The sequence below is a fragment of the Rosenbergiella nectarea genome (assembly GCF_900111105.1).
Classification (GTDB): domain Bacteria; phylum Pseudomonadota; class Gammaproteobacteria; order Enterobacterales; family Enterobacteriaceae; genus Rosenbergiella; species Rosenbergiella nectarea.
Genome location: NZ_FOGC01000017.1, coordinates 1 through 41,030, shown reverse-complemented (window position 1 = coordinate 41,030; position 41,030 = coordinate 1). Strand labels below are relative to the sequence as shown.

At 45.0% G+C, this 41,030-nt stretch carries 47 protein-coding genes, 1 rRNA gene, 3 pseudogenes and 1 riboswitch; of the genes and pseudogenes, 31 read left to right on the top strand and 20 right to left on the bottom strand.

The window, feature by feature from the left end:
* The first annotated feature begins 81 nt into the window (after nt 1–81).
* Nucleotides 82–204, top strand: coding sequence for a hypothetical protein (locus tag BMX14_RS17075; RefSeq protein ID WP_268993462.1), 123 nt, complete (start codon nt 82–84; stop codon nt 202–204).
* A 356-nt stretch (nt 205–560) separates the two neighbouring features.
* On the opposite strand, the gene BMX14_RS16675 is transcribed toward BMX14_RS17075, so the two are convergent.
* Complete coding sequence (locus BMX14_RS16675; RefSeq protein ID WP_177173187.1) at nt 561–716, bottom strand: hypothetical protein; 156 nt, start codon at nt 714–716, stop codon at nt 561–563.
* Between the two features lie 552 nt (nt 717–1,268).
* Here BMX14_RS16675 and BMX14_RS15525 point away from each other — a divergent pair.
* The 18 genes and pseudogenes from BMX14_RS15525 (at nt 1,269) to BMX14_RS15455 (ending at nt 8,831) form a co-directional block, all read left to right on the top strand.
* On the top strand, nt 1,269–1,625 hold the full coding sequence (locus BMX14_RS15525) for a transcriptional antitermination N peptide (RefSeq protein ID WP_092678352.1): 357 nt from the start codon (nt 1,269–1,271) through the stop codon (nt 1,623–1,625).
* A 2-nt stretch (nt 1,626–1,627) separates the two neighbouring features.
* Nucleotides 1,628–1,792 carry a hypothetical protein gene (locus tag BMX14_RS16670; protein ID WP_177173186.1) on the top strand — a complete coding sequence of 55 codons (165 nt, stop codon included), beginning with the start codon at nt 1,628–1,630 and terminating at the stop codon, nt 1,790–1,792.
* 336 nt (nt 1,793–2,128) lie between these two features.
* Nucleotides 2,129–2,413 (top strand): hypothetical protein, encoded by a 285-nt coding sequence (locus BMX14_RS15520; protein ID WP_092678350.1) that lies wholly within the window; start codon nt 2,129–2,131, stop codon nt 2,411–2,413.
* Nucleotides 2,414–2,692: 279 nt separating this feature from the next.
* Nucleotides 2,693–2,791 (top strand): annotated as a pseudogene (locus tag BMX14_RS17205) (ead/Ea22-like family protein); the annotation flags it as partial.
* 42 nt (nt 2,792–2,833) lie between these two features.
* Complete coding sequence (locus tag BMX14_RS17200; protein ID WP_408011884.1) at nt 2,834–3,070, top strand: DUF551 domain-containing protein; 237 nt, start codon at nt 2,834–2,836, stop codon at nt 3,068–3,070.
* A gap of 207 nt (nt 3,071–3,277) precedes the next feature.
* Entirely contained in the window at nt 3,278–3,670 is a 393-nt protein-coding gene (locus BMX14_RS15510; protein WP_092678346.1) for a hypothetical protein, read from the top strand.
* 63 nt (nt 3,671–3,733) lie between these two features.
* Nucleotides 3,734–3,886, top strand: coding sequence for a hypothetical protein (locus BMX14_RS16665; RefSeq protein ID WP_177173185.1), 153 nt, complete (start codon nt 3,734–3,736; stop codon nt 3,884–3,886).
* A 290-nt stretch (nt 3,887–4,176) separates the two neighbouring features.
* Nucleotides 4,177–4,329 carry a hypothetical protein gene (locus BMX14_RS16660; protein WP_177173184.1) on the top strand — a complete coding sequence of 51 codons (153 nt, stop codon included), beginning with the start codon at nt 4,177–4,179 and terminating at the stop codon, nt 4,327–4,329.
* Nucleotides 4,326–4,940, top strand: a complete 615-nt coding sequence (locus BMX14_RS15505; protein WP_092678344.1) for an ERF family protein — start codon at nt 4,326–4,328, stop codon at nt 4,938–4,940. The genes BMX14_RS16660 and BMX14_RS15505 overlap by 4 nt, the downstream gene beginning before the upstream one ends.
* A complete protein-coding gene (locus BMX14_RS15500; protein ID WP_092678342.1) occupies nt 4,940–5,419 on the top strand; it encodes a single-stranded DNA-binding protein in 480 nt (159 codons plus the stop codon). Before BMX14_RS15505 ends, BMX14_RS15500 begins: the two co-directional genes overlap by 1 nt.
* A gap of 44 nt (nt 5,420–5,463) precedes the next feature.
* Nucleotides 5,464–5,871: a hypothetical protein gene (locus tag BMX14_RS15495; RefSeq protein ID WP_092678340.1), complete on the top strand. Its 408-nt coding sequence runs from the start codon at nt 5,464–5,466 to the stop codon at nt 5,869–5,871.
* Nucleotides 5,872–5,912: 41 nt separating this feature from the next.
* On the top strand, nt 5,913–6,254 hold the full coding sequence (locus BMX14_RS15490; RefSeq protein ID WP_092678338.1) for a hypothetical protein: 342 nt from the start codon (nt 5,913–5,915) through the stop codon (nt 6,252–6,254).
* Between the two features lie 24 nt (nt 6,255–6,278).
* Nucleotides 6,279–6,668, top strand: a complete 390-nt coding sequence (locus BMX14_RS15485; protein WP_092678336.1) for a hypothetical protein — start codon at nt 6,279–6,281, stop codon at nt 6,666–6,668.
* Nucleotides 6,668–6,880 carry a hypothetical protein gene (locus tag BMX14_RS15480; RefSeq protein ID WP_092678334.1) on the top strand — a complete coding sequence of 71 codons (213 nt, stop codon included), beginning with the start codon at nt 6,668–6,670 and terminating at the stop codon, nt 6,878–6,880. Before BMX14_RS15485 ends, BMX14_RS15480 begins: the two co-directional genes overlap by 1 nt.
* A 244-nt stretch (nt 6,881–7,124) precedes the next feature.
* The gene (locus BMX14_RS15475; RefSeq protein WP_092678332.1) at nt 7,125–7,451 is read left to right on the top strand and encodes a hypothetical protein; all 327 of its coding nucleotides are present in this window, start codon (nt 7,125–7,127) and stop codon (nt 7,449–7,451) included.
* A 375-nt stretch (nt 7,452–7,826) separates the two neighbouring features.
* Complete coding sequence (locus BMX14_RS15465) at nt 7,827–8,153, top strand: hypothetical protein (RefSeq protein WP_143056433.1); 327 nt, start codon at nt 7,827–7,829, stop codon at nt 8,151–8,153.
* A gap of 10 nt (nt 8,154–8,163) precedes the next feature.
* A complete protein-coding gene (locus BMX14_RS15460; protein WP_092678326.1) occupies nt 8,164–8,376 on the top strand; it encodes a hypothetical protein in 213 nt (70 codons plus the stop codon).
* A gap of 260 nt (nt 8,377–8,636) precedes the next feature.
* A complete protein-coding gene (locus tag BMX14_RS15455; RefSeq protein WP_092678324.1) occupies nt 8,637–8,831 on the top strand; it encodes a helix-turn-helix transcriptional regulator in 195 nt (64 codons plus the stop codon).
* Here BMX14_RS15455 and BMX14_RS15450 read toward each other — a convergent pair.
* Nucleotides 8,809–9,990, bottom strand: a complete 1,182-nt coding sequence (locus tag BMX14_RS15450; RefSeq protein WP_092678322.1) for a tyrosine-type recombinase/integrase — start codon at nt 9,988–9,990, stop codon at nt 8,809–8,811. The two genes, BMX14_RS15455 and BMX14_RS15450, sit on opposite strands and share 23 nt — an antisense overlap.
* Nucleotides 9,991–10,343: 353 nt before the next feature.
* On the opposite strand from BMX14_RS15450, the gene BMX14_RS15445 reads away from it, so the two are divergent.
* Complete coding sequence (locus tag BMX14_RS15445) at nt 10,344–11,450, top strand: YncE family protein (protein ID WP_092678320.1); 1,107 nt, start codon at nt 10,344–10,346, stop codon at nt 11,448–11,450.
* 35 nt (nt 11,451–11,485) lie between these two features.
* Here BMX14_RS15445 and BMX14_RS16490 read toward each other — a convergent pair.
* Nucleotides 11,486–11,647: pseudogene (locus BMX14_RS16490) on the bottom strand (aminotransferase class I/II-fold pyridoxal phosphate-dependent enzyme); the annotation flags it as partial.
* A gap of 78 nt (nt 11,648–11,725) precedes the next feature.
* On the opposite strand from BMX14_RS16490, the gene BMX14_RS15440 reads away from it, so the two are divergent.
* A complete protein-coding gene (locus BMX14_RS15440; protein WP_092678318.1) occupies nt 11,726–12,649 on the top strand; it encodes a peptidoglycan-binding protein in 924 nt (307 codons plus the stop codon).
* On the top strand, nt 12,646–13,107 hold the full coding sequence (locus BMX14_RS15435) for a lysozyme inhibitor LprI family protein (RefSeq protein WP_092678316.1): 462 nt from the start codon (nt 12,646–12,648) through the stop codon (nt 13,105–13,107). The genes BMX14_RS15440 and BMX14_RS15435 overlap by 4 nt, the downstream gene beginning before the upstream one ends.
* Nucleotides 13,108–13,325: 218 nt before the next feature.
* On the opposite strand, the gene BMX14_RS15430 is transcribed toward BMX14_RS15435, so the two are convergent.
* Nucleotides 13,326–14,510 carry an amino acid aminotransferase gene (locus BMX14_RS15430; protein ID WP_143056432.1) on the bottom strand — a complete coding sequence of 395 codons (1,185 nt, stop codon included), beginning with the start codon at nt 14,508–14,510 and terminating at the stop codon, nt 13,326–13,328.
* A gap of 128 nt (nt 14,511–14,638) precedes the next feature.
* Nucleotides 14,639–16,042, bottom strand: coding sequence for a replicative DNA helicase (gene dnaB / locus BMX14_RS15425; protein ID WP_092678311.1), 1,404 nt, complete (start codon nt 16,040–16,042; stop codon nt 14,639–14,641).
* 105 nt (nt 16,043–16,147) lie between these two features.
* On the opposite strand from dnaB, the gene BMX14_RS15420 reads away from it, so the two are divergent.
* Entirely contained in the window at nt 16,148–17,131 is a 984-nt protein-coding gene (locus tag BMX14_RS15420; protein ID WP_092678309.1) for an NADPH:quinone reductase, read from the top strand.
* 114 nt (nt 17,132–17,245) lie between these two features.
* Here the strand turns inward: BMX14_RS15420 and dusA are convergent, their stop codons facing one another.
* Complete coding sequence (dusA, locus tag BMX14_RS15415; RefSeq protein WP_092678307.1) at nt 17,246–18,298, bottom strand: tRNA dihydrouridine(20/20a) synthase DusA; 1,053 nt, start codon at nt 18,296–18,298, stop codon at nt 17,246–17,248.
* An 89-nt stretch (nt 18,299–18,387) separates the two neighbouring features.
* Here dusA and BMX14_RS15410 point away from each other — a divergent pair, with 89 nt between their 5' ends.
* From BMX14_RS15410 to BMX14_RS15395, 4 genes are all read left to right on the top strand, one after another.
* Nucleotides 18,388–19,467, top strand: coding sequence for a tyrosine-type recombinase/integrase (locus BMX14_RS15410; protein WP_092678305.1), 1,080 nt, complete (start codon nt 18,388–18,390; stop codon nt 19,465–19,467).
* Nucleotides 19,468–19,541: 74 nt separating this feature from the next.
* Nucleotides 19,542–19,787 (top strand): DinI-like family protein, encoded by a 246-nt coding sequence (locus BMX14_RS15405; protein WP_092678303.1) that lies wholly within the window; start codon nt 19,542–19,544, stop codon nt 19,785–19,787.
* A gap of 375 nt (nt 19,788–20,162) precedes the next feature.
* On the top strand, nt 20,163–20,765 hold the full coding sequence (locus BMX14_RS15400; protein WP_092678301.1) for a pesticin C-terminus-like muramidase: 603 nt from the start codon (nt 20,163–20,165) through the stop codon (nt 20,763–20,765).
* Nucleotides 20,762–21,181, top strand: a complete 420-nt coding sequence (locus BMX14_RS15395) for a DUF1311 domain-containing protein (protein ID WP_092678299.1) — start codon at nt 20,762–20,764, stop codon at nt 21,179–21,181. Before BMX14_RS15400 ends, BMX14_RS15395 begins: the two co-directional genes overlap by 4 nt.
* Nucleotides 21,182–21,365: 184 nt before the next feature.
* On the opposite strand, the gene BMX14_RS15390 is transcribed toward BMX14_RS15395, so the two are convergent.
* From BMX14_RS15390 to BMX14_RS15375, 4 genes are all read right to left on the bottom strand, one after another.
* On the bottom strand, nt 21,366–22,553 hold the full coding sequence (locus BMX14_RS15390) for a tail fiber domain-containing protein (protein ID WP_092678297.1): 1,188 nt from the start codon (nt 22,551–22,553) through the stop codon (nt 21,366–21,368).
* 70 nt (nt 22,554–22,623) lie between these two features.
* Entirely contained in the window at nt 22,624–23,439 is an 816-nt protein-coding gene (locus BMX14_RS15385; RefSeq protein WP_092678295.1) for a hypothetical protein, read from the bottom strand.
* Entirely contained in the window at nt 23,432–23,830 is a 399-nt protein-coding gene (locus BMX14_RS15380; protein WP_092678293.1) for a hypothetical protein, read from the bottom strand. The genes BMX14_RS15385 and BMX14_RS15380 overlap by 8 nt, the downstream gene beginning before the upstream one ends.
* On the bottom strand, nt 23,830–25,278 hold the full coding sequence (locus BMX14_RS15375) for a phage tail tip fiber protein (RefSeq protein WP_230527534.1): 1,449 nt from the start codon (nt 25,276–25,278) through the stop codon (nt 23,830–23,832). The genes BMX14_RS15380 and BMX14_RS15375 overlap by 1 nt, the downstream gene beginning before the upstream one ends.
* 632 nt (nt 25,279–25,910) lie before the next feature.
* Between BMX14_RS15375 and zur the strand changes: the two genes are divergently transcribed.
* Nucleotides 25,911–26,438: a zinc uptake transcriptional repressor Zur gene (gene zur, locus BMX14_RS15370; RefSeq protein WP_092678290.1), complete on the top strand. Its 528-nt coding sequence runs from the start codon at nt 25,911–25,913 to the stop codon at nt 26,436–26,438.
* Here the strand turns inward: zur and dinF are convergent, their stop codons facing one another.
* From dinF to BMX14_RS15355, 3 genes are all read right to left on the bottom strand, one after another.
* Nucleotides 26,439–27,767, bottom strand: a complete 1,329-nt coding sequence (gene dinF, locus BMX14_RS15365) for an MATE family efflux transporter DinF (protein ID WP_092678354.1) — start codon at nt 27,765–27,767, stop codon at nt 26,439–26,441.
* A 13-nt stretch (nt 27,768–27,780) separates the two neighbouring features.
* On the bottom strand, nt 27,781–28,395 hold the full coding sequence (gene lexA / locus BMX14_RS15360) for a transcriptional repressor LexA (RefSeq protein ID WP_092678288.1): 615 nt from the start codon (nt 28,393–28,395) through the stop codon (nt 27,781–27,783).
* 88 nt (nt 28,396–28,483) lie between these two features.
* Nucleotides 28,484–28,864: a diacylglycerol kinase gene (locus BMX14_RS15355; RefSeq protein ID WP_092678286.1), complete on the bottom strand. Its 381-nt coding sequence runs from the start codon at nt 28,862–28,864 to the stop codon at nt 28,484–28,486.
* A gap of 124 nt (nt 28,865–28,988) precedes the next feature.
* Between BMX14_RS15355 and plsB the strand changes: the two genes are divergently transcribed.
* Nucleotides 28,989–31,427 carry a glycerol-3-phosphate 1-O-acyltransferase PlsB gene (gene plsB / locus BMX14_RS15350; RefSeq protein WP_092678284.1) on the top strand — a complete coding sequence of 813 codons (2,439 nt, stop codon included), beginning with the start codon at nt 28,989–28,991 and terminating at the stop codon, nt 31,425–31,427.
* Nucleotides 31,428–31,478: 51 nt separating this feature from the next.
* On the opposite strand, the gene ubiA is transcribed toward plsB, so the two are convergent.
* The 4 genes from ubiA to pgi all read right to left on the bottom strand — a co-directional run bounded on the left by ubiA (nt 31,479) and on the right by pgi (nt 35,187).
* Nucleotides 31,479–32,360 carry a 4-hydroxybenzoate octaprenyltransferase gene (gene ubiA / locus BMX14_RS15345; RefSeq protein ID WP_092678282.1) on the bottom strand — a complete coding sequence of 294 codons (882 nt, stop codon included), beginning with the start codon at nt 32,358–32,360 and terminating at the stop codon, nt 31,479–31,481.
* Nucleotides 32,333–32,896: a chorismate lyase gene (gene ubiC / locus BMX14_RS15340; protein ID WP_092678280.1), complete on the bottom strand. Its 564-nt coding sequence runs from the start codon at nt 32,894–32,896 to the stop codon at nt 32,333–32,335. The genes ubiA and ubiC overlap by 28 nt, the downstream gene beginning before the upstream one ends.
* 85 nt (nt 32,897–32,981) lie before the next feature.
* A complete protein-coding gene (psiE, locus tag BMX14_RS15335) occupies nt 32,982–33,401 on the bottom strand; it encodes a phosphate-starvation-inducible protein PsiE (protein WP_092678278.1) in 420 nt (139 codons plus the stop codon).
* 139 nt (nt 33,402–33,540) lie between these two features.
* Nucleotides 33,541–35,187, bottom strand: a complete 1,647-nt coding sequence (pgi, locus tag BMX14_RS15330; protein ID WP_092678276.1) for a glucose-6-phosphate isomerase — start codon at nt 35,185–35,187, stop codon at nt 33,541–33,543.
* A 351-nt stretch (nt 35,188–35,538) separates the two neighbouring features.
* A riboswitch (Lysine riboswitch) is annotated at nt 35,539–35,731 on the top strand.
* A 77-nt stretch (nt 35,732–35,808) separates the two neighbouring features.
* On the opposite strand from pgi, the gene lysC reads away from it, so the two are divergent.
* Entirely contained in the window at nt 35,809–37,164 is a 1,356-nt protein-coding gene (lysC, locus tag BMX14_RS15325) for a lysine-sensitive aspartokinase 3 (RefSeq protein WP_092678274.1), read from the top strand.
* Nucleotides 37,165–37,176: 12 nt separating this feature from the next.
* Complete coding sequence (panS, locus tag BMX14_RS15320; RefSeq protein WP_092678272.1) at nt 37,177–38,088, top strand: ketopantoate/pantoate/pantothenate transporter PanS; 912 nt, start codon at nt 37,177–37,179, stop codon at nt 38,086–38,088.
* A gap of 42 nt (nt 38,089–38,130) precedes the next feature.
* Here panS and BMX14_RS15315 read toward each other — a convergent pair.
* From BMX14_RS15315 to rrf, 3 genes and pseudogenes are all read right to left on the bottom strand, one after another.
* Nucleotides 38,131–39,751 (bottom strand): annotated as a pseudogene (locus BMX14_RS15315) (Na/Pi cotransporter family protein).
* Between the two features lie 88 nt (nt 39,752–39,839).
* Nucleotides 39,840–40,769: a homoserine O-acetyltransferase MetA gene (gene metA / locus BMX14_RS15310; RefSeq protein ID WP_092678270.1), complete on the bottom strand. Its 930-nt coding sequence runs from the start codon at nt 40,767–40,769 to the stop codon at nt 39,840–39,842.
* Nucleotides 40,770–40,934: 165 nt separating this feature from the next.
* Nucleotides 40,935–41,030 (bottom strand): 5S ribosomal RNA (gene rrf, locus BMX14_RS15305); the annotation flags it as partial.

Sequence of the window (41,030 nt, the reverse complement as noted above, 5' to 3'; positions counted from 1 at the left end):
CCACAGCTATGCGAGCAAAGTTCTTCTATGCTACGTAGTTTGAATATTGTCTAGTCGCCATATCTATAATTGGAGGAATTCATGGACAAATCAAAGAGTATTGACCGCATGTTGACACTGGCTAACCGTCTAAACGAAATTGTTGAAGAAATGCAGGCACGTAAAGATTCAATACTTAGCGAAAGCACGCCTAAAGCTGCTTAACATCTAGTAGGTTGAAGACTTAATAATCATCTAATCCCGCTCCGGCGGGATTTTTTTCGCCCTAATCAAACAATATTGATCTACCCGAATTTACAACATAACTAATTGATTTTACTAATTATGTAATTTTTTGAAGCCGCCAAAAACCCCATTATTGATCGCACCTTTTCCCTGCCGCCTATCGCACCATCCATCCCTGAAACCTCTCAGCTATTCAGTCTTGCATTAACCCCGGTAAACAGATATTCTTAGCTTGTTGGAACTAAGGTATCTGTTTACCTGTGCTCTGGAAGTTTCCAAAACTTCCCCCTTATGAAGCACTGTTTGCAGCAGGGCTTTATTATTTTTAATCCTAATTAAATTTCATCGGATCCACAAATAGGGATGGGGAATACGCGAGATTTTTTCGGATAAACCTTCTTACCATTTTTATCAGTGATGTAAGTAAGATGACACATCCCGCCTGCAAGCGGGATTTTTTTCGCCCCTACCCCACCTATCGCACCATCCATTCCTGATACCTCGCCGCTATGTACTGTTTTAGATTCGCCCTCTCGCCAGATTGATCAATAAATATACAATCATCTACCCAATCGTGACATCAGTCACAGTATTAATCCGATTAAAGGCGCCTAATGCGCTTGCACGCTAAAAGAAACAACAACAGTACTCCTTAAATCATCAACTCTAGACTCGTCCTAGTCTAACCCACCCTCTCTGGTGGGTTTTTTTTCGCCTGTGAAAAATAAATCCACAATAAAATCAACATAAAGGATGTTTTTACATTAAAATAATCAACACGGTGTTGACTATGAAATCAACATGATGTTTAATTACACCATCGAAACGAAACATCGACTGCGAAACAAAGTGTTCGCGTAGTACCCATCGAAAGATGGCTCAATCGAGCGCTGAAAAGTGCAAATAACCAAAGCGTGAGTTTTGGGATAGTGACTAAGTGGAGCTAAGGACCGGGTAAAGCCGCTGGACTGAGAAACTTAGCGAGAGCGTCAGTATTGAAATAGGACTGACCACTATCACCAAAATTCATTCAGGAGGTAATTATGATTCCGGCACAGAATTTAAAGTCTACCGCCCGTACTCGCCGTGATGAGAAGCGTAAAGCTAAACAAATGGCTTTCGCAGCAGCTAACCCAACAATGGTTGGACGCAGTTATCAGGACATTGGCGAGACCATTACGCCAGTGCAGAGACCAGGCTACGAGCCTAAGCCGCTAATCCTAGTCGCAGCAGCAGCTAAGCGTCAGGTCATTGGATATAAGAATGGAATTATTCGGGCAACCTATCTCTATATGCACGAGTTTAAACGCAAGCCTGTAGTTGAAGGCTCAACGTGTTTGCAAGATGTCGGCCTATTTTTCGCAGGTCATCGTAAATCAAATCAAGTAACAGCGAGGTAAGTATGAAACTGAAAGAAATGCCAATTGAAGTAAAAGTTATAGCGGCAAACCTGCTAGCAAATCAAATACCAGTAAACGTGGATTTACTTGGGGGAAGGCGGATAGAGGAATCTAAAAAGATTGCTGACACTATCCGTAATGCTTTCGAAGAGTTATTTACCGATTAGCGATTATGAGTCTCTCTGAACCCATCAAGGAGATTCTCATATAACTCGTTAATCTCTCTAGCGGTAGATTGAGGGTTTGAGTAACTAATTTTACCCGCCCTAATAAGTTCGATAATAATCTGCTGAGCTGCGCCCGACTTGTTATTGCTTACAGTAATAGGTTCTGACATTTTTCATTTCCTTACTTGTCTGTGGAATAACCAATTTATCAGTTTCCTTTGTCTGTGGAAAGCAGGGAAAGCCGCGCATCCTGAGCGGCATATAAGAGCAGGAGCCTATTCTTGATGGCTGATTATTCGGTCATCGTAAATCAGTTTCAGTTAGTGCGAGGTAAGTATGGAAACGTGGGCAAAGTTATTTGAATCAAACGGTCGTCAGGTGTTAGTAACGAAAGAATACGATGACGAGGATGAGTCTCATAAATTAAGCGTGGCAATAAGAATAGAAGGTGCTCAAATCTCCCTCGGCCCGGTAATCAAGTGCGAAGACGCAGAGGGAGTGCTCGACAGGGTTTTTAATGCATTCAACCAAGAATCTGCTGATAATTTCACGCAAAAACTAGTTGGTTGCGAAACAGTGTACGAAGCAGTAAAAGCCCTAAATAGTGGTGAAGATGAATAACTATCTACTCACAACCTACCCTTACCAGACAAGGGTTAAGACAGAAAGTGAATAGCTTATTGAATAGATACAAGTCGCCTAGAGCGGCTTTTTTTATGGGTGAAATATGACGTACAACCAAAAGGTTTACTTAATTCTGGCAGCGGCACTTGTAGCGTTCTGGTCAACAGTTATCGGAATGCTTACTTGGGGTGTGATTAGTTATTTTAACGGGGGTTGTTGATGAACTTAGAGCAGTCAATCAAAGAGCATTTTACCCAGGCATCAAAAAACTCCGACATTGCAAGAGCAGCGGAGAAGTTGGTTAAGTGCAAAGGTCGCTATCATGCAGAGCTTAATTATAAAGCGCTTGCTGAATTGTTTGGGGTCACAGTTCCCACCGTTGAATTAGAATCGAAGTGGATTAAGTGTAGTGAACAGATGCCAGAAGTTAATGAAAACTGCTGGAGAACTGATTTTCCATTAATTATTAAGTGCGAGCTTGGCGTTATACCAGCTTATGCCTGTAATTATAAAATTAACGGCAAAACTGCTGAGGGTTTTAAGCAGAGCTTAAGATTTGGTAATGGGTGCGCTGATATGCCTAAAGAGGATAGAGACAATTTTATAGTTAATGTTACCCACTGGATGCCCATGCCAGAACCTCCCGCCGAGTAACCCCCTATAGCTCATTTAAGAGTGGGCTATGTGGCTTTTACTCAAAAAGATAACTCGAACTGAAAGGTTGCAGTTCAAACCTAATATTCCACCCTGACTGGAGGATTTATGTAATTTACTCAGCAGAAACAAATTGATGTGAACCGTTACGCCCTGCGCCGTCAGGGCTTTTTTATGTGATTAATCATGATGCCGGCAGGAGGATACATGCAGGAATTACCAATACCAAAATTCACTTGGACGCTTCACAAGGATTCAAACTTCTCCGTCCAGGTCGTTGGATGGCATAGCGGCAGATGTTATTCATGGAACGTCTATGCGAACATTTTTGACTCACATCCTCTATTCAATAGCACTGACGGAATCGAATCAATTCCAATGCACTGTGGCATAACTTACGACCAGCTCATAACGACAGGCTTTATCGAGAAAAAATATGACTGGCAGAAGGACTCACAGTATCGCGTTGTCGGTAGTGATTATACCCACCTGTATGACAACTATGAAGAGTGTGCACCATCTGACGGCATACCATACCCAATTCTGGTTGATGCAAGAGAGCTGATAGCGTATCTGCTTGGGTTCGAACCAAATAAATAGCAGCTAATGAGCTGCTTTTTTTACGCCCTCATATCAGCGCCTGTTCAATGAGTGGGCGGTTATATGACAACAACACTTAACGGAGTATCGCTAATGACCCTTAACGTCATCGGCGGCGTCATTGGCGCTGCTACCACTTACCTTAAAACTCAACTAGACCGCATCAAACGCTTTGTTAATGACGCGGCAAGACCTAATCGGGAGGCGTTTGCATGAGAATTTCACTAGAACGTCAAAAGATAACCATTTTCCGCAGTGGTGAGTTCCGAGTTTATCCTCGCTCACTGTCTGGTTGCGCGTTAATCATCAAGGATTTCTGGAGGTCCAAATGAATTTACCAGCACAAAGCAAAATCCCTCAAACGCCAGCAATGCACAAGGAGTGGCGCCGCTACTGCGTAATACGTGCAATTGAATGCAGGCGCTTAGGTAGTGAGTGGAAGGAGGCGAAGCGACATGCATTGATGTGCTCACTACTGGCTAAAGAAATATTACGAGGTAGTAATCATGTGGCGTGATAACGATAGAGAATTTTTCGCTGAAATAATGCCTCTGGTTAAGTCTGAAATTGAAGATATTCAGTACGAAGCTATCGACCTAGCAACCGAGAGAAATAATCCAGTGATTAGTGGGGCTGAGTTTGAGGGTAATTACTCATGAGTGTTTATAGAGCAATAAGCGCAGTAGCCAAGGATATGGCAGAGAAAGGCATCAGCAAGGATGGAGAGAACAAGCATCAAAGATTCAAGTTCCGAGGAATAGACCAGGTTTACAACGCTCTGGCACCATCTTTAGTGAAGCATGGGCTGTTAATTCTCCCTCGAATCATTGATAGGACTGTTACAGAAAGAGCATCAAATAGTGGCGGCGTATTATTTTATGTTGTCATTAAAGCTGAGTTTGATTTCGTTGGCGTAGAGGATGGCTCTATTCATACCGTCACCACTTACGGCGAGGCTATGGATAGTGGCGATAAGGCCACAAACAAAGCTATGTCTATCGCTTATAAATATGCAGCCTTTCAAGCATTCTGCATACCTACAGAGGAAACCGCAGTGGATGCCGATAGTGAAACTCACCATCCTTCACCACTGACATCAGACCAGATACTTTCTGAGTTTACCGCTCAAGCGACAGAGTGCGCTGACTTGGAATGCCTCAAAAAACTATACAAGCCAGCATGGAATAGTTTGGCTAATTCACTAGAACACCAGAAGAAATGCGAGGAAGTATTTCGGGTGCGAGGAAAAGAACTTAATAAGGCGGCGTAATGGCTAGTAAAGGCGTAAATAAGATGATCCTCGTGGGTCGATTGGGTCAAGACCCTGAAGTTAGATACGCTCCATCAGGGGCGTGTTTTGCAAATCTATCAGTGGCTACATCGGAGAGCTGGCGCGACAAGCAAACTGGTGAGCAAAAGGAGATTACTGAGTGGCACCGCGTAGTAATCAGCGGGAAGCTAGCGGAAATTGCGGGTGAGTATCTGCGGAAAGGCTCCGAAGTCTATCTAGAAGGCAAGTTGCGGACTCGTAAGTGGCAGGACCAGTCAGGTAACGACCGCTATACAACTGAGATTCAGGTAGGCATCAACGGAACCATGCAGATGCTTGGCGGTAAGCAGCGAGATAACGGCAACTCTAAAGGCAATAATAGCCCAAGCGATAATAGCGGATGGGGTAAGCCGAAGATGCCGCAATCCAATTCATCAAACGAACCACCGATGGATTTTGATTCAGATATCCCGTTTTAGCAGTCAGCAGTAACCACCATCCCCACTTAATTTAAGGACCACCCATGAACTTATCCGAGAAAGAATCGGCGGTATTCTCACGCCTATCACTTAGCCAGAGAGAAGAATTATCACGCTTTCCTGACGATTTACGCAGCAGAACTCTATCGACTCTTTCTTGGTCCCGTTCTGGTCAATGGGGAGAGGTAATCGCTAAAGCTAAATTTGGCGCTAACGTGATGTCGATTATCAAAACTGGAAAGGAAGTGGACTGGAACACAGGTTACACCGAGCAAGGAAAGTTGAGGGCCGAGAATAACAAAGCTGCATTTAAGCCTCCGTTACCAGAAAGCATGCTGGCAGAACGCGAAAGGAAGCGTGATGAAGAGGTGAAAGAGTTGGCTGAGGTTATGCGCCAGTCTGAAGGAATCGTCACATCCAACCTTAACGGTCGCGGCGGTTTCGGCGACTAACCCCATCGCCAAGGAAGGCTAACTTATATTGGAGAGTAGTAATGATTGCAGTGACTAAAGAGCAGAGAGAAGAACTAATTTCTCATGGAAAAGAGTTGATTGAAAGAATATCTGACCATGGGGATTCGATGTATCCATCAAGGACTATAAAGATTATAGAAATAGCCTTGGCAGCACTAACTGTAGAGCCCGTTAATCCAGCCGATTGCTTTGAGCCTGTTTATCTTTCCCCGCCAATTCCAGAAATAATATTCCCGGAGGTAAAAACTAGGGTAGTTGATGGCTTGCTAGATATTGCGAGGGATGTTGCATGGTGGGAATGTATAGATGAAATCAAACGGATAAACAAACTGGGAGAGCCATTAATGGCTTGGCGAGGATAGGCTAACTTATATTGGAGAGTAGTAATGATTGCATTAACAAAAGAGAAGCGTGAAGAGTTGGCTAACTACGCCAGAGCGCGGCTAGCATCCCATGTAGTACACGGTGGCTGTAGTGATGAAGAAGATATATTCAAGATAGCCCTAGTAGCACTAACGGCAGAGCCAGTCCTATATGCTGTAGATAGTGATGTCGAGGATAAAATCTATACTGCTTTATGTAATAAGCATGAAGTTGGGGCTTACCCACTTTACACCGCCCCTCCAGTGCCAGAGATTAAATTTCCAGAAAAACCTGATTACTCTGGGGATTTTACTTCTTTCAAAGACCCTGTAAGCGCATACAAAGACGGGGTAGTTGATGGGCATAGGTGGTATGAGAAGGCGTTAAAACGCCTAAACGGATTGGGGGAGTGATGGTTACTTTATCTGATGCCCAGCTTATTGATGATGTTATAGGAACATTGAAGCACCACGGTTGGAACGTAGATAGAAAATCATTACCAATGGTACTCCCAGTGATTATGACCAAGCTCAAAGCGCATAACGCCGTTGCGGAGTGTATGACCCGTTATTTACACGATCCTGAGCTCTTATTTATCGATATGGCGGCAAAAAGAAATGGATAAGCAAATTAAAGAGCGCGGCATTATCTGTGCTTTCATATTGATTATGCTGGCTATTGGAGGGACTATCAGGACATGATTCATATCGTAATTAGACGTCTTCGCAGGGATGTATGGAACCGAGAGGAAATAGTATCAGCTTATGCTGACAAGAAAGCAGCTACCGAATTCTGCAAAGATAAAAACTCAAAGCATGATGCTGTTCAGCCTTATATCTACAGTGTGACAAGTAAGAAGGTGAAGTGATATGAAAATAACAGATGAAGCACTAAATGAAGCGATCGAAGGGACAAGAAAGCTTGGTGATATTGGATTGCGGTTGACGTTAAAGGAGCTTCGCAAGCTGCGCGATGCGGATTCAATACCAAAAGGCTATGCACTGGTCCCGATTGCGCCGACAGAGGATATGGTCATCGCTGGATTTGAATCTAAGCCATCAGTATTCAACTCAAGCACTGATGAGTTAGAGAGATGCGAAGCGATGAGTGGGTGCGAAGAGGCTGCTCACCGGGCGAAATTGTGCTGGAAAGCGATGATTGGCGCTGCTTCGGAAGTGAAAATGGTAGGTAAATAATGGACCGTAGAATTGAAATAGTTAACCAGGCTATTGAGCTTGCTAATAGATTTTATCAGCATCACGGATACGTTAGCCGAGAATGGTTTAAATTCTGGCAATCTCCTCACCCTCAAGAAAGACTTATGTTCGAAATGGTATGTGAGGCCTTTGACTTAATTCAGGGTACCGAGCTAATGGATATTGTGAACGAACTGGAGGATGAAGGCTTGCTATGACAATCGGCTTCACCCTACTCCTAATCATCAACACTCAAGCATTACCCATCAATAACACAATCTACCCCACCCAATCACAATGCGAGCATCAGATAGATGCTATGAAAGATATTCAGCCTAAGTATGAGATTGTGTGTGGTGAAGTAAGAAGGAATACATGATGGCAACAATTAACTTTGATAACAAACTTGGGTTCGTAGAGTACAAGCCCGACCCCGATGATATCTGTAGTCTATGTGGAAACAATGCAGGTCGTGACCGCTTGGTGGAAGCAAAGAATGACATCAGAATTTGTGAGGGATGTATCGATGTTCTCACAGAAATAAAAGATGAGAAAATATCCAAGCGAAACGAAGCTGCCATATCTGAAATCATGGCTATTGAAGAAAAGATGCCTGACTCCTATACGCCTTACGAATTTGTATCAGCGATAGTTGAAGATATCCGAGCTGGGAAAGTATCAAGCCTTACATTCAAGTATTGAGGAAACCATTATGTACGCAGATATAGCAGACCAAGCTGACGCAGAAGCCGAACAGCACTTAAACGCAGCACTGGCGAGAAGAGTTAGACCTGAGCCAGCATCAGCCATATGTCGGAATGGAGATTGCGGCGAAACATCGGTACCCGGCACAAGTTATTGCTGTTGTGAGTGTCGTGAAGATGCAGAGAAAATTGCCCGCGCTAAAGTTTTTAACCGCCATTGAGGTGAATATGCACAACGAACTTGAGAGGCATATGCTCAAGCAAAGAAACGAGTTAGCTGAAACGCTAAATGAAGTTATAAATAGTTATCTAAGGAATGAAAAAAATATCGACCCAGTTATCTTGTCCAAAGCGTCAGAAATTCTTAAAAAGTACCCGCACGTTAACAGCAAGTAACCCCCCACCCTTAAATCAACTACCCCACTTCCGCACCGATAATCGGCGACATCGTCATGTCTGCGGGAAGGTAAAGGAGAATGCTATGCAAATTGAACAATTAGTCACTGAAAAAGAAGTTATGGCAGCACTTAACATCAAGTCACCTAACACTATGTGGCGATACAGAAAAGAATGCTGCTTCCCAGAACCTGTAAGGTCACATCCCAATCAGTACCGACCAGATCAGGTTAATAGATGGATAGCAAACGGCGGCTCTAAGCAGAAGATAGCTTCTTGACGTGCCAGAATATCTTATCAGCGTGAAGCTCGTACCCTTTCTTCTGCTCTTCAATCCAGTCATGCTTATTATAGACTGCCATTATCCCTCCCAAATCATGCCCCAGCATCCTCTCGGTGACATGGGGCATCACTCCCTGCTCAGATAATCGCGTAGCCAGTGTGCGCCTGAAGTCGTGCGCCCTCCAGTAACCAATATCCATATCAGAACGAATCCGCCCTATATAACGATTAGCCGACGATATCGTAATCGGCGTGGTCAGCGAGTCGCCGGGAAACAATACATCTTGGTAGGTAGTCATGGCTCTTTCGACGAAAGGCTCAATCTGCTCAAATATGGGGCGGCGTATGATATTACCCATCTTGCTTAACTCTTTCGGGATCGTCCATATCATTGATTCCAGGTCAAAGTGACTTTTAGTTGCCAGTCTCAATTCTGAGTTTCTAGCTCCCCAAAGCATTAGCATTTGGTGAAGGAGCTTATTCGCACTAGATGCCCTGCTCCTTTCGATTTTTAACCATATTTCTGCAAGCTCGTTATAGGTTAGAACTCTATCTCCGACTTTCGATGAAGAACCAAAATCTCGAGGTAAGAGATTCAATAATGAAGAAGATGATATAAGTTGACGTCTCACACACCAGTGAATAGCCGTTCTTAATTGACTAAGGACTTGCCTCGCCCTGCGCGGGTTCACTTTTTCTTGTTTAGTAAAGAAATCGACCCATTGTTTTGCGGTGATATCCTCGATAGGCACATTGGCGAAATGACCATCCATTATCTTGATTACCGTTGATTGGTAGAGGTTTTGTGTTTTAGGCCTGAGTTGCGTAATTACGTAGTTCTCGTACCAGTACGCAAGGCAGTCCTTTAGAGTTGCCCTTGAGCTGCACGTCTTTATGAAGTAGATTCGCGGGTCAGTGCCAGAAAAAAGTAGAACTTTCAACTCGTCAGCAATGTTTCGAGCGTCTTTTAGTGAAACTGAAGGGTAACGGCCGATACCTACCCGCTGGTATTTTCCAGACCAGAGGAATCTATATTGGAAGTTTAAAACTCCTTTAGGTGATATCCTTACACTAAGGCCATTAGCATCAGTTATCTCTGCAGGTCCACTGTACGGTTTACCTAAAATATTCCTGAGTTTAGTATCGTTAAGAGCCATTCTAGATTTGGTACACCCGATAAGTTGTAGTTGGTACGGATTTGGTACAAAATATCGCACGGAACAAAAAGGATAGCAAAGGAAAGTTCCGGATAAAAACGAATGTTATTTCCTCATATTATTCTACAAGCGACTGATTAAAAATAAAGATGAAGTATAATAGAGGAATATTCAGGATGAAAAAAGATTAAAAGCTACTACCTACCCTCCTATTAAGCGATTACGTGGTGTACGGTGAATCACGTAACTACTCCGTTAATCTTAACTATCACTTCTAATGTTCTAGAGGGGGGAAGCAGATCCCCCTCTTTCCCATTATTACTAGGTAAAACCCTAGCGAATAAGGAGTAAAAATGTTTACGACCAGACGTTCGTCTTCTCCCCTGTTAATCAGTGCATTAACTCTTGCTACCGTAATGATCAGTGGCTGTCAGTCTCATTCCACCTCAAAAATGACACCCCCACCGGCACCTAAACCGCCTACCGTTGCCACCTCTTCGGCGGTTCAGGAAAAAGCCATTGGTGAAGGATTGTATGAGATGGCACTTTTTGGTCCTTCGTCAACGCTATATGTCGCGAGCGCCCAAAGCTTTAAAAATGATAACGGTGGCGTACTGTATAAAGTTAATCCTACAACCCTCGCGGTTACTGGGTTAACCCACACCGATTTGAAAAATTTCGGGATGGCTAGCCAAGCGGGTAATGACTTTTTCTACACCACTAACTCGCTAGACGGCACAGTGTCGAAAGTGGACGTGAAGAGCGGCAAAGTGGTGAAACGTTTAGCGCTCAGTAAAAAGAACAGTAAAGGCGAAACAGATGGTGCTCGCGAACTACTGTGGGTAGGTAATGAGCTGTATGTGGGCGCAGTCGCTAACCCCGGTTATATCAGTGTTATCGATACGCGCACCTTCACCGTAAAAACCCGCATTACACATGCCGGAAAATGGGTGACTGGTTTACTGTATTCCCCTGCCACTCAACGCATTTACGCAGGGAATGGCAGTGGCGAAATCTTAGTGATCAATCCTAAAAGCCATCGGATTGAGAAGCGTTGGACAACGGGTGAGAGCAAAACGAATCTATTCTTAAACTTTGCTGAGGATGCCGCAACACATCGACTTTTTGTGACGGATAATTCGCAAGGTAAAGCGACTTATGTATTTGATGAGCTATCCGGAAAAGTAATCAAAAAAATTCCGGGTGATAGCTTAGGCATTAAGTTTAATGCACAGCGTAACGAGCTTTATATCAGTCAACGCGAATCCAAACAGGTACTGCGTGTCGATGCCACGACTTACGCAGTGAAACAGCAGTGGCGCTTTGCTGGGGCGCCTAACAGTCTGCTGCTCTCTGATGAGGGTAAAACGCTATTTGTGACAGTGAAGCAAGAGTTGAATAAAGACTATTCCGCTAAAGGCCCTGATAGTTTGGTACGTATCGACCTTTCAGCTCAATAACCACCTTAAAAAGGGCGCCTCAGGCGCCCGATTTCTTACATCACTGCAGCCATCGCCGAAGCGACTTTTTCAATATTTTTCTGGTTCAACCCTGCCATACACATTCTTCCACTGCCGAGTAGATACACACCAAACTCTTCACGTAAGCGAACGACTTGTTATGCGATCAAAGTTGTATAACTGAATAGGCCTCGTTGACCGGCTCATTCGCTGGCAATAATATTTTTAAGGCCTTAATCAAATGGAATTGAAATACAGTCAAAAAGGAGCATTGAATGCTGTACCAGGAACCGCGAATCTATCGGCTGAAAGGAACTGTTGGAAACTGTGGAACTAACAATCCTAATGACGTAAAAGCAATACAGAAAATGATAATTGGTGCTGGGTACCCGTTATCGACCGGAAGAACTCTCAGTGTAGATGGTGTATGCAGCTCGCAAACCAATGAAGCGATAATATGGTATCAACGCCTTTTAACATTATCGCCTACCGGGCTGATTCATCCCACAGATAGTTTCTTTATTTATGCGATGGAAAATGCGTACTCTCCTGGAAGGAGGCCACAACAGACATCAGGTTCTCTCCGAGTAAGCGAGGGACAGATAACGTTTGATGCTAAAGGACTTGATTATATCACCGCCGTTGTACCTTTCAGGCAGCAACATTATCCGAGTTTTTCTAGAATATTACACTGGCCTTCAACATTCTCATCCGGTGTCACGCTCGGGCGAGGTTACGATATGGGGAATCGTACGAGTGGTGAGATTTTTTCAACACTTAGGCAGGCAGGTATTGAAGAATATAAAGCAGTTATATGCTCTAAAGCATCACACCTTAAAGGTCGGCAGGCAGAACAGTTTATAAAAATTTATGGCTATCTTATTGGTGAAATCACTCATACCCAACAGATCACACTTTTTAATATAGTCTATAGGGAGAAACTGAACTATGCACAAGGTGTGTATTTAAGAAACTCACGCCACGTGGCAAATGCGCCCACTTGGTACCAAATCGATAAAGAGATACGTGATGTATTTGTCGATACCCTCTATCAGGGTAATAGGTCAGCACCTGAGATGGTAAGAATAATAGCACGCGGTGGTAGCCGAAATGACATTATAAGCTATCTCAAAAATGATCCGATGTTAAGTAGAGACCAAAGAAGAAATGATATAAGAATCAGGAGCCTGAGTAAATGATGAGATTTTTTTTCTATTATATTTTCTGCACGGTATTTTCAGCTTTCACTATTAATTCTTACGCTAAATCAAACTCAGGATCTATCGTCGATAATAAGAATATTTCTGCCTGTATAGAAAAGTATGGTGATAATAATAGTGAATGTCTGGGGTCTTTAAGTGAATTAACAGAAAAAAAATTAAATACCATCTATCAGGAAAAATTAAATGAAATTTCACATTACGATTACAGCCAGTGGTGGATGGGAGAGAAAAAACAAAGGGAAGAGATGAGAGACGCTTTCATTCGTAGCCAAAATTTATGGTCGGCCTATCGACAAGACTACTGTAAATCTGCCAGCACGGGAGCGGAAGGCATTGAGGGTTATGGCGCAATATTGTTAAGTTGTCTGATAAATATGGGAATAAGGCGTATAGACGAAATCAGAATGGTACACCCTGATCTTTCCGATGGTTAACGACACGTGACTAAACCACGAAGTGGCTAGCAATCTCGTTGTATCACGGAAATGACACTGTCACCGCACCTATTTTTATATTTGCTCGATACTCAGCGATAGTAAAATTAACAAGAATTCAATAAAGACTATTCCGCCAAAGGCCCTGATAGTTTGGTACGTATCGACCTTTCAGCTCAATAACCATCCTAAAAAGGGCGCCTCAGGCGCCCGACTTCTTACATCACTGCAGCCATTGCCGAAGCGACTTTTTCAATATTTTTCTGGTTCAACCCTGCCATACACATTCTTCCACTGCCGAGTAGATACACACCAAACTCTTCACGTAAGCGAACGACTTGTTCTTGGCTCAAACCGGTATAACTGAACATACCTCGTTGACGGGTTAAGAAACTGAAATCCTTGCTAGGGATTTTTTGTTGTAACGCGGTCACTAAGGCTTCACGCATCGCTAAAATACGCACGCGCATTGCGTCGAGTTCTGCTTTCCAATCTGCGAATAATGACTCATCCGTCAGAATCGTGGCGACCACTTTAGCGCCAAACGCAGGTGGGCTAGAGTAATTGCGACGTACCGCCGCTTTGAGTTGCCCTAATACGCGGTCGGCTTCTTCACTGCTGTCACAGGCGACAGATAAGCCCCCCACACGTTCACCGTAAAGCGAGAAGATTTTCGAGAATGAGTTACTGACGATAACCGGTAAACCTTGCTGGGCCGCTTGACGGATCGCATAACAATCCGCCTCGAGACCTGCGCCAAAGCCTTGATAAGCGATGTCCATAAAAGGAATTAACTTACGTGCTTTAAGCAGAGCAATGGTTTCATCCCATTGTGCATCGGTAAGATCGGCACCAGTAGGGTTATGGCAGCACGGGTGTAGCAAGACGATGCTCTGTTCTGGCAAGCTTTTTAGTTTTTCGATGAACCCGCTAAAATTAACGCCTTGCGTGGCGGCATCGTACCAAGGGTAAGTATGTACCGGGAATCCAGCGCCATTGAAGATGGCAATATGGTTTTCCCAGGTTGGGTCACTCACCCACACCTCAGATTCCGGGAAATAACGTTTAAGGAAATCAGCGCCGACTTTCAATGCCCCTGAGCCCCCTAAGGTTTGAATCGTCGCGATTTTTGCGGCATCCGCCTGCGCACCGAAAAGCAGTTGTCCCACAGCTTGACGATAATTAGCCAAACCTTCCATCGGCAGATAAACCGATGCTTCGTTGATGGATGATTGTAAACGCGTCTCAGCCTCAGCAACGGCGTTGAGCTGCGGGATAATACCTTCTTCGGTATAGTACAGACCAATACTTAGGTTAACTTTTTCGTCACGCGGGTCTTGTTTGAATTTTTCCATTAGCGACAAGATTGGATCGCCAGCGTAAGCATCAACATTCTGAAACACAGTAGAAATCTCCATCAGGGGGCTGAAATACGATAAGCGCCGTGGTTAGCGTTACCCTACCTTATTATCATTTGCATCAAGAAAGAAGATGCAATCTCGCAAAAGTAAACTTTAGGTCTACGCCGTCACTATTCTTCGTCGTAATCCGGTCCAGCATAGTTATCAAAACGTGACCATTGTCCATTAAAGGTCAGTCGTACCGTACCAATGGGACCATTCCTCTGCTTACCAATAATAATTTCAGCGATACCTTTCAGATCGCTGTTTTCGTGATACACCTCGTCACGATAAATAAACATGATCAAGTCGGCATCCTGCTCAATCGATCCTGACTCACGCAGATCTGAGTTTACCGGGCGTTTATCTGCCCGTTGCTCCAATGAACGGTTCAACTGTGATAACGCAACCACTGGCACATTCAGTTCTTTGGCCAGTGCTTTCAATGAGCGTGAGATTTCAGCAATCTCTAAGGTCCGGTTTTCGGTCAGTGCAGGAACACGCATCAATTGTAGGTAATCGATCATGATCATACTTAACCCATTATTTTCCCGATAGATTCTGCGTGCACGTGAACGAACTTCGGTTGGGGTCAGACCTGAGGCATCATCAATAAAAATATTCTTTTTCTCTAACAGAATCCCCATTGTTGCGGAGATACGCGCCCAATCCTCATCGTCGAGTTGTCCGGTCCTAATCTTGGTCTGATCGACACGCGATAAGGAAGCCAGCATACGCATCATCAGCTGTTCGCTTGGCATCTCTAAGCTGAAGATTAATACCGGCTTATCTTGTAACATCGCCGCATTCTCGCAGAGGTTCATGGCGAAGGTCGTCTTACCCATCGATGGGCGGGCCGCGACGATAATCAGATCGGATCCCTGTAAACCCGCGGTTTTCTTGTTCAGGTCTTGATACCCCGTATCGACCCCGGTGACTCCATCATGAGGGGTTGAAACCAAGGCTTCGATACGATTGATCGTAGCTTCAAGGATTTGCTCGATATTTTGCGGGCCTTCGTTCTTATTCGCCCGCTTTTCGGCGATCTTAAACACGCTCGATTCGGCAAGATCCAGAAGATCTTCGCTAGAGCGTCCTTGAGGATCAAAACCGGCATCGGCGATCTCGTTGGCGACCGAGATCATCTCACGCACGACCGCACGTTCACGGACAATGTCTGCATAGGCGCCGATGTTGGCAGCGCTGGGGGTATTTTTTGCAAGCTCGGCGAGGTAGGCAAAGCCACCGGATAGCTCCAGTTCGCCACGCAGCTCAAGGGATTCCGATAGCGTGATCAGATCAATGGGTTGCCCTTGTTCCAGTAGACGGTGCATCTCAGAGAAAATGAGACGATGGGGGCGGCTATAGAAATCTTCAGCAACAACGCGCTCTGAAACATTGTCCCAGCGCTCATTATCGAGCATCAGCCCGCCTAAGACCGATTGTTCAGCCTCCACAGAGTGTGGTGGCATTTTTATCCCCTCAAGCTGCTTATCTTGAGGCGTCGGTTTGTTAGAGGGTTTATTTCCTGCCATAGTATTGATACCAGTCGTCAGTAAGGGGCGAGCCCATTATACGGTTTTCGCGCTGATTGTCGCCCCAAGTCTTGGGGAAACCTCCCCTATCCTTTTGGAGAATTTATGGCAAATCGTATTGAATTCCCCCAGCATGGCGGGCCAGAAGTATTGCGTTGGGTCCCTTATGATGTCGACCAACCGATGGAGACCGAAATTATCGTTCGCCACCATGCCATCGGCCTCAACTATATCGATACTTATGTGCGCAGTGGCCTTTATCCCGTCAGTCAATTCCCTTCGGGATTAGGCTCAGAAGCTGCGGGTGAGGTAGTCGGCGTGGGAAGCCGGGTAACACGTTTTAAGGTTGGGGACCGTGTCGTCTACTGCCAGTCAGGTTTAGGCGCCTACAGCGAATACCATCATGTCGATCAATCAAAAGCCGTAATCCTGCCCGAAGCGATCAGTTACCAGAGTGCTGCCGCGTCATTTTTAAAAGGGTTAACCGTCTATTATTTATTCCATATGACTCATAAAGTGCAACCGGGCGAAACCCTTTTGTTTCATGCCGCAGCCGGGGGCGTAGGCCTGATTGCTTGCCAATGGGCGAAAGCCTTGGGAGCCAAGCTGATTGGCGGTGTGAGTTCAGAAAGTAAAGCACAGCGGGCACGAGAAGCCGGCGCTTGGGCCACTCTCAACACGTCGAAGGAAGATATCGCAAAACGTGTCAGTGAACTGACCGCTGGGCAGAAAGTGCCTGTAGTGTACGACTCTGTAGGGAAAGCAACGTGGCAAGCTTCGTTAGACTGCTTGCAACCGCGCGGTCTGTTAGTCAGTTTTGGTAATGCATCTGGACCGGTGACAGGGGTTGATTTAGCCATACTCAATCAAAAAGGGTCATTATTTGTGACACGTCCCTCCCTTAACGGCTATCTTACCACCCCTGAACAACTTGATCAGGCCGGCGCCGCACTGTTCGACCTAATCATTGCAGGGAAAATTGAGGTCAGTGTACCTGCCAGCCAACAATTTTCCCTACGTGACGCAACACAAGCACATCGCGCATTAGAGAGCCGTACAACCACCGGGGCATGCTTGCTGATCCCATAAAAAAGCCTCCCGAATGGGAGGCGATTTTACTGTAAAAATGTAGGGTTACAGGGCACATGAATACACAAGCGCTTACCCAACATCATTACAGAATTCAATTAAGAAAAACTTAACTTAACTCACACTTTCTCGGTATTGCTGTGAGACTTTAGCCAAGGCTTGTTCTAACACCGAGACATCCGCCCCTGCTTTGTGGGCGTTCTCACTTAAATGGCGTCGCCATTGACGTGATCCCGGGATACCTTGGAATAGGCCTAACATATGGCGAGTGATATGCCCCAAGTAAGTCCCCTGCGCTAACTCTTTTTCAATGTAGGGGTACATCGCCTCAACCGCCGCCACACAATCGACACTCGGCGTCGTAGAACCGAACAGTTGGCGATCTATATCCACTAACATGCCTGGATTTTGATAGGCTTCGCGGCCGATCATCACACCATCGACATGATTCAGATGTTCTTTAGCTTCTTCGATCGTTTTAATCCCCCCGTTTATCGCCAGTGTAAGCTGCGGGAAATCCTGCTTCAGCTGATACACTCGCGGATAATCTAGTGGCGGGATCTCTCGATTTTGTTTAGGGCTTAGCCCTGATAACCATGCCTTACGGGCATGGATAATGAAAGTATCGCACTCGCCACGGTCAGCCACAGTGCCAATAAAATCACAGAGAAACGCATAGCTGTCTTGCTCATCAATACCGATACGTGTTTTAACCGTTACGGGAATAGAAACCGCATCTTTCATCGCCTTAATCCCCTCCGCTACCAACGTAGCATCGGCCATCAGACAGGCACCAAAGCGACCATTTTGTACTCGGTCAGAAGGACATCCAACATTTAAGTTAATTTCATCATAACCACGGGCTTCGGCAAGACGCGCCGCATGGGCGAGATCGTGCGGATCACTGCCTCCAAGTTGCAGACAAACCGGATGCTCCTCGTCACTGTAAGCCAAATAATCGCCTTTACCATGGATAATCGCACCAGTGGTCACCATTTCGGTATACAACAGACTGTGTTGTGTCAGTTGTCGTAAAAAATAGCGACAGTGGCGATCGGTCCAATCGAGCATCGGGGCAACGGAAAAACGATTACTGGGATAAAGTGGCGTTGCACCGCTAATTAAGCTGCTACAACTAGGTTTGTTTAATTCTTTATTTTCGTGCATTTTTTATCATTTTGTCGTATTTTTTCTTTGTCAGCACCCCCAACAGCACCCCTAGCAAATGGGGTGCTGAGCAAAGGCAGAGGAAAATCATGGCTTACTATAGCATAGAAAAACGTCAACGGGCCGATGGTACTTTGAGATATCGATGCACCGTAGGTGTTAAAGAAGGTGGTAAATATGTATACAGGGAGAACCGAACGTTCAGTAAACAGGCTCATGCAAAAACGTGGGGTGCCAGCAGGGTATCCGATTTAGAAACAAATGGGGTGCCTGTTGCCAACGACTCAAACAAAATTACAGTCGGTGGCTTATTAAAGCGCTATATTAATGATCCTAATCTTGGTGGTAAATCAGGTAGGACAAAACGTTATGTACTGAATATGTTGTTGGACTGCGATATTTCTGAAATCAAGCTTACTGAATTTTCAGCTAACCATGTTATTGACCACTGTCGACATAGAAGCGCAGCCGGTGCGGGTCCATCTACGGTTAATCACGATGTTAGTTATCTATCTTCTGTTCTTGTGTCAGCAAAACCAGTTTACGGTATCGACTACACAAATAATCCTGTTATAGATGCAAGGCCAATTCTCCTCCAAATGGGTTTGATTGGAAAATCAAAACGACGCAGTAGGCGTCCTGTAAGTGACGAATTAGATAAATTATTAGCTGGTCTTGAGGCTAGAGGTGATCACGCTTCTGCAAAAATCCCTTTCGTTGATATTCTTAATTTTTCTATCCTTAGCTGCATGAGAATTGGAGAAGTATGTAAGATCCGATGGGACGATATTGATGAAAATCAGAAAGCAGTTATTGTAAGAGATAGGAAAGACCCAAGGAAAAAGGCAGGGAACCATATGCTTGTCCCTTTACTTGGCGATGCTTGGGACATAGCTCAAAAGCAGCCTAAAACTAGCGATCTTATATTCCCCTACAACTCAAGATCTGTTTCTGCAGGATTTCAGAGAGTTAGAAATAAACTAGGTATTGATGATCTTCGTTATCATGACTTAAGAAGAGAGGGTGCCAGTAGGTTATTTGAAGCTGGATTTAGTATTGAAGAAGTAGCTCAAGTTACAGGACACAGGTCTTTGAACGTGCTTTGGCAAGTATATACCGAGCTTTATCCTAAATCTCTGCATGATAAATATCAAATTTCGAAAAAATAAAAATTCCCCCTCAATATTGATACTGTATGTGAATACAGTACTATTGCGCTGAATTTTAGTGTGGAGATGGAAAAATGATTGTTGAAATAAAAATTTCTAAAGATAAAGTAAAAATGATGCCGGTAGGATCTTTGGAGGCTTTACAACGCGAGATGACAAAGAGAGTAGGCATTGTTTATCCTGATGTAGAAGTTATTGTCAAACCATCTAGTAATGACAGTTTGTCAGTCCTTAGAGCCCCAGATAAAGATAAAGCAAAAAAATTTGTGGAGAACACCCTACAAAACACTTGGGAAAGTGCCGACGATTGGTTTTATTGATACCTATCATGGGGTATTATGGGGTAGAAGGTCCAATCCCTATCATACAGACCAAATCATAATTCTGTTGGTATCCATTTTTGATACTCCACTTCCTAAAAGAGCCCGCATTATTACTGATTTTGCGGGCTTTTTTAGGAATTTCATGACGGTTTAATAATAGCGAGATTCAAGTATTTTTGACCTGATACAATATCTCCTCCTCCGAATGGCTAAACGTTCGCCCCATTTTTTTATCTTTGCGTGTTGAAGTTAACGATTATTCTAGGTTCATAATAGGCTGATAAATAATGTTATAAAAATAAATATATGATATATAAATTGAATCAATAAAGTTTATTCTTTCGGTTTCTATCATTAGAGGAGAGCTTATACATGGAGCCCAAACAAGGTCTACTTACCTTCCTAGCAGAAGGAAATAACGTACCGAGTGGCATATACTATTCGAGAAAGATTCACTGGCCTGGAAACTCATTACAATGTGATAAATTTGCTTCTGGAGTCACAATAGGAAGAGGATATGATTTAAAAAATCGTAATGAGGGTGAGGTAATAAAAGATTTAACAATGTCCGGAATTCCGCTTGATAAAGCAAAAAAAATCGCTCAAGGAGTAACAAAAAGTCATTGTTTGGCTAGCAATTTTGTCAAGAAAAACAAAGGGTCTATAGAAGAAATAACAGAAATTCAACAATTGAGGCTTTTCGAAAATACGTATCCAAAGTACGTTATTGACTCAGAGAAATTCTACAATAAACATAAGAATAATGAATGCGTTCCTTGGAATGAATTAGAGCAACCGCTAAAAGATGTTTTAGTCGACATGAAATATCAAGGCCGACTAGAAATTAACATGATCCCAATTTTTGGTAAAAATTCAAAAAAAGCAGTGATAGAACTAATACATAAGAGAAGTAAGCTATCATCAGACGAACTAGGACGAAAAAGAATTCCTTACCTAGAGAATAATATTAAATGAAAAAATACATAATGTTTGCACTATCCATAACATTTTCAGCGAGCGTTTTTGCCGAAAATGAAATTGTTTTTTTTAAAAATGAGACGTTAGATAGCTGCTATAAGAGAACAATGTCATCAGCGGTGCAAAACTGTATGATTTACCTTTCGGAAAATAAAAAAAAGGAGTATGAAAAACAATTCAATACTCTGATAAAAAATGCAACTAACGAAAAAGAAGAATTTCACAATTATAATGAATTCCTTAACGCTATCAATTCATCTAAAAAGAAGTGGGATGAGTTTGTAGAGGATGAGTGTCTAGCTGAGGCATACCTAGATGAAAAAGAAAGCTTTGCATTTTACACCGATAAGAATGCTTGTTTAGTCAAAGCTTACAATGAAAGAATAGAGTTTTATAAAAATTATCAATTCTAGATCTAAGATCATCAGAAGATTATAACTCTATAATCTTCTGATCTGTACATAATTTTTTCGGGGATGAATCCTGTTTCAACGCAATCTATTGTGGGAGATGGGAAAGCCATGTCTACCTCTATACAATAGGGAATATTCTAATTGTAGTAGAAGGACTATCATTATGATTTAAGTAGCCTGAGAATTACTTTTTCTCTAACGCTTCAACTTTAGCTGCTAACTCCTGAATAGCCATCGTTAGTTTGGCTATCATTGCTACTTGGTCTAGCTGATAAGCGTTAGGGTTATTTGGATCATTAACAATGTCGTAGTCATTAGGTAGGCCTTCCCCAGTTACGCATTGCGGTGACACAGAAACTAAATCATTAGCTATAAAACCTAGCTTAGTATCAGATTCTGGTATTATTCCTCTTCCCTTGTATTTGAAAGTGGCTGGCTTCCATTGGTTGATCTCTTCCAAAGAAGTAGACGTTTCATCTGAAGGGATGTATTCAATTTCGTCCTTTAGCTCTTTATCGGAGTTAGCATTTAATGCCATTGTTCCAATGTTTGTTGTGTCTATCCAGACTTGTAGAGCACCTCCTGTCCAAAAATAATTGAATGAATTTGACCCAGACGCACCTCCTCTTCCTGCCACACATCTGTAACCGTGGACAGCAAAGGCTGGCCCACCATCAAAAATAAGATAGCCACCAGCATAACGGATGCTAGTTTGAGAAGAGCTTCCGAAATATAAAGAATTCAAAATTCTAAAATTTCCGTTTAGCGTAAGAAGACCAGTAGCATCGTTTATTAATCTTACGTTAAAGTCACTAGAGTCATTATTATAGTGAAAATCGATAAACGGTGTATTACCCAGCATTTCTATGCCGAGGGTTTGTAGTGCCCCAGTCAATGTTCCACCGCTTAAACTCAACTTCCCTTCCAACCCCTTTTCTAAATCCACATTGGAAGCTTTATCTTTCAGTGAGTTTTCCAACGACAACCAAGATGGCCCCGTGTACTGGCTTCCATCTGGAACGTTAACTGTCACATTTCCCGATCCAGTCAAAATCTGCTGCCAGTTTGCCTTGTCGTAATTAAGTCCTCTGATAGCCTGCGCAGTTCTTGCTCCTAGTTCTGCGGTAATGGCAGTGTATGCACCGCGATCGATTAATGAGAATGACTGCCCTGATACTTTGCTGCCTTGATAATTAGCTGTAAGGGTAATCGAGGTATCACTCTTAATTGCGCCTATCACAAAGGTGTAAGGAACATTGCCGATATTGGTTACAAGCGCCCCGCCCACCTGTGCTTCTGTGGTGAATTTAGTGCCTGAGCCAGTGACTGTAAGTGAATTTGCGTTAAGCGCTATAGTGCCAGTTGCTGCCATGTGTGGCTCCTGAATTTGGGTAATAAAAAACCCGCTGAAGCGGGTTGTTCTTCATATACTTGGGCTAAAATCACCCACCTATTTGTGCTGAATCATAACTAGATATCGCCCTGAACGAGATTGGGTTGTATGTCTTTGGGAGGTGAGCAACGTTAGCAATCATCACCTGTGTCCTTGAGCTTCTAAGATAAGTATTATTCTGATTACCAACGCCACCGCTACTAATCCTAAAGGGAACTACAGAGACTTGAACATTACTTCCATTCACCCATCCAGTCTCGGTGTAATATACATAACTAGTTGAAGCGTAGGTTCTTGGGTTTGGTACTGATAAAGCCAAATCTCCTGTGGCTTTAGTTGAAATATTGGTAACGTTTGACTCTCCAGAAATCCTGCCCCAGTTTGGAAAGCCCGTCTCCATCCAGATGACATCCCTTAAATCCATTAGAGGCCAATTAGAGTCAAATGTTACGGTGTTTTTCTCATCCCTTATACGCATGCCATAGTCACCCGTATTTGGATTATTCCACCTATCGAAGATATAGTACTGAAGGCCAGTGATAGAAAGATTTGACCATTTAAATATCAGCCAATGGTCTTTATGGCTTCTATCTTGTATGCCGCCAAGTGAAGTAACGCCAACTCGACTTGTAGAATTAATAGGCTTGAAGAATATAATAGGTGAATTGAATCCTTCAGTTGCCGGTCTAGCTACAGATATTGTCCCTCTTACGTCCCCACCTGGGTTAACAACCCCCGAGTCAAAATTGGTAAAATTTGCATCGGTTATCTGTCCTGACGACCTCAATGTAAAAGGAATATCTACCCCTATACCCGCTATTTTATAACCCTTAGAGTTATAAATATTCGCCCCATAATTAGCCATTATAAACACCATAAACTGCAATGAGGTCTGAGGTTGAATCATTTAATTCATCAATACACGACAGATTTTCCCAGCGCCATGTAAGTGATATGGAATTTCCATTGAATACCACATCCGGTGACCACTGAGTACTTGTGACTGAGGCGGGTAGAAAAAAAATGTATGGCGTTCCATTGCCAAAATTTAGCCCACTTATCACGCCAGAAAATTTATAGGGTATGTTGCCTGTATTATTAGCGTGTGGCTTCCAGAAGGAGCCACTCGAGACTCCAGTCATGAAATTTACAGTTTCCGATAACTGAAAGGTGCCTAAAACCTGCGAGAGAACACTTTCAGTTTCACAAGTAACTGCCCCATTGGCATCCCTGAACCTAAATCCGTAATCTGCCATTATGAAAGCTCCCCTATTTCAACCCTGAGTAAATTATTGCTATCAGTAACCGTGAGGTTATTTTCATCCTTACTCAGACGCCAACCACCACTCGAACCATACGAAATAGATTGTAAGTAACTCCCTATTTTTCCTGAGGTGATCGTACCGTCACCGATCAAGGCTTGGCTGATAATTACCTGTCCATTCTGTATTGCAAAAGGTGAGTAAGTTTTGCCTCCGGCTTCGCTCATTACCGCAACCCTATCCGCAAGGAATAATACTTGCGAACTTACTCCACCATCACCGGCAACTTGCACACCGATAGACATGCCGGCAGAGTAATAAGTCCCTTTATAGGTCACACCAGCATTAACGCTAAATACAGCTGAACCCGTGCCATCGGTTGAGAATTGCGTGGTTGCTTTCTCTGATATTGCCGCAGTATTTTCGCCAACAGTTGCCTGTATTTGGTCAAACTTCTGCGCATAAGCGTGGTCGTTATCGGCGATAGTGGTTTTCACCGAGATAATGTCAGCGCGATTCTGTCCATTCACCACCATTTGATGATCGACAATCGCATTATTATCCAGAGCATTTTGCAGGATACCTTCAATGCTCGTGTCAATCTTGGCAGTTAGCTGTTTGCCCGCCTCGCTTTGTAACACTTGGTTAGTAATATCGCCGAGTAGTTCAGAGGCATCAATGCTCGATTGACCTTCAACGAACGCCGTCCAATCTCCTTTATTGCCGATTTTGTCGATTATCCTTGCGCGATACCAACGGCGTACACCGGCGGGCATTGGTCCGTGCTGATAATTGCTACTCGGATAAGGAACTAGCGTGAGCAGTTGAGGATTTTGCCCGTCAGCAGTCGTCGCAACCTGTAATTCAGTGTACGCGGTATCACCCGAGCCATCAGGGAACGCCCATGTTAGGTCGATATTCCACACCACGTCATCCGTAGCGAGTAGGTTAACAGGTGTGCCGGGCTTGCCGACTTTACCGGATAACGCCACACCCTGCGCATAACCCCATGGCGAGGATACGTCGGCGGCGTTGATTGCCCGCACACGGACATCATAAACGCCGGCATAGATGCCTTGCACAGAGAATCCCTGCGCACTGGTCAAGCCAACATTCACCCAGTCGCCGTTATCTTTGCGCCACTGTGCGGTGTAGTTTATTGCCCCGTCTACCTTATCCCATGCTGCTTGCAGTGTTGCTACCGTGACACCTTGGGCGATATGGTCAGTTTCAGTGACCACGATATTTTGTGGCGCACTCATCACACTGGTTGGTGTAACCGTCACGGGTGCCGGTTGGATTTTCACCCCGTCGTCAATGTAGCGGAACTTGTTCGGGTCATACTGGACAGCGGCGACAGTAAAAGTGCCGTCGTCATTATCCGTAATCGAGGTTACCCGAAATTGTTGAGCCGCTAGATTGTCACTATCGATAATCCACACCGCCCCGGGAACAGGCTCAGTATTATAAGCTGTGTTAACGGTGAGTGTTTTCTTATCTGCGGCAATACTGGAAATGGTGCGAGTCTGTGAGGTTCCGTCAGGTAGGTTAAGAATGAGTCGGTCACCTGCCGTGAAATCAACCTCTCTATCTAGTGTGATTTTTAGGCCATTAACTGCTGAGATTCGTCCGCCGTTTTGTTTTCCTGCCCGATACGGGTCAGCTATACCAATAATTGCGTTAGGTAAAGGAATATGACCTTCTAATCCAATACTGTTTGAGGATCACTAACACTTCGAAGAGGCTTAATCCACACAGCGTGGCGATTTGGCGATGACTCAAACCCGGCATTTTCATCGACGCCCAGAGAATGAATAAACGGCTAGGATTACTCATCGTTCTGAAAAAAATTATGCTTCGCTTGCTCGTTAAAATTCATCGCTAAAATCATAGATGACCGATAACTCCCCGGCTCGAATACGGCTTATCACGATATACCGCCAACACTTACCCTACAATTTTTATTATAATGTTCACCTGTTACCCCAGCTGTTCAAGCAGAAGGCATGTTCTGCGCTTCAACGAAGATATGTGTTAGAATCCAGACAATGAATTTAACGATTGAGGCGTTTTTATGCAGCCATGTTCTGCCAAGAAGATAATCGCTGAGGCTGAGAAACTGTGCATTCAGCGTGGTGTTCGATTAACCGCGCAGCGCGCAGAAGTTTTGCGTTTAATGATTGAGCATCCGCACGCGATCAGCGCTTACGATCTTCTGGATAAATTACGCATCAGTGAACCTCAAGCGAAACCGCCCACCGTTTATAGAGCTTTGGACTTTTTGCTGGAACAGGCTTTTATTCACCGTGTTGAATCGAATAATAGTTATGTCGTGTGTCCGCATTTCGATCACCCTTCTCACACCTCGATGCTGTTGGTGTGTGACCAATGTGCTTCGGTCACTGAAAAACCAGCGGAAGGGGTCGAGAAATGGATAATCGAGCAATCGACTGAAGCGGGCTTTACGCTTCGTCATAGCATTATTGAAGCCCACGGATTATGCCAGCAGTGTAGTGCCATTCTACAATGTGAAGACCCTGAACATTGTCACCATGACCATCACAACGTGGTTGAACCTAAGCGTAAAGCGGGCCGTGCCTAGCTATCGACTGAGATCAAACCAGCTGTTTTGTCGCTGGTGTTGGCGCCATGCATAACCTAACGTGATCCCGCGCAGCGCCAAAAACATCATTAACGCCAACCAGAGACCATGATTACCTATCCATGGTACGGATAATAACGTTAGCGCAAAGCCGATCGCCGCGATCAGCATACTATTTCTCATTTCCCGACCACGCGTTGCACCCACAAATAAGCCATCAAGTAGGTAACAGCCAACCCCCACTAGCGGACAAATCGCCTGCCAAAATAGGTAGTGGCTAGCCCCTTGCTGTAAAGCGGGAATCGAGGTCAGAAGCTGTATGATATTTTGGCCGAAGAATGCATAAATGCCACTGAATACTAGTGCTACGGCCATCGCTTGCTTACAGGCCGAGTGCCATATTGCGGTTAATGAGTGGGCATTTCGCTCACCAAAGGCTTCACCCGCAACAGATTCGACGGCATAGGCAAAACCATCCAACGCGTAGGACGTGAAGGTTAAAAACATCAATAGAATCGCATTAACGGCGACGATAGTGGTTCCTAATCGCGCGCCAATAATGGTGAAGCTGATCAGACAAAGCTGTAGGAGTAATGAACGTAATAAAATATCACGATTGAGGCGAAAAAACCGGGCTAACCCCTGACTTAAATGAGACATCCGCGGGATAAGTGATAGGTTACGCTGTTGTGATGCCCGCCAGACTAAATAGAGCCCTAACACTAGGCTAGCATATTCTGCGATGACAGTTGCCCAAGCAGCGCCACTCACCGCATAGTGCCAGTGCAGAACAAAGAGTAATTCCAAAACAATGTTTACCGTGTTTCCCCCAATCAGCAGAATTAATGGCGCTTTAGCATATTGTACGCCCAACAACCAACCTAGGATGACCATATTTGCCAAGGTGGCCGGGGCGCTGAGCCAGCGGATAGAAAGGAAAAGAGTGGCTTGATGGTGAGTTGCGTGCTGAGTGCCCATCATACTTAGTATTAGCTCAGTGATCGGCTGATGGAATAACGCAAAGATAATGCCTACGCCTAATGCCAAGATCATCGGCTGGAAAAAAGCTTGCACTAATTTCTGCTGATTTTTTTCTCCCCACGCCTGCGCCGTCATCCCTGTTGTGCCCATTCTCAGGAACAAAAACAACATGAATACGAAACTGGTCGCGCTACTGCCAATCGCCACGCCTGCTAAGTAGACTTCACTGCTTAAGTGCCCGATAACCATAGTATCGACCAGTCCCAGGAGTGGGACTGAGATATTGGAAAGGATCATCGGCACCGCGAGTTGCCACAGTTTTTTATCCGTTGCCGTGAATCCTCTCAGCATCAAGTATTACCTATAGCCACTCGCCATTACGAATAATACCGACCGCTAACCCTTCAACCATTAGACTCTGTTGGCGGGTGTCGACGACAATTGGGCTGAACTCACTGTTTTCAGGCAGAAGGTGGACCGTGCTTCCCTCTTTTTTCCAACGTTTTACCGTCACTTCATCGTCGATACGAGCCACGACCACTTGTCCGTTACGCACTTCTTGAGTTTTATGAACGGCGAGCAGGTCGCCGTCCATGATGCCGATATCTTTCATCGACATTCCACTCACGCGCAGTAAAAAGTCCGCATTGGGTTTAAATAATGCGGGATCGACGTGATAGTGACTTTCAATATGTTCTTGCGCAAGGATTGGTTCACCCGCTGCAACACGACCGATTAACGGCAGGCCTTCAACTTCCGGCTCTTCCAATAATAAGCGCAGCCCCCGCGAAGCCCCTGAGACAATTTCAATCACGCCCTTACGAGCGAGCGCTTTTAAGTGTTCTTCAGCCGCGTTAGGCGAACGAAAACCGAGTTGCGAAGCAATTTCTGCTCGGGTCGGAGGCATACCAGTCTGGTTAATATGATCACGAATCAGGTCATAAACCTGCTGTTGCCTTGCTGTTAACGCTTTCATCCGACCCCCTGGTTGTTTATACAGTCTCTGTGAGTATATACAGGTATTTTCTAAATAGAAACCAGCATCACGGATAAATTGGTGCGGTTTAGGGGAAATAATAGTGCCAACTCTCAATGAGTAAGGCTACCCAGACCACTAATGACCAAAGCAGTGCGAGCAGTACCGCCGCTGATCCCATATCTTTGGCGCGGCCGCAGAGCGTATGCCACTCCTCCCCGAAACGATCGACCACGGCTTCGATCGCACTGTTTAGGAGTTCAACAATAATCACTAATACCATTGAGCCGATAAGGACGAGTTTGGCAAGAAGGGATACCGGAAGTAGCAACGCGACAAGCGTGCCAATAATCCCAAGAATAGTTTCTTGCCTGAAAGCTGCCTCGTGCCGCCAGGCGGCTTTATAACCTTTCCATGAATAACCTGCTGCGTTAATAATACGACGCAACCCGGTAACTTGGTTAGTCATTAATCCTTTTCTCCCTAAAGTGCTGTGATGCAGCCCGATATTACATATTTACTGGACAGATCTTCGCAAACGTTTCTGTTATGATAATTATGCTTTGCTCATTTAAGAGGCTATGAATTCAACTATGTCAGGTTGGCGTGATTTACTTTATAAGTTATTAAACTTACCCCTCTCTTTTCTCGTTAAAAGTCGGGTAATCCCTGGAGATCCAGTCACTGAATTGGGTCTCGACTCAACGCGTCCTATTATGTACGTTTTCCCTTACGATTCCAAAACGGATTTGCTCGCATTACGGACGCAATGCTTGAAGCATGATCTGCCCGATCCGTTAATCCCGATAGAGATAGATGGCGTACTATTACCTCGTTACGTTTTTATGCATGATGGACCCCGTGTCTTCCCCTCTTTTACTCCGAATCAAGAGTCAGTGAAAATTTTCCATGACTATCTTGATCTGCATAAAAATAATCCTGCATTAGATGTCCAACTTGTTCCTGTTTCAGTGATGTTTGGCCGTGCACCCGCCCGTGAAATTAACGGTGAACCGGGGCCGTCTTTGCGCGAATTGAACGGATTACAAAAACTGTTTGCGGTGCTGTGGTTGGGTCGTGATAGCTTTGTACGCTTCTCCGCTAAAGTCTCAATGCGTCAGATGGCCGACGAACATGGCACCGATAAGTCGATTGCGCAAAAATTAGCGCGTGTTGCTCATATCCATTTTGCTCGCCAACGGCTAGCCGCGGTAGGCCCAAGTTTACCTGCTCGCCAACAACTGTTTACCAAGCTTCTTCAATCTCCGGCTATTGCGAAAGCGGTCGAGGACGAAGCTCGCACTAAAAAAATCTCTCATGATGAAGCGCAGAAGAACGCGGTCGAGATGATGGAAGAGATTGCGGCTGATTTCAGTTATGAAGCCATTCGGATTACTGACCGCGTGATGAGCTGGTTATGGAGCCGATTATATAAAGGCATTACCGTAAACGGCGGCGAGCGAGTTCGCCAATTGGCACAAGATGGGCATGAGCTGGTCTACGTGCCGTGCCACCGCAGCCATATGGACTACCTACTCCTCTCCTATGTCCTGTACCACCAAGGCCTTGTTCCACCCCATATCGCAGCCGGTATAAACCTGAACTTCTGGCCAGCCGGACCGATCTTCCGTCATTTAGGTGCTTTCTTCATTCGCCGGACCTTTAAGGGGAATAAACTCTATTCTACCGTTTTCCGTGAATATCTCGGTGAGTTATTTAGCCGCGGCTATTCGGTTGAATATTTTGTCGAAGGCGGACGCTCTCGGACAGGTCGCTTGTTAGATCCTAAGACCGGCACGCTGACCATGACCCTACAAGCCATGTTACGCGGAACCAATCGCCCTATCACCTTAGTGCCGATTTATATTGGCTATGAGCATGTGATGGAAGTCGCGACTTACGCCAAAGAATTAAGAGGGGCGGCTAAGGAAAAAGAAGGCTTCTTACAGATGGTCCGTGGGCTAAGAAAGCTGCGTAATCTCGGCGAAGGCTTTGTTAACTTTGGCGAACCTTTGCCGCTCAATGCCTATCTCAACCAGCATGTTCCAAATTGGCGCGATGATATTGACCCTATTGAAGTGCAACGCCCAACGTGGTTAACCCCAGCAGTGAACGATATTGCGGAACGAGTCATGACCCGCATTAATAACGCTGGGGCGGCGAATGCGATGAACCTTTGCGTCACCGCGCTATTAGCGTCTCGTCAGCGCTCCCTAACCCGTGAGCAGTTGCTTGATCAACTTAGCTGCTATAGCGAGCTGTTACGTAATGTTCCTTATTCGTCAGAATCGACGCTGCCTGATATGACCCCACAGCAGCTTCTCGATCATGCTCTTGAAATGAACAAATTTTCAATTGAGCAAGATACCTTAGGCGAAATCATTGTACTGCCTCGTGAGCAAGCAGTCCTAATGACCTATTATCGTAATAATATTCATCACCTTCTGGTCTTACCTTCGTTGCTGTCCAGTATCATACTGCAACATAAGTCGCTGACCTATGCTGAGTTACTGAAGCAAGTTAAACTGATTTATCCAATGCTTAAGCGTGAGCTTTTCTTACATTGGAGTGATGAGCAACTTGAGCCAGAGATTAAGCGTTTACTTGATGAATTATGTCGACAAGCGTTGATTACCGAATCAGAAGGTGTGATTGCGGCGACTTCCTCTCAGAAATATCGTACCTTACAGCTTCTCGCAGCGGGTGTGCGTGAAACGCTACAGCGTTATGCCATAACCTTTACGATCCTCAGCGCGAAGCCTACCATCAATCGTGGTACCCTTGAAAAAGAGAGTCGAACGCTCGCCCAGCGCTTATCCGTTCTACATGGTATAAACGCACCCGAGTTTTTTGATAAGGCGGTATTTACTGGTTTGGTATTAACCCTACGTGATGAAGGCTATATCAGCGACCGAGATGATGCGGATATCGATAAAACCATCGTGATGCGTAACCTCCTACTCGACTTGATGAATCGGGATGTTAGGCAGACGATCGAAAATTCAGATAATCTTCTCCCTGAAAGTAGCTAGAAAGCGATCAAAAAAGGCGACCGATTGGTCGCCTTTTTACCGCTAGCAGTCCTACATCAAATCGATAAACGGCAGGGTATTCAAAATTACCCCGGCAAAAATCACTAGCCCGACATAATTATTATTCAAGAAAGCTTGGAAACAGTCCCCACGCTCGCGATGATAGATAAGTTTCTGCTGCCACACAAAAAGTATCGCGGCGATGACCAAGCCACCGTAATAGAAGCTATTTAGGTGAAGTGACCGGCCAACTAATCCTAGCAACAATAAAGTACTGAACTGCAATAATCCAATGATCGACCGATCATGTCTACCAAAGAGGATGGCCGTCGATTTTACACCAATCTTAAGATCATCATTACGATCGACCATTGCGTATTGCGTATCGTAAGCGACGGTCCAGCAGATATTGGCAAAGAACAGTAACCAGCATACGCTAGGAAGTGTTTCCGTGACGGCTGCCCATGACATCGGTATTGCCCACCCAAAAGCCGCTCCCAAAACAACTTGTGGCAGATGGGTATAGCGCTTCATAAAGGGATAAATTGAGGCCAGGATCACACCACCGACTGAGAGCAAGATCGTCATACGATTCATGGTGAGCACGAGTAGAAATGAGCACAACACTAAAACGATAAATAAACCTTTCGCTTCCTTAGCCGTCACTCGACCGCTGGCTAAAGGGCGATGTTTAGTTCTCTCTACGTGCCCATCAATATTCCGATCAGCATAGTCATTCACCACACAACCCGCCGCCCGCATGAAGATAACACCTAAGGTAAATACAATAAGAACCGAAAGTGGCGGAAAAGACATTCCCGATAGCCACAAGGCCCAAAAGGTTGGCCAAAGTAACAGAAGTGTACCGATAGGCTTATCCAGCCGCATTAATTGCAGGTAAGTTTTTATTTTTGAAGGGGTTGCAGAGTGCACGGTAAAGATCCTTTGGCCAATGGCGGATAAAGTGGTGAGGCGGGTAAAAATATTTCTGTCAGTAATAGCGGTTTACCTGCCAGGCGAAGCAGGGAACGTCTCGCCCATAATCCACTCATAATGCCCGGAGTTAAAAAATCGCGACATAATGACGAAGATTGAAATAAATAATGTCCTAGTGGCCGAGTGCCTAACGCCATCAAAGAGGCTTCTGGGCCTTGTAAACTGCTTTCAGGAATAACTGTTCTTCCGGCAAGCCAAGGTTCTCCGTCTGCCACCAGTTGTACTTCTCGCAACCAAAATCGCGCGTCCTTAGCGTGACCAACGACTAAGCCATGCTCCTCGGTCGTCAGCGAATGTTCAGAAAAAAATCCTTCTTTAACGATACTAACCTCTAGTTTCTGACAATACGCTGCTAATCGTGCCGTCATTGAAGTTTCATCCACCAGCCATGAATAAATATCTGGGGCACATTCGGCTTCATTGAGGGCACGAAATTGATGGGTCAGTAATCGCTGTACCGAGACGTCATGCATGAAACGCTTCCGTATTCTTCTAGGCAATGTCGCTAATCATAACAGAGTATGAGTGTATCTTCTGCAGATGCGCGCGAACTTACCACTACTCTCTTTTTAAGCGTCGACTATTCGCCAACCAAAGTGTCACCACCAACACCAAGATAGCTGCAGAATAGATCAGCGTGTCCATTGGGTTTTTATGGTCAACAATAATTAGACGAACAATCGCGGTAATACCGATGTAGATAAAGTAGCGTAAGGGAAAGTGATAACCCGATAAGAAATACTTGATGATTAGCGCGATAAACTCGAAATAGAGGAAATAGATAACGATCCCTTCAATCAACAAGTAAGCCGATTGCTCCTCGCCACGATGAAACAATACGGTCACTAAGTTAACCGTCTCTTTTCCCAAAAAGACCGCTAAAATTGCAGCTAATACGATCAGACCGATATTCAATATCCACTGTAAAAGGTTAGCAATCGCTCGTGGAATTTTTGGTGTAACAACTTGATCATTCATTATTTTTACTCATTTTTATAATAGGAGAGCTAAAATAATAATGCTTTAATGTGACAGATATCTCAATAACTTCCGTTTTTTCTCAGAAAATAAAAAAAAAGCGGCATAATCGCCGCTTTCTGTATAACGCTGTCTCGGCTTAGCGCCAAGATTTGTATTGGTTGATTAACCCATTTGTAGAGCTATCATGCGATTCGATCTTATCCTCAACTTTTAATTCAGGCAGGATGCGGTTAGCAAGTTGTTTTCCTAGCTCAACCCCCCACTGATCGAAGGTGAAGATATTGAGAATTGCGCCTTGGGTAAAGATTTTGTGCTCATACATCGCAATTAACGCACCGAGGCTATAAGGCGTAATCTCTTTCAGTAAGATGGAGTTGGTTGGACGATTGCCCTCAAACACTTTGAACGGAACGATGTGTGCAACGTCTTGTGCCGATTTTCCTGCATCCGTGAACTCTTTCTCTACCGCTTCTTTCGATTTACCAAAAGCCAGAGCTTCCGTTTGTGCGAAGAAGTTAGAGAGCAATTTATCATGATGATCACTTAATGGATTATGTGTCACGGCAGGGGCGATAAAATCGCACGGGATCATTTTGGTCCCTTGGTGGATCAATTGGTAGAAAGCGTGTTGGCCATTGGTGCCCGGCTCTCCCCAAATAATCGGGCCGGTCTGGTAATCGACAGGGTGTCCATCACGGTCGACGTATTTACCGTTGGATTCCATATTACCTTGCTGGAAATAGGCAGCAAAACGGTGAAGATACTGATCATAAGGAAGAATAGCCTCCGTCTCAGCACCGAAGAAGTTGTTATACCACAGACCAATCAATGCCAAGGTGACCGGTAAGTTTTTCTCCAATGGCGTTTGAACGAAGTAATTATCCATCGCATGAGCCCCCGATAACAGCTGCTCGAAGTTATCAAAGCCAATGGAGAGCGCGATGGATAGACCGATCGCAGACCAGAGTGAATAACGACCCCCTACCCAGTCCCAAAACTCAAACATATTATCGGTATCAATCCCGAACTCACTGACCGCTGAGCTGTTGGTTGATAGCGCGGCAAAGTGTTTGGCTACGTGCTGCTCATCACCGGCTTTCGCCAAGAACCAGTCACGCGCACTGTGAGCGTTCGTCATGGTTTCTTGCGTGGTAAAGGTTTTCGAGGCGACCAGAAAGAGTGTGGTTTCTGGATTAAGGGGTTTCAGCGTCTCGGCAATATGAGTTCCATCGACATTCGACACAAAATGCATTGATAGGTGGTTTTTATAGGGCTTTAACGCTTCAGTGACCATATAAGGACCTAAGTCAGATCCACCGATACCGATGTTGACCACATCAGTAATCGCTTTACCGGTATAACCTTTCCATTCACCACTGATAATACGCGCTGAAAATTGTTTCATTTTTTCCAGTACCGCGTTTACTTCTGGCATGACGTCTTTGCCATCCACCTTAATTGGCGTATTGCTACGATTACGTAGAGCAATGTGAAGAACGGCACGGTCTTCGGTACGGTTAATTTTCTCACCCGCAAACATCGACTTGATCGCGCCAGATAAATCGCACTCTTTAGCCAAGCTTAATAGCTTATCTAAGGTCTCTTGGGTGATACGGTTTTTGGAGTAGTCGACGAGGATTTGATCTTCAAAGGTTGTCGAAAAATGAGTAAAGCGTTGCGGGTCTTGAGCAAATAGTGAGGCAATGTCGGTTTCGTTGATCGTTTGAAAATGCTGTTCTAAGGCTTTCCATGCTGCTGTTTGTGTAGGGTTAATATTTTTCATAACAACACTCTTAGTTAGTTAATAAACTGTCGACTTAAACACAATACACGCGCTGTTAACCAGTATCGCGTCAATGTTTGGGTTGAAATTTAACACTCCGGTGCAATCGTTCCCATCTTGAACGAAAATGAGTGAGATAACCATAGCCTTGCCACTCGGATGCCTCCTGATTCTCACTTACTCTAGAACGTCCGACCCAAGAAGATTTGCTAGGAGGTGCTATTGGGTTGCGAAGAGAATACCGAGTAACCGAGTCATACTAAAACTTTACTAATTAATTTCTGCGATAGGCGATCTAGCGTTGACAGCATCGGTATTAAACGATATTTGTACTTAGCGGCGTTTTATCGTTGCATCAGAAGAGGCGCGTCACCCAGGCAGTATGTCAGAGAATCCGTATTCAATGACGGCATATCAGGGGGAGTGACGCCGAGACGGTAAACATGCGGAGTGTTTATTTGTCGGCTACAGGGGCTGAATCCCTTGAGTTGTCACCAATACATCAATTGATGTGAATGACGTTAGGTGGGGGGCTTCTGAGTAGAGAACAGGTAGACTGTATCTTCACCCCTCACCTAAAAATGTAAGTTTTATTTATTTTTAGAATCGAGGGTGTTAAGCATGTCCCAATCCACATTCATTGTGGCAAAATTCGGTGGCACCAGTGTTGCTGATTTCGATGCAATGTCCCGCAGTGCCGATATTGTACTCAGTCATCCAGACGTTAAGCTTGTTGTTCTCTCGGCATCTGCCAGTATCACCAATATTTTGGTAGAGCTTGCCTCAGGTCAAGAGACCGCTCGCCGGGCTTTTTTACTCGATGAAGTCCGTCGTATTCAGTATGCAATTGTCGATAATCTGCGTAGCGCCGAGGTTGTCCGTGATGAAATCGACCGCATCCTCGAAAGTATCACTACGTTATCGGAAGCTGCCTCGCTTGCGACATCTTTAGCACTTACCGATGAACTCGTCAGCCATGGTGAGCTGATGTCGACACTGTTGTTCACCGAACTTATCCGTGAACGAGAGGTCGCCGTGAAGTGGTTTGATGTCCGTAAAGTCATGCGTACCAGCGACCGTTTCGGGAGCGCAGAACCTGAGCTTAAGACCGTAGGTGAACTGGCGACACACTATCTTGCCCCACTCCTCAACGATAATCTTGTCATTACCCAAGGGTTTATCGGTAGTGAAGAAAAAGGTCGTACCACTACGCTAGGCCGAGGCGGGAGTGACTACACTGCCGCTCTACTCGGTGAGGCCTTACACGCTGGTCGTATCGATATTTGGACGGATGTGACAGGTATTTTCTCTACTGACCCTCGAGTGGTCCCTACCGCGAAACGTATCGCAGAGATCTCGTTCGAAGAAGCCGCTGAAATGGCAACCTTTGGCGCGAAAGTTCTTCACCCCGCTACGCTTCTTCCTGCCGTACGCAACAATATTCCGGTATTCGTTGGCTCGAGCAAAGCCCCCAATGATGGCGGGACTTTCGTCTACCCGGAAACCAATGAGAAACCGCTATTTAGAGCCTTGACGCTGCGCCGACGCCAAACGTTATTGACCCTACATAGTTTAAAGATGCTGCATGCGCGTGGGTTCTTAGCGGAGGTTTTCGCCGTCCTCGCTCGCCACCATATTTCGGTTGATTTGATTACCACTTCAGAAGTCAGTATCGCCTTAACCTTAGATACTACTGATACCAGTGGCCAAGCACGGGGACTGTTAACCCAAGCATTACTCACTGAGTTATCGGCTTTATGTCGTGTGGAAGTTGAGGAAGATTTATCGTTAGTGGCACTGATTGGGAATCAACTCTCGCAATCTCCAGGGGTCGGAAAGGAAGTCTTTGGTGTGTTATCTCCTTTTAACCTACGTTTAATCTGTTATGGTGCGAGTGAACATAATCTCTGTTTCTTGCTGCCGAGTAAGGATGCGGAAGCGGCGGTACAAACCCTGCACCGACATCTCTTTGAATAAGGAAGATAAGTGATGTTAGCCATGGTGACACGGTTATTTCCGTTATGGGCAGTAGCATTATCTGCGGTCGCCTATTGGCGGCCGTCTGGCTTTACCGCAATAGGCCCTTGGGTCAGCGAGCTTTTGATGCTGATTATGTTCGGGATGGGTGTCACGTTAAGTTTCGACGACTTCCGTCGGGTATTGAAGCGACCTGCACCCGTTTTGGCAGGGACTTTCCTGCACTACCTTGTCATGCCTGCGGCCGCGTATGGGTTAGCTAAAGTCATGCATATGCCCGCAGATCTCGCTGCCGGGATGATATTGGTCGGCAGTGTCGCGAGCGGTACTGCGTCAAATGTGATGATTTATTTAGCCAAGGGAGACGTCGCCTTATCGGTGACCATCTCTTCGGTTTCGGCGTTAGTCGGTGTGGTAGCAACCCCATTATTGACGCGGTTGTATGTCGATACCCATATTCACGTTGATGTTGCTGCTATGTTGTGGAGTATCGTCAAGATTGTGCTGATCCCTATCAGCCTTGGATTGGTTGTGCATCATAGCTGTAAAAAACTCGTTGACCGGATTGAGCCCTATTTACCCACGCTTTCAATGGTCGCTATTTTACTGATCATCGCGGCGGTCGTGGCCGGAAGCCAACACTATGTCTCAAGCGTGGGATTAACCGTCATGATCGCCGTAGTACTGCACAATGCGATCGGTCTGATGGCGGGATATTGGGGAGGGAAACTCTTCGGCTTTGATGAGTCGGTCTGTCGTACCCTTGCCCTTGAAGTGGGGATGCAAAATTCTGGACTCGCCGCAACCTTAGGTAAGCTCTATTTCTCACCTTTGGCGGCATTACCTGGCGCGCTTTTCTCGGTCTGGCATAATATTTCCGGATCATTATTATCCGGTTATTGGTCAGGTAAGAAAACTTCCTAGGTCTTTCTTAGGCTCGATAACTTTTGCTGTCGAGCCTTCCTTTTATTCTTCTTCCGCCTCACGCTGATCCAGTACACCATAGGCCACTGAGCAAAATAGGGAATTCAATCTTTTCATCTCTCCTAATAACCCTAAATGTAGAGAACTGGTTGCAAGGCTCTGTTTATTTTGGTGCGATAGTCGCTCAACATGGGTCAATGAGTAACGCTGTGTCAGCCGACGAAAACGATGCTTAGATCGACGTAACCGCCGTGCTGCATCCAGATCACGGGCGATAAAGACAGAGAGACTAAGCTGTAAGTTTTCCAGTAGATTATCGTATAAGGTTTTTAGCTCTTCTAAACCTTCAGTGAAAAAGGGTTTTTGCTTGGCCAGTGATTTCGCTGCGATATCCACCGTCATCGTCTCGAGAATATCCCCTGCTTGTTCCAAGTTAACGGCCGTATTAAAGATTTCCGCCCTACGTTCAGACTCTTGTTCTTGAAGCTCTTCTCTGGGGATTTGCGCGAGATAGAGTTTGATTCCGGTATATAGGGCATCCACTTGGTCGTCATAACGGGTAACCGCCTTCTCTTCGCCTTGCTGTCCTTGGAAAGCGTGCTTAAGGCTTACCATCATCTTTTCAATGATATCTCCCGTACGCAGCGTTTCTCTAGCGGCATTGACCAGCGCAAGGGAAGGCGTATCGAGCGCTGCGCGTTCCAAGTATCCTGTCGAAAATTTTTCAGATTCGTTATCGTTCGCCAGGATCCAGCGCTGACATAATTGTGCCATTTTCTCTGTTAAAGGCAGTAACAGCAAACACCGTACCACGTTATAAAAAACGTGGAATAAGATCACTAAATCGGCGCTCGATACGGTTAGTTTATCGAGTTGGTGTGCAAAAATACCGATAAAAGGCAATACCACTACAGCGCCCATTAGTTTAAAGAGTAAGCTTCCCAATGCGACTTGCTTGCTTTCTACACTCGCCTTGCCGCTATTCAGTAGCGCTTGAATGCCACTACCAATATTTGCGCCAACCACCAAGCACAGAGCCACTTTTAGGGCAATCACATCTGTCGCGGTGAGCGTTGCAGTAATTAGAACCGCAGCCAAGCTGGAAGAGCTGACCATTGCAAAGAATGCACCAACCAGTGCATCCAGTAATATATCCCCGGTCAATGAAGAGAATAATACCTGTACTCCAGCGGCATGGGTGATAGGACGAGAGGCTTCGACAATTAATTGTAGAGCAAGCAGGATTAGGCCGAGGCCGATAAGTGTATGGCCAATCTGACCAACTCGCGTCTGTCTGCGGCTAATAAAAAGCATCACGCCGATAAAGATAAATAATGGTGATAACCAGGAGAGGTCGTAGGTCAGCACCCTAGCCATTAGCGCGGTACCGACATCCGCCCCAAGAATTACCGTGAGCGCTGGCGTGAGAGTCATGAGATTCTGGGCGACAAAGGAAGTGACCAATAACGTCGTCGCATTACTGCTTTGCACCAGAGCGGTAACCCCTATCCCCGCCAAAAAAGCGAAAGACTTTTTTTTCCACGCTGCGGCTTAGCACGCGTCGTAAGTCTGCGCCAAAGACACGCATTATTCCCGACCGTACGATCTGAGTACCCCATACAAGTAGGGCTATTGCGGCCAATAGATTGAGTAATCTAAGCATTTCGTCCCGCTTTATCGTTCCTATTATGCGTAAAAGCGTAGACGAAAATTATGATCAAACACCCTTAAGAACGCCGCGTCTTAGCCGATTAATCTAAAGTGGGATTCATCTCTCGCAAGTCGAATGGCGTGATTTGGTAGACATAATAATTGAGCCAGTTAGCGAAGAGTAAGTGACCATGACTTCGCCATGTCGCTTTAGGCTTATTTGCTGGGTTATCCTCTGGGAAATAATTATCGGGTAAGATTGGGGATAGACACGCTTCGGTATCACGAATAAATTCTGCCGCCAAGGTATGCGCATCATATTCCGGATGTCCCGTCACTAATACTAATCTTTTATCTCGAGAGGCCATAAGATAGGCCCCTGCTTGCTCAGAGCTGGCTAAGATATCTAAATCAGTATGCGTTTCAATCGTCTCGACGGGGAAGGCGGCATAGCGGGAGTGTGGGGCTAGAAAGGTTTCATCAAAACCGCGAGTCAGTAAAGCATGAGGCTCTAAGTTCAGATGCTCATACACCCCAGATATCTTCTCTTCCAATGTTTGTTTAGGAACATCATAAAGAATATTTAACGCCGCCTGTACCGCCCAACATACACAAAGTGTTGATGTTACATGATTTTTCGCCCAACTTAATACCTCACTGATCTGCGGCCAATAGGCGACATCGTCAAAATCGACTAAGCCCAATGGGGCCCCGGTCACGATGAGGCCATCGTAATTCTCATCTTTAATATCGTCGAAGTTACGATAAAAGGTATTGAGGTGCTCTGTAGGCGTGTTACGTGACTCTCTATTATCAATACGTAGCAGCTGGATATCGAGTTGTAATGGAGAGTTGGATAATAGACGTAAAAATTGATTTTCTGTCTCAATTTTTTTCGGCATGAGGTTTAGGATCAGTACCTTCAATGGGCGAATATTTTGGAGATGCGCACGCGTATCGGTCATAACAAACACGTTTTCATTACGCAAAAAATTCACTGCAGGAAGCTCATCAGGCACTTTAATCGGCATAACCTTTAATCCTCAACTCTATTTAGACGTCCAGATAGCCAATATAACGTGAGAGCAATAGCCTGTCGAGCAATGCGAGAGGTAGGTGAAATAATTTCAGCTTAGCTTAGAACAAAAAGAGAAAAGCAAAAAGGCCACCTATAAAGGTGGCCTTTTTTAAAAGGATCCTGGCAGTTCCCTACTCTCGCATGGGGAGACCCCACACTACCATCGGCGCTACGGCGTTTCACTTCTGAGTTCGGCATGGGGTCAGGTGGGACC

Coding starts and splice junctions, on each gene's coding strand:
- BMX14_RS17075 (WP_268993462.1), top strand. CDS start 82: ATGGACAAATCAAAGAGTATTGACCGCATGTTGACACTGGCTAACCGT.
- BMX14_RS16675 (WP_177173187.1), bottom strand. CDS start 716: ATGGATGGTGCGATAGGTGGGGTAGGGGCGAAAAAAATCCCGCTTGCA.
- BMX14_RS15525 (WP_092678352.1), top strand. CDS start 1,269: ATGATTCCGGCACAGAATTTAAAGTCTACCGCCCGTACTCGCCGTGAT.
- BMX14_RS16670 (WP_177173186.1), top strand. CDS start 1,628: ATGAAACTGAAAGAAATGCCAATTGAAGTAAAAGTTATAGCGGCAAAC.
- BMX14_RS15520 (WP_092678350.1), top strand. CDS start 2,129: ATGGAAACGTGGGCAAAGTTATTTGAATCAAACGGTCGTCAGGTGTTA.
- BMX14_RS17200 (WP_408011884.1), top strand. CDS start 2,834: ATGCCAGAAGTTAATGAAAACTGCTGGAGAACTGATTTTCCATTAATT.
- BMX14_RS15510 (WP_092678346.1), top strand. CDS start 3,278: ATGCAGGAATTACCAATACCAAAATTCACTTGGACGCTTCACAAGGAT.
- BMX14_RS16665 (WP_177173185.1), top strand. CDS start 3,734: ATGACAACAACACTTAACGGAGTATCGCTAATGACCCTTAACGTCATC.
- BMX14_RS16660 (WP_177173184.1), top strand. CDS start 4,177: ATGTGGCGTGATAACGATAGAGAATTTTTCGCTGAAATAATGCCTCTG.
- BMX14_RS15505 (WP_092678344.1), top strand. CDS start 4,326: ATGAGTGTTTATAGAGCAATAAGCGCAGTAGCCAAGGATATGGCAGAG.
- BMX14_RS15500 (WP_092678342.1), top strand. CDS start 4,940: ATGGCTAGTAAAGGCGTAAATAAGATGATCCTCGTGGGTCGATTGGGT.
- BMX14_RS15495 (WP_092678340.1), top strand. CDS start 5,464: ATGAACTTATCCGAGAAAGAATCGGCGGTATTCTCACGCCTATCACTT.
- BMX14_RS15490 (WP_092678338.1), top strand. CDS start 5,913: ATGATTGCAGTGACTAAAGAGCAGAGAGAAGAACTAATTTCTCATGGA.
- BMX14_RS15485 (WP_092678336.1), top strand. CDS start 6,279: ATGATTGCATTAACAAAAGAGAAGCGTGAAGAGTTGGCTAACTACGCC.
- BMX14_RS15480 (WP_092678334.1), top strand. CDS start 6,668: ATGGTTACTTTATCTGATGCCCAGCTTATTGATGATGTTATAGGAACA.
- BMX14_RS15475 (WP_092678332.1), top strand. CDS start 7,125: ATGAAAATAACAGATGAAGCACTAAATGAAGCGATCGAAGGGACAAGA.
- BMX14_RS15465 (WP_143056433.1), top strand. CDS start 7,827: ATGATGGCAACAATTAACTTTGATAACAAACTTGGGTTCGTAGAGTAC.
- BMX14_RS15460 (WP_092678326.1), top strand. CDS start 8,164: ATGTACGCAGATATAGCAGACCAAGCTGACGCAGAAGCCGAACAGCAC.
- BMX14_RS15455 (WP_092678324.1), top strand. CDS start 8,637: ATGCAAATTGAACAATTAGTCACTGAAAAAGAAGTTATGGCAGCACTT.
- BMX14_RS15450 (WP_092678322.1), bottom strand. CDS start 9,990: ATGGCTCTTAACGATACTAAACTCAGGAATATTTTAGGTAAACCGTAC.
- BMX14_RS15445 (WP_092678320.1), top strand. CDS start 10,344: ATGTTTACGACCAGACGTTCGTCTTCTCCCCTGTTAATCAGTGCATTA.
- BMX14_RS15440 (WP_092678318.1), top strand. CDS start 11,726: ATGCTGTACCAGGAACCGCGAATCTATCGGCTGAAAGGAACTGTTGGA.
- BMX14_RS15435 (WP_092678316.1), top strand. CDS start 12,646: ATGATGAGATTTTTTTTCTATTATATTTTCTGCACGGTATTTTCAGCT.
- dnaB (WP_092678311.1), bottom strand. CDS start 16,042: ATGGCAGGAAATAAACCCTCTAACAAACCGACGCCTCAAGATAAGCAG.
- BMX14_RS15420 (WP_092678309.1), top strand. CDS start 16,148: ATGGCAAATCGTATTGAATTCCCCCAGCATGGCGGGCCAGAAGTATTG.
- dusA (WP_092678307.1), bottom strand. CDS start 18,298: ATGCACGAAAATAAAGAATTAAACAAACCTAGTTGTAGCAGCTTAATT.
- BMX14_RS15410 (WP_092678305.1), top strand. CDS start 18,388: ATGGCTTACTATAGCATAGAAAAACGTCAACGGGCCGATGGTACTTTG.
- BMX14_RS15405 (WP_092678303.1), top strand. CDS start 19,542: ATGATTGTTGAAATAAAAATTTCTAAAGATAAAGTAAAAATGATGCCG.
- BMX14_RS15400 (WP_092678301.1), top strand. CDS start 20,163: ATGGAGCCCAAACAAGGTCTACTTACCTTCCTAGCAGAAGGAAATAAC.
- BMX14_RS15395 (WP_092678299.1), top strand. CDS start 20,762: ATGAAAAAATACATAATGTTTGCACTATCCATAACATTTTCAGCGAGC.
- BMX14_RS15390 (WP_092678297.1), bottom strand. CDS start 22,553: ATGGCAGCAACTGGCACTATAGCGCTTAACGCAAATTCACTTACAGTC.
- BMX14_RS15385 (WP_092678295.1), bottom strand. CDS start 23,439: ATGGCTAATTATGGGGCGAATATTTATAACTCTAAGGGTTATAAAATA.
- BMX14_RS15380 (WP_092678293.1), bottom strand. CDS start 23,830: ATGGCAGATTACGGATTTAGGTTCAGGGATGCCAATGGGGCAGTTACT.
- zur (WP_092678290.1), top strand. CDS start 25,911: ATGCAGCCATGTTCTGCCAAGAAGATAATCGCTGAGGCTGAGAAACTG.
- lexA (WP_092678288.1), bottom strand. CDS start 28,395: ATGAAAGCGTTAACAGCAAGGCAACAGCAGGTTTATGACCTGATTCGT.
- BMX14_RS15355 (WP_092678286.1), bottom strand. CDS start 28,864: ATGACTAACCAAGTTACCGGGTTGCGTCGTATTATTAACGCAGCAGGT.
- plsB (WP_092678284.1), top strand. CDS start 28,989: ATGTCAGGTTGGCGTGATTTACTTTATAAGTTATTAAACTTACCCCTC.
- ubiC (WP_092678280.1), bottom strand. CDS start 32,896: ATGCATGACGTCTCGGTACAGCGATTACTGACCCATCAATTTCGTGCC.
- psiE (WP_092678278.1), bottom strand. CDS start 33,401: ATGAATGATCAAGTTGTTACACCAAAAATTCCACGAGCGATTGCTAAC.
- pgi (WP_092678276.1), bottom strand. CDS start 35,187: ATGAAAAATATTAACCCTACACAAACAGCAGCATGGAAAGCCTTAGAA.
- lysC (WP_092678274.1), top strand. CDS start 35,809: ATGTCCCAATCCACATTCATTGTGGCAAAATTCGGTGGCACCAGTGTT.
- panS (WP_092678272.1), top strand. CDS start 37,177: ATGTTAGCCATGGTGACACGGTTATTTCCGTTATGGGCAGTAGCATTA.
- metA (WP_092678270.1), bottom strand. CDS start 40,769: ATGCCGATTAAAGTGCCTGATGAGCTTCCTGCAGTGAATTTTTTGCGT.